51 protein-coding genes and 3 pseudogenes (2 of these 54 cut by a window edge) are annotated in these 56,445 nt (G+C 71.4%); 35 read left to right on the forward strand and 19 right to left on the reverse strand.

All coding sequences use genetic code 11. The features are described from left to right. Window positions 1–97, reverse strand: the 5' end (the start) of a protein-coding gene (locus ACFY6U_RS10370; RefSeq protein WP_351485970.1) for a hypothetical protein. Its footprint begins 179 nt before the window's first position; only the first 97 of its 276 coding nucleotides appear in the window; its start codon is at window positions 95–97; the stop codon falls past the left edge of the window. Then, window positions 94–912 carry a phytanoyl-CoA dioxygenase family protein gene (locus ACFY6U_RS10375; protein ID WP_390036678.1) on the reverse strand — a complete coding sequence of 273 codons (819 nt, stop codon included), beginning with the start codon at window positions 910–912 and terminating at the stop codon, window positions 94–96. Before ACFY6U_RS10375 ends, ACFY6U_RS10370 begins: the two co-directional genes overlap by 4 nt. 82 nt (window positions 913–994) lie before the next feature. Between ACFY6U_RS10375 and ACFY6U_RS10380 the strand changes: the two genes are divergently transcribed. After that, window positions 995–1,780, forward strand: a complete 786-nt coding sequence (locus ACFY6U_RS10380) for a helix-turn-helix domain-containing protein (RefSeq protein WP_390037598.1) — start codon at window positions 995–997, stop codon at window positions 1,778–1,780. 478 nt (window positions 1,781–2,258) lie between these two features. Then, the gene (locus ACFY6U_RS10385; RefSeq protein ID WP_390036680.1) at window positions 2,259–2,894 is read left to right on the forward strand and encodes an MFS transporter; all 636 of its coding nucleotides are present in this window, start codon (window positions 2,259–2,261) and stop codon (window positions 2,892–2,894) included. A gap of 709 nt (window positions 2,895–3,603) precedes the next feature. Here the strand turns inward: ACFY6U_RS10385 and ACFY6U_RS10390 are convergent. Continuing rightward, on the reverse strand, window positions 3,604–4,578 hold the full coding sequence (locus ACFY6U_RS10390; protein WP_390036682.1) for an aldo/keto reductase: 975 nt from the start codon (window positions 4,576–4,578) through the stop codon (window positions 3,604–3,606). Between the two features lie 212 nt (window positions 4,579–4,790). On the opposite strand from ACFY6U_RS10390, the gene ACFY6U_RS10395 reads away from it, so the two are divergent. Further along, window positions 4,791–5,702: a helix-turn-helix transcriptional regulator gene (locus tag ACFY6U_RS10395; RefSeq protein ID WP_390036685.1), complete on the forward strand. Its 912-nt coding sequence runs from the start codon at window positions 4,791–4,793 to the stop codon at window positions 5,700–5,702. Window positions 5,703–5,770: 68 nt separating this feature from the next. Here the strand turns inward: ACFY6U_RS10395 and ACFY6U_RS10400 are convergent, their stop codons facing one another. Continuing rightward, a complete protein-coding gene (locus ACFY6U_RS10400) occupies window positions 5,771–6,466 on the reverse strand; it encodes a type 1 glutamine amidotransferase domain-containing protein (RefSeq protein WP_390036687.1) in 696 nt (231 codons plus the stop codon). 332 nt (window positions 6,467–6,798) lie between these two features. Here ACFY6U_RS10400 and ACFY6U_RS10405 point away from each other — a divergent pair, with 332 nt between their 5' ends. Both ACFY6U_RS10405 and ACFY6U_RS10410 read left to right on the forward strand, forming a co-directional pair. Then, window positions 6,799–7,443 carry an SDR family NAD(P)-dependent oxidoreductase gene (locus tag ACFY6U_RS10405; RefSeq protein ID WP_390036689.1) on the forward strand — a complete coding sequence of 215 codons (645 nt, stop codon included), beginning with the start codon at window positions 6,799–6,801 and terminating at the stop codon, window positions 7,441–7,443. Window positions 7,444–7,492: 49 nt separating this feature from the next. Further along, entirely contained in the window at window positions 7,493–8,146 is a 654-nt protein-coding gene (locus ACFY6U_RS10410; RefSeq protein WP_390036691.1) for a DsbA family protein, read from the forward strand. A gap of 123 nt (window positions 8,147–8,269) precedes the next feature. Here the strand turns inward: ACFY6U_RS10410 and ACFY6U_RS10415 are convergent, their stop codons facing one another. Both ACFY6U_RS10415 and ACFY6U_RS10420 read right to left on the reverse strand, forming a co-directional pair. Beyond that, window positions 8,270–8,821 carry a YbhB/YbcL family Raf kinase inhibitor-like protein gene (locus tag ACFY6U_RS10415; RefSeq protein ID WP_390036693.1) on the reverse strand — a complete coding sequence of 184 codons (552 nt, stop codon included), beginning with the start codon at window positions 8,819–8,821 and terminating at the stop codon, window positions 8,270–8,272. 559 nt (window positions 8,822–9,380) lie between these two features. Then, window positions 9,381–10,559, reverse strand: coding sequence for a YbfB/YjiJ family MFS transporter (locus tag ACFY6U_RS10420; RefSeq protein WP_390037600.1), 1,179 nt, complete (start codon window positions 10,557–10,559; stop codon window positions 9,381–9,383). A gap of 322 nt (window positions 10,560–10,881) precedes the next feature. On the opposite strand from ACFY6U_RS10420, the gene ACFY6U_RS10425 reads away from it, so the two are divergent. Next, complete coding sequence (locus ACFY6U_RS10425) at window positions 10,882–11,499, forward strand: TetR/AcrR family transcriptional regulator (RefSeq protein ID WP_390036695.1); 618 nt, start codon at window positions 10,882–10,884, stop codon at window positions 11,497–11,499. Here ACFY6U_RS10425 and ACFY6U_RS10430 read toward each other — a convergent pair. The 4 genes and pseudogenes from ACFY6U_RS10430 to ACFY6U_RS10445 form a co-directional block, all read right to left on the reverse strand. Next, a complete protein-coding gene (locus tag ACFY6U_RS10430; protein WP_390037673.1) occupies window positions 11,490–11,639 on the reverse strand; it encodes a hypothetical protein in 150 nt (49 codons plus the stop codon). The two genes, ACFY6U_RS10425 and ACFY6U_RS10430, sit on opposite strands and share 10 nt — an antisense overlap. Beyond that, window positions 11,612–12,099 (reverse strand): annotated as a pseudogene (locus ACFY6U_RS10435) (dehydrogenase); the annotation flags it as partial. The pseudogene ACFY6U_RS10435 and the gene ACFY6U_RS10430, both read right to left, overlap by 28 nt. A 339-nt stretch (window positions 12,100–12,438) precedes the next feature. Further along, window positions 12,439–13,542, reverse strand: coding sequence for a sugar ABC transporter substrate-binding protein (locus ACFY6U_RS10440; RefSeq protein ID WP_390036697.1), 1,104 nt, complete (start codon window positions 13,540–13,542; stop codon window positions 12,439–12,441). Further along, window positions 13,529–15,970, reverse strand: coding sequence for a SpoIIE family protein phosphatase (locus tag ACFY6U_RS10445; protein ID WP_390036699.1), 2,442 nt, complete (start codon window positions 15,968–15,970; stop codon window positions 13,529–13,531). The genes ACFY6U_RS10440 and ACFY6U_RS10445 overlap by 14 nt, the downstream gene beginning before the upstream one ends. 388 nt (window positions 15,971–16,358) lie before the next feature. Here ACFY6U_RS10445 and ACFY6U_RS10450 point away from each other — a divergent pair, with 388 nt between their 5' ends. The 6 genes and pseudogenes from ACFY6U_RS10450 to ACFY6U_RS10475 all read left to right on the forward strand — a co-directional run bounded on the left by ACFY6U_RS10450 (window position 16,359) and on the right by ACFY6U_RS10475 (window position 22,653). After that, window positions 16,359–17,447 (forward strand): sugar ABC transporter substrate-binding protein, encoded by a 1,089-nt coding sequence (locus ACFY6U_RS10450; RefSeq protein WP_390036701.1) that lies wholly within the window; start codon window positions 16,359–16,361, stop codon window positions 17,445–17,447. A gap of 36 nt (window positions 17,448–17,483) precedes the next feature. Next, window positions 17,484–18,269, forward strand: coding sequence for an ATP-binding cassette domain-containing protein (locus tag ACFY6U_RS10455; protein ID WP_390036703.1), 786 nt, complete (start codon window positions 17,484–17,486; stop codon window positions 18,267–18,269). Then, the gene (locus ACFY6U_RS10460; protein WP_390036705.1) at window positions 18,262–19,533 is read left to right on the forward strand and encodes a sugar ABC transporter permease; all 1,272 of its coding nucleotides are present in this window, start codon (window positions 18,262–18,264) and stop codon (window positions 19,531–19,533) included. Before ACFY6U_RS10455 ends, ACFY6U_RS10460 begins: the two co-directional genes overlap by 8 nt. Before the next feature lie 57 nt (window positions 19,534–19,590). After that, entirely contained in the window at window positions 19,591–20,655 is a 1,065-nt protein-coding gene (locus ACFY6U_RS10465) for a sugar ABC transporter substrate-binding protein (protein ID WP_390036707.1), read from the forward strand. 397 nt (window positions 20,656–21,052) lie between these two features. Then, window positions 21,053–21,178: pseudogene (locus ACFY6U_RS10470) on the forward strand (FAD-dependent oxidoreductase); the annotation flags it as partial. Between the two features lie 176 nt (window positions 21,179–21,354). Then, on the forward strand, window positions 21,355–22,653 hold the full coding sequence (locus ACFY6U_RS10475) for a phytoene desaturase family protein (protein ID WP_390036709.1): 1,299 nt from the start codon (window positions 21,355–21,357) through the stop codon (window positions 22,651–22,653). A 100-nt stretch (window positions 22,654–22,753) separates the two neighbouring features. On the opposite strand, the gene ACFY6U_RS10480 is transcribed toward ACFY6U_RS10475, so the two are convergent. Next, window positions 22,754–23,188, reverse strand: a complete 435-nt coding sequence (locus ACFY6U_RS10480) for a RidA family protein (protein ID WP_390036711.1) — start codon at window positions 23,186–23,188, stop codon at window positions 22,754–22,756. A 147-nt stretch (window positions 23,189–23,335) separates the two neighbouring features. On the opposite strand from ACFY6U_RS10480, the gene ACFY6U_RS10485 reads away from it, so the two are divergent. The 7 genes from ACFY6U_RS10485 (at window position 23,336) to ACFY6U_RS10515 (ending at window position 31,047) form a co-directional block, all read left to right on the forward strand. After that, window positions 23,336–24,151: a fumarylacetoacetate hydrolase family protein gene (locus ACFY6U_RS10485; RefSeq protein WP_390036713.1), complete on the forward strand. Its 816-nt coding sequence runs from the start codon at window positions 23,336–23,338 to the stop codon at window positions 24,149–24,151. Window positions 24,152–24,215: 64 nt separating this feature from the next. Continuing rightward, entirely contained in the window at window positions 24,216–24,731 is a 516-nt protein-coding gene (locus tag ACFY6U_RS10490) for a cupin domain-containing protein (protein WP_351485929.1), read from the forward strand. Further along, a complete protein-coding gene (locus ACFY6U_RS10495; protein WP_390036717.1) occupies window positions 24,731–25,666 on the forward strand; it encodes an acyl-CoA thioesterase in 936 nt (311 codons plus the stop codon). The genes ACFY6U_RS10490 and ACFY6U_RS10495 overlap by 1 nt, the downstream gene beginning before the upstream one ends. Continuing rightward, window positions 25,663–27,342 (forward strand): AMP-binding protein, encoded by a 1,680-nt coding sequence (locus ACFY6U_RS10500; RefSeq protein WP_390036719.1) that lies wholly within the window; start codon window positions 25,663–25,665, stop codon window positions 27,340–27,342. The genes ACFY6U_RS10495 and ACFY6U_RS10500 overlap by 4 nt, the downstream gene beginning before the upstream one ends. After that, entirely contained in the window at window positions 27,339–29,714 is a 2,376-nt protein-coding gene (locus tag ACFY6U_RS10505; RefSeq protein ID WP_390036721.1) for a bifunctional salicylyl-CoA 5-hydroxylase/oxidoreductase, read from the forward strand. The genes ACFY6U_RS10500 and ACFY6U_RS10505 overlap by 4 nt, the downstream gene beginning before the upstream one ends. After that, window positions 29,711–30,202 carry an acyl-CoA thioesterase gene (locus tag ACFY6U_RS10510; protein WP_390036723.1) on the forward strand — a complete coding sequence of 164 codons (492 nt, stop codon included), beginning with the start codon at window positions 29,711–29,713 and terminating at the stop codon, window positions 30,200–30,202. The genes ACFY6U_RS10505 and ACFY6U_RS10510 overlap by 4 nt, the downstream gene beginning before the upstream one ends. Continuing rightward, window positions 30,199–31,047, forward strand: coding sequence for a PaaX family transcriptional regulator C-terminal domain-containing protein (locus ACFY6U_RS10515; RefSeq protein WP_390036725.1), 849 nt, complete (start codon window positions 30,199–30,201; stop codon window positions 31,045–31,047). Before ACFY6U_RS10510 ends, ACFY6U_RS10515 begins: the two co-directional genes overlap by 4 nt. A 439-nt stretch (window positions 31,048–31,486) precedes the next feature. On the opposite strand, the gene ACFY6U_RS10520 is transcribed toward ACFY6U_RS10515, so the two are convergent. Together ACFY6U_RS10520 and ACFY6U_RS10525 are read right to left on the reverse strand one after the other, a co-directional pair. Further along, the gene (locus tag ACFY6U_RS10520; RefSeq protein ID WP_390036727.1) at window positions 31,487–32,689 is read right to left on the reverse strand and encodes an MMPL family transporter; all 1,203 of its coding nucleotides are present in this window, start codon (window positions 32,687–32,689) and stop codon (window positions 31,487–31,489) included. Window positions 32,690–32,878: 189 nt separating this feature from the next. Further along, entirely contained in the window at window positions 32,879–33,790 is a 912-nt protein-coding gene (locus ACFY6U_RS10525; RefSeq protein ID WP_390036729.1) for a LysR family transcriptional regulator, read from the reverse strand. A 149-nt stretch (window positions 33,791–33,939) separates the two neighbouring features. Here ACFY6U_RS10525 and ACFY6U_RS10530 point away from each other — a divergent pair, with 149 nt between their 5' ends. The 13 genes and pseudogenes from ACFY6U_RS10530 to ACFY6U_RS10590 all read left to right on the forward strand — a co-directional run bounded on the left by ACFY6U_RS10530 (window position 33,940) and on the right by ACFY6U_RS10590 (window position 45,667). Continuing rightward, entirely contained in the window at window positions 33,940–35,139 is a 1,200-nt protein-coding gene (locus tag ACFY6U_RS10530) for a cysteine desulfurase-like protein (RefSeq protein WP_390036731.1), read from the forward strand. 145 nt (window positions 35,140–35,284) lie between these two features. After that, entirely contained in the window at window positions 35,285–35,722 is a 438-nt protein-coding gene (locus ACFY6U_RS10535; protein WP_390036733.1) for an XRE family transcriptional regulator, read from the forward strand. A 52-nt stretch (window positions 35,723–35,774) separates the two neighbouring features. Then, entirely contained in the window at window positions 35,775–36,167 is a 393-nt protein-coding gene (locus tag ACFY6U_RS10540; protein WP_390036735.1) for a ParH-like protein, read from the forward strand. A 127-nt stretch (window positions 36,168–36,294) separates the two neighbouring features. After that, a complete protein-coding gene (locus ACFY6U_RS10545) occupies window positions 36,295–37,515 on the forward strand; it encodes a metallophosphoesterase (RefSeq protein WP_390036737.1) in 1,221 nt (406 codons plus the stop codon). Window positions 37,516–37,969: 454 nt separating this feature from the next. Then, the gene (locus tag ACFY6U_RS10550; protein ID WP_390036739.1) at window positions 37,970–38,731 is read left to right on the forward strand and encodes a DeoR/GlpR family DNA-binding transcription regulator; all 762 of its coding nucleotides are present in this window, start codon (window positions 37,970–37,972) and stop codon (window positions 38,729–38,731) included. Between the two features lie 94 nt (window positions 38,732–38,825). Beyond that, window positions 38,826–40,181, forward strand: a complete 1,356-nt coding sequence (locus tag ACFY6U_RS10555) for an ABC transporter substrate-binding protein (protein WP_390036741.1) — start codon at window positions 38,826–38,828, stop codon at window positions 40,179–40,181. 77 nt (window positions 40,182–40,258) lie between these two features. Beyond that, on the forward strand, window positions 40,259–41,218 hold the full coding sequence (locus ACFY6U_RS10560; RefSeq protein WP_390036743.1) for a carbohydrate ABC transporter permease: 960 nt from the start codon (window positions 40,259–40,261) through the stop codon (window positions 41,216–41,218). Then, window positions 41,215–42,102: a carbohydrate ABC transporter permease gene (locus tag ACFY6U_RS10565; protein WP_390036745.1), complete on the forward strand. Its 888-nt coding sequence runs from the start codon at window positions 41,215–41,217 to the stop codon at window positions 42,100–42,102. Before ACFY6U_RS10560 ends, ACFY6U_RS10565 begins: the two co-directional genes overlap by 4 nt. Beyond that, window positions 42,099–43,088 carry a zinc-dependent alcohol dehydrogenase family protein gene (locus ACFY6U_RS10570; protein WP_390036747.1) on the forward strand — a complete coding sequence of 330 codons (990 nt, stop codon included), beginning with the start codon at window positions 42,099–42,101 and terminating at the stop codon, window positions 43,086–43,088. Before ACFY6U_RS10565 ends, ACFY6U_RS10570 begins: the two co-directional genes overlap by 4 nt. Window positions 43,089–43,226: 138 nt before the next feature. After that, window positions 43,227–45,020, forward strand: a complete 1,794-nt coding sequence (locus tag ACFY6U_RS10575; RefSeq protein WP_390036749.1) for an FAD-dependent oxidoreductase — start codon at window positions 43,227–43,229, stop codon at window positions 45,018–45,020. Window positions 45,021–45,024: 4 nt separating this feature from the next. Then, window positions 45,025–45,186: a hypothetical protein gene (locus tag ACFY6U_RS10580; protein WP_390036751.1), complete on the forward strand. Its 162-nt coding sequence runs from the start codon at window positions 45,025–45,027 to the stop codon at window positions 45,184–45,186. A gap of 111 nt (window positions 45,187–45,297) precedes the next feature. Beyond that, a pseudogene (locus ACFY6U_RS10585) lies at window positions 45,298–45,435 on the forward strand (dioxygenase); the annotation flags it as partial. 100 nt (window positions 45,436–45,535) lie between these two features. Then, window positions 45,536–45,667, forward strand: coding sequence for a hypothetical protein (locus ACFY6U_RS10590; RefSeq protein WP_390037675.1), 132 nt, complete (start codon window positions 45,536–45,538; stop codon window positions 45,665–45,667). A 48-nt stretch (window positions 45,668–45,715) separates the two neighbouring features. Here the strand turns inward: ACFY6U_RS10590 and ACFY6U_RS10595 are convergent, their stop codons facing one another. Next, entirely contained in the window at window positions 45,716–46,663 is a 948-nt protein-coding gene (locus tag ACFY6U_RS10595) for an AraC family transcriptional regulator (protein WP_390036753.1), read from the reverse strand. A gap of 154 nt (window positions 46,664–46,817) precedes the next feature. Between ACFY6U_RS10595 and dacB the strand changes: the two genes are divergently transcribed. From dacB to ACFY6U_RS10610, 3 genes are all read left to right on the forward strand, one after another. Next, window positions 46,818–48,152: a D-alanyl-D-alanine carboxypeptidase/D-alanyl-D-alanine-endopeptidase gene (gene dacB / locus ACFY6U_RS10600; RefSeq protein ID WP_390036755.1), complete on the forward strand. Its 1,335-nt coding sequence runs from the start codon at window positions 46,818–46,820 to the stop codon at window positions 48,150–48,152. A 68-nt stretch (window positions 48,153–48,220) separates the two neighbouring features. Continuing rightward, the gene (locus ACFY6U_RS10605; protein ID WP_390036757.1) at window positions 48,221–51,436 is read left to right on the forward strand and encodes an NACHT domain-containing protein; all 3,216 of its coding nucleotides are present in this window, start codon (window positions 48,221–48,223) and stop codon (window positions 51,434–51,436) included. A gap of 101 nt (window positions 51,437–51,537) precedes the next feature. Continuing rightward, complete coding sequence (locus ACFY6U_RS10610; RefSeq protein WP_390037602.1) at window positions 51,538–52,263, forward strand: phosphatase PAP2 family protein; 726 nt, start codon at window positions 51,538–51,540, stop codon at window positions 52,261–52,263. 22 nt (window positions 52,264–52,285) lie between these two features. Here the strand turns inward: ACFY6U_RS10610 and ACFY6U_RS10615 are convergent, their stop codons facing one another. The 5 genes in view from ACFY6U_RS10615 to ACFY6U_RS10635 are tightly spaced (at most 7 nt apart) and all read right to left on the reverse strand, a layout consistent with a single transcriptional unit that may run on beyond the window. After that, window positions 52,286–53,620 carry a glutamate-1-semialdehyde 2,1-aminomutase gene (locus ACFY6U_RS10615; RefSeq protein WP_390036759.1) on the reverse strand — a complete coding sequence of 445 codons (1,335 nt, stop codon included), beginning with the start codon at window positions 53,618–53,620 and terminating at the stop codon, window positions 52,286–52,288. A gap of 7 nt (window positions 53,621–53,627) precedes the next feature. Further along, window positions 53,628–54,179: a dTDP-4-dehydrorhamnose 3,5-epimerase gene (gene rfbC, locus ACFY6U_RS10620; protein ID WP_390036761.1), complete on the reverse strand. Its 552-nt coding sequence runs from the start codon at window positions 54,177–54,179 to the stop codon at window positions 53,628–53,630. Next, window positions 54,176–55,408: a polysaccharide pyruvyl transferase family protein gene (locus ACFY6U_RS10625; RefSeq protein ID WP_390036763.1), complete on the reverse strand. Its 1,233-nt coding sequence runs from the start codon at window positions 55,406–55,408 to the stop codon at window positions 54,176–54,178. Before ACFY6U_RS10625 ends, rfbC begins: the two co-directional genes overlap by 4 nt. After that, window positions 55,405–56,352 carry a glycosyltransferase family 2 protein gene (locus ACFY6U_RS10630; protein ID WP_390036765.1) on the reverse strand — a complete coding sequence of 316 codons (948 nt, stop codon included), beginning with the start codon at window positions 56,350–56,352 and terminating at the stop codon, window positions 55,405–55,407. Before ACFY6U_RS10630 ends, ACFY6U_RS10625 begins: the two co-directional genes overlap by 4 nt. Next, window positions 56,349–56,445, reverse strand: the 3' end of a protein-coding gene (locus ACFY6U_RS10635) for a hypothetical protein (RefSeq protein WP_390036767.1). Its footprint extends 1,202 nt past the window's final position; the window shows 97 of its 1,299 coding nt (coding positions 1,203–1,299); the start codon falls outside the window, past its right edge; its stop codon occupies window positions 56,349–56,351. The genes ACFY6U_RS10630 and ACFY6U_RS10635 overlap by 4 nt, the downstream gene beginning before the upstream one ends.

Here is a 56,445-nt window from a genome sequence, read left to right on the forward strand (position 1 = left end):
GACGGGTACGGCCGGTCCCGTCGTAGCGGGACCAGCCCACCACGTCGGAGTCCAGCGCCGACGTTGCGAGATAGAGGACCAGAACCTGCTGCCTCATGCGTGACTCCTCAGGGCCGGCCGGTTGCCGACGCGTGTGACCCAGTACTCGACATCGAACGAGTCGTCACCGGTCAGGGCTCGCCACAGCAGCACCCGGTTGTAGATCTCCAGTCGGGCCGTGGCCTGCTCGTACCAGGGGAAGTACGTGTTGAGTTCCGTGGTCACCGCGGGGTGGTGCAGGTCGGAGAGGTCCCACAGACGCACCTGCGGCACGGTCGGGTTGAGGCGGATTTTGTACATGTAACGCCGGCCCGCGGTGTCGTTGCGGCGGCCACTGTGCCAGATGCCGTGGTGCACGAGGACGACCGTCCCCGCCGGGCAGGTCAGACGGGTCTGCCCCCTGAGGTTCTGGACCCGGCCGACGTCCGTCTCGTTGATCCTGCGCAGATGGCTTCCGGGCACACTGAGGGTGCCGCCCATCTCGGCGGTCACCTCGTGCGGGTAGTACATGAGCTGGATGTCGAACGCATCCGGCCGCACATCGATGATCGCGTCCCCGTGGAGCGGCTGCGCCTGTCCCTCGTGCGGCTCGCGCACATGAACCGCGTGGTGGTCGACGGTCGGCTCGGGGCCGACCAGGCTCTCGACGGCGCCTGCCACGACCGGCAGGGCCAGCAGCTCGTGGACGAAGGTGTCCGGCGCGAACGCCGCGTCCAGCGGAGTGCCGTAGGACACTTCCGGCAAACCCTCGGTCAAGGCCGCGACGGCCCGTTCGTTGACCTCCTGCGGCACCACCCCGTCCAGGCGCAGAAATCCCTGCGCGACGAAGCGGGCCACCTGAGCCGATGTCAGGAGTTGCTTGCTGGTTGACATGCGATGAACGTATGCCCCCCGCGCGGATCGGTCGTGGGCTGGAATCACCCAGTGCTGGTAGTTTTCCACCCTCGTGAAACACGTGACACTACGGCTCGACGAGTCGCCCACCGTGGTCAACGCAGGAATCGGGGTGCACGGCGTCTCCGCCGCCCACGACGTCTTCCGGCTGCCCGACCTGTGGCAGCTGCACCTCTACAACTACGAGGGTGCCCTGTCCCTCGGGCAGTCGGTCCACCCCATACGCCCCGGCCACGTCAGCCTGGTGCCGCCGAACACCGAGGTGCACTTTCACTACCGGGGCAGGTCGGAGCATCTCTACGTCCATCTACGGCTGCACGACGGCGGAACGGCGCGGGTGCTGCCGGTGATGCAGGACGCCGCCGCCGAGAGCACGCGCCTGGCCGATCTGCTCCGACACGCCGTGACGGCCATGCCGACTTGCCCCCGGCGAGCCACGGCCGAGGTCTGGACCGCTCTGTGGCGCATCGCCGAGTTGCCAAGGGGCGACGGAGCCGGGCGCCGCCACCCCTTCGTGGCCGCGGCACAGGCCTACGTCGAGGAACACCTGGCCGGCCCGTTGTCCGTACCGGACGTCGCACGTGCCGTCGGAATCTCCCACACATACCTGACGCGAGTGTTCCGTGCGGAAACCGGCCTCACGGTCGTGTCGTACATCCGGCACCGACGCCTTCAACGCGCCCGCCACCTCCTGTTGTCCTCCACCCTGTCCATCACCGCCATCGCGGCGGCCGTGGGCATCGCCGATCTCCAGGCCTTCAACAAGGCCTGCCGCCGCGAACTCGGCGCGAGCCCGCGCGACGTACGTGCGGCTACCCCTGCGGAGCCGGACGGCCCAGGACCGTGAGCGGGGCGGCGGACAGCTCCCTCGTGCCCGGCGAAGCACGTACGCGAAGCTGACCTTGACGAATCCCCGCGACCCAACGGCCCATGTCGTGCTTCCCGGCTCGTCGATGCCCATCGCCACGGACAGTTTGCTCCGCCCTCGCCACCACCGGGCCAACGACTCCCCCGCACCTCTCACGGGCCTGCCCTCGGAACAGCAGAGCAGCCGAGGCCGCCGGTCGCGTCCCCCTCCCAAGATCCGGACCGTACCCGGGCCAACGTTTGCCCGTGCCCTTCGCACAGCACATGTGCACTGTTCAGATCTCCTGGACACGTGGAACCGTTGCCCCGCCGTGGCGCAGGCGGGACCCCAGGGTGGGCGCAGCACGCGCCGGGCCTCGTGAGGCGCCCTCACCTACGGCGCCGTCGAGGCCGGCGCCGCCGGATTCGGGGAGCCGCGCGTCCTGGCGGCCTTCGCACTGTCCGTGGTGGCGGGGCCCGTGTTCCTCATCGCGCAGGCGCGCGCTGCGCACCCGATGGTGCCACCGGAGTTGCTGCGCTCACGCACGATGCGCATCGCGGCCGCCGCGGGCTTCGCCGTCAACGTCGGCTTCTACGGCATGATCTTCCTGTTCAGCCTCTACCTGCGGCAGAGCCGAGGGCTGTCCTCACTGGCCGCGGGCCATACCTTCGTGCCGATGACGGTGCTCACCGCGTTCATCAGCCGGGCTTCGGCCTGGATGGCCGTGAGATCCGGGCCTCGGGTGCCTGTCGTCACCGGGCTGCTCGTCATGTCCACGGGCCTCGCGGTGCTCAGTCTCAGCCCGGTGTCCGTGCCCGTATGGACGCTGGTGGCGCTGATGGTCCCGGTCGGCGCCGGGGGCTCGCTCGCGCTGCCCTCGGTGACCGCCCTGCTCCCGGACCGGGTTCCGGCCGAGCGGGCGGGCACCGCCAGTGGCGTGCTGAACGCCTCCCGGCAACTCGGCGGCGCCCTGGCCGTCGCCGCATTCGGCGCCCTGGTCGCGAACGCGAGCAGCTTCCACGACGGCCTGCGCATCAGCCTCCTGACGGCCGCTTCCCTCGTCCTGCCGGCCACCGCGGCCAGCCTGCTGCTGCGGCCCGGCGTGCAGAATTGACACCCCGTCAGAGAGCCCCTTGCGTGTGCACATTCACGAGCGGGCTCTGACGGATCTGCGCCGACGCATCATGGCGACACGGTGGCCCGACCGTCGCCGCCCGGCGACGGCTTCTCGGAACGCCGGCCGCCACCGGCTGGGACCCCGACCGCGTCGCGCGCCCCCGGGCCGTGCCGTGCTGATGGAGCGGCTCGGCTATCGGCGGTACGTCTCCCGTGCCGTCCGGTCTGAGCGCAGACGGGAAAACCGCGTACAGCAGACTCGCTGCCTGGATGTGCGACAAGTTCGGCGCCTGGACCTACAGCGGCGGCCATCCCGAGCGCGTGCTGACCCTGGACGAGTTGCTCGACGGCATCACGCTCTGCCGGTTCACGGTGGGTCACGCACACGGCGGTCTCCTTCTCGCGTCCGTACCGGGAGAACAACGCCGGGAACTTCGACGCCGTGTCGGCGTCCGTCCCGGACGCCCCCATGGTGTTTCCCGGCGAGATCCAGCAGGCGCCGCGGAGTTGGGCACCGCGCGCCCACCACAAACGGTTCCACTACCACCAGGTGGGCAACGGCGGCCACATCGCCTGCGACGGACGCGTCATCGATGCTTCCGGGCGGTACACCGGTTCCCGGTCCCTTCGGTCCCTGATCACCGCACACCCTGCCCCACCCGCACCGCATCAGGTGCAGGTGGGGACGGTTCCGACGGGCGGGGCGGTCAGTAGCGGGCGCCGACGGGGGCCGGGATGGCGTCGAGGTCGGCGAAGTCGGCCGCGGACAGTCGGACGTCGGCACCGCCGGCGTTGTCGGCGAGGTACTTCGGGGTCTTGGTGCCGGGAATCGGGACGACGTGCTCGCCCTGGGCGACGAGCCAGGCGAGGGCGACCTGGGCGGGGGTGGCGCCGATGCGGTCGGCGACCTCGCGGACCTTGCCCGCGATGTCCAGGTTGGCGCGCAGGTTGTCCTGCTGGAAGCGGGGCAGGCGCCGGCGCTGGTCGTTCTCCGGGAGTTCGTCGAAGGAGGAGAAGCGCCCCAGGAGGAAGCCTCGGCCCAGCGGCGAGTACGGCAGCAGGCCGATGCCGTGTGCCTCGCAGTAGGGCAGGACCTCGGCCTGGACGTCTCGCGTCCACAGCGAGAACTCGGACTGCACGGTGGTGACCGGGTGGATCGCCTCGGCGCGCCGGATCTGCTGCACGCTCACCTCGGACAGGCCGATGTGGCGGGCCTTTCCTGCGATGACGGCCTCGGCGAGGGCGCCCCAGGTCTCCTCGAGGGGTACTTCGGGGTCGACACGATGGAGCTGGTAGAGGTCGATGTGGTCGGTGCGCAGACGGCGCAGGCTCGCGTCGATGGCGGCGCGGACATGTTCGGGCCGGCCGTTGGGCCTCACCAGGGGGGCACCGCCGGGGCCACCGGTGGGGTCGATGCACTCCATGCCGACCTTGGTGGCGACGACCGCACGGTCGCGGTGACCGGCCAGGGCCCGGCCGACGAGCTCCTCGTTGGTGTAGGGGCCGTAGACGTCGGCGGTGTCGATCAGGGTCATGCCCAGGTCGAGGGCCTGGTGGATGACGGAGACGGAAGTGGCCTCGTCGCGCGGGGTGGCCATGTCGTAGGCGAAGCTCATCCCCATGGCGCCCAGGCCGACGACGCCGGCCTTCGGTCCGTGGTTGCCCAGAGTGGTGGTGCGCATGCTGTGTTCTGCCTTCGTACGGAACGGCAGGCTGCCGTGTCGCAGCCCGTGGACGTAATGCCGCTGGAGCGTCGTGTCCCGGCGGCTCCTCCACCGTCGCGTTCCCGGGCAACGTGTGGCAGGCCGGAGGGTGCGGGGGAGCGCCGTTCCAGGGAGTAGCACGGCCCCCCACGGCCGCCTGACACGGGCATCGCGACTGGCACACTGGGCGTATGAGCCCTGACCAGCACAGCAACGACCTGGCGGGGTTCCTGCGCGCCTGCCGCACCCAGATCACCCCCGAGCAGGCCGGCCTTCCCACCGGCCCGGGGCTGCGCCGCACCCCGGGGCTGCGCCGCGAGGAACTCGCCACCCTCGCCGGAGTCAGCATCGACTACTACACCCGCCTCGAACGCGGCAGGGAGACGCGGCCCAGTCCCTCGGTCGTCGACTCCCTCGCCCGCGCGCTGCAGTTGCAGGAGGAGGAGCACGAGCACCTGCAGCGACTGGCCGCCCGAACCGCCCCCGAGCCACCCACCGCGCCCAGCCGCACCGTCCGGCCGGGCGTCCGGCTGCTGCTGGAGAACCTGCGGCCGAGCCCCGCCTACGTCCTCAGCCGCACCTTGGACATACTCGCCGCCAACCCGGGCGGCCTGCACCTGTACGCGGGCATCGAAAACTGGCCGGCCAAGCAGCGCAACCTCGCCCGTTACTACTTCCTCCACCCCGCCGCCCGCGAGGTGTTCCCCGAGTGGGAGACCCGCATCCGCGGCTGCGTCGCCCGCCTGCGCGCACTGGCCGGCACCGACCCCGACGCCCCCGACCTCGCCCAGCTCCTCGGCGAACTCCTCCTCAAGAGCGCCGACTTCGCCCGTCTGTGGGAGCGTTACGACGTCCGCCCGCATCGCCCCGGCACCAAGCGCTTCCACCACCCCCAGGTCGGCGACGTCACTCTCGGCTACCAGACCATGCAGCTCGAAGGCACCCCCGGCCACCGCCTCGTCGCCTACTACGCAGACCCCGGGACCCCCGACCACGACGCCATGCTCCTGCTCGACATGCTCGGCACGCAGCGCACCCCCGGCCCAGCCCTCCGCGCCGACGCGCCCGCTCCTGACCAGCGCACCGAACCGGGACGGCACTGACACGGCCGGGGCCGCCGTCCGCACGCGCACGCGAGCGGGAGTGTGTTCCTCCCGCCACTGCTACCCGGTCACTTCAGGACCTCAAGAAGCCGGTCGGCGAGAACCGTCGCCGAGTGGGGGTTCTGGCCGGTGATCAGGTTGCGGTCCTCCACCATGTACGGCTCCCAGATCGGGCCGCGGCTGAAGTCGACGCCGACCTTTTCCTTCAGCTCCGTCTCCAGCAGCCACGGTGCCCGGGAGGCCAGGCCGACGCCTTCTTCCTCCTCGTCGGTGAAGCACGTGACCCGGTAGCCCTTGAACGGGGACTCGCCGTGGATCCTGGTGGCCAGCATCGAGGCCGGAGCGTGGCACACGATGGCGAGTGGCCTGCCCGAAGCCAACTGCGCCGTCAGCAGCCGGCCGGCGTCGGCGTCGAATGCCAGGTCGGACATCGGACCGTGGCCGCCGGGCAGGTACACCGCGTCGTAGTCCTCCAGGCGGACGTCCGACAGCTTGAGGGGCCGCCGCATCACCTCAGCGGAACGGATGATCTCCTCCAGCTCCAGGGCGCCCTCCTCGCCACCCGCCATCGACGGACGCAGGCTCATCATGTCGACGTTCGGGGTCACGCCGCCGGGTGTCGCGACCACGACGTCGTGTCCGGCCTCCGTGATCTTCTTGTACGGCATCGCGAACTCTTCCGCCCAATAACCCGTCGCATACCGGGTCCCGTCCTTGAGCACCCAGTACGTCGCCCCACTCACTATGAAGAGGACTCTCGCCATGGCACCTGACCTCCTAGTCCCCGGGAACCGCTCGAACGAGCTGGGAAATGCGTGGAATTCAGCTCGGACACATACTTGACCGGGCATGAGCGAGCTTCTTCCTCATTGCACGTCCAGCACTGCAGTCGGGCAACTCGGCGACGCCCCGGGCCCGGCCGCACGCCGCGCACCGCGTCCGACCGACCCGCGTGCGACTCGGTGACCGCCATAGGTGACGTGACATGTTCCATCGGCCGGCGTGCGCCTTCGACACGGGTGAAATGGCAAACCAGCGCTCTGGACGACCGGTCGGCTATTACTTCTGCGGCAGGAGACTCTCATGGGCAGGACTTTTGGTCGACGACGTCGAACGGACCGTCGGCGCGATCAACGTGCTGATCAGCAACGCCGGGTACGGCCTGGAGGGCACCGTCGAGGAGACCGGCGTGGAGGACGCACGCCGGCAGTTCGAGGTCAACGTGTTCGGCAGCGTCGCCGTCATCAGGGCGGTCCTCCCCCATATGCGGGGCCGACGCCGCGGCCACATCTTCACCGTGTCCTCCATGGCGGGGCTGACGGCACTGCCCGGGGTGGCCTTCTACGGCGCGAGCAAGTTCGCGATGGAGGGCATCGCCGGTTCACTGGCCCAGGAGGTCGCCGGGTTCGGCATCCACCTGACCTCGCCGGCGCTCGGCTCTTTCGGCACGGACTGGGCGGGCCGCTCCATGGTCCGTGTTCCGCGCACCGTACCGGACTACGACGAGGTGTTCGGCCCGATCCGTGCCGCCCGGCAGGCGAAGGACGGCAACCAGACGGGCGACCCGGTGCGCTCTGCGGAGGCCGTTCGCCGGGTCCTCGACAGTGACGAGCCGCCCGTCCATCTCGTGCTCGGCAGCGACGCCGTGCGTCTGGTGGAGCAGGGGCAGCGGCAACTGACCGACGATCTGGCCGCCTGGTCCGACCTGTCGGCCGCTACCGGCTTCCGCGCCGGCGACTGACTTTCCCCGGCCCGCAACGACACCCCCGGCAACGGCAAGAGGAGTTCCCATGGCCGCGCCCGCCTCCCCCGAGTCCCCGACCCCGGTGGATTTCTGGTTCGACCCCGTCTGCCCGTGGACCTGGCTGACGTCCCGTTGGATCAGCGACGTCGCCGACCGGCGCCCCGTGAAGGTGTCCTGGCACGTCATGAGCCTGTCCATCCTGAACGAGGACCGGCTGGACCAACTGCCCGAACACATCCGCGTGCTGATGGGCGAGGCCTGGGCGCCGGTACGCGTCCTGACGGCTACCCGCCTCCTCCACGGACCCGAGGCGCTGGAGCCGCTGTACACCGCCCTGGGGACCCGTTATCACCCGGAGCAGCAGCCGAAGAACCGGGCCACGCTGGAGGCGGCCCTGCAGGATGCGGGGCTGCCCACGGACCTGGCTGCCGCCGGGGACACGGATCGTTACGACGACGAGCTGCGCGCGTCGCACGCCCGGGGCATCACCCTGGTCGGCCAGGACGTCGGCAGCCCGATCATCGCCGTCCCGGGCGCCGAACCGAGCGGCGATCCGGTCGCCTTCTTCGGACCCGTCGTGAACCCCGCCCCCAAGGGCGAGGACGCCGCCCGGCTCTGGGACGGCGTGATCGCCGTGGCCTCCGCGCCGAGCTTCTACGAGATCAAGCGCACCCGCACCGGCGGTCCCGACTTGAGCTGACGTGCGCCCCTCGGACTTCGGTGACGGCCGAAGTCCGAGGAGGGAGGGTCGGCCCCTGGGGGACCACGCACGACGAGCGCCGCCTCACCGCGGGGGATCCACGGCCGGGTGATGACGACGTGATCAACCCGATCCACCAGGGATCCCGAACACCGGCGTGAGCCTCGCCCGCGCCAGGCCGTGGGCCACGAGCCGGAAGCCGAGCCAGGCGGGGCTCGCCGTCGTCGTCACGTCGTCGAGGGTGGGGACGTCGAGCGCGTGAACGACGAACATGTACCGGTGAGGCTCCTCCCCCGGCGCTGGTGCGGCGCCGAGGAAACCGCGCCGGCCGGCGTCGTTGGTCAGCGTCCTCGCCCCGGCGGGCAGGTGTGTTCCGGCCGGGTCTCCCGCGCCGGCGGCGAGCTCGTTCACCGACGCGGGGATGTCGTGGACCGCCCAGTGCCAGAAACCGCTGACCGTCAGAGCATCCGGGTCGAAACATGTGACGGCGAAACTCCTCGTCCCGGACGGATGCCCGCTCCACTCCAGGTGCGGGGAGCGGTCCTTGCCCGGCCGGCCGAAGATGGCGCTGCGCTGCGCCACGTCCAGCGTCTTCCCGTCGGCGATGTCGTCGCTGCGCAGCGTGAACGCGGGTACCGGGGGCAGCGCGTCGTAGGGATCGACGGGGTGCGGCATGCTCGTCTCCGTACTCTCCGTGCCCGGCCCTCCAGGGTCATGCCGCCGTGTCCCGGAACGACAGCCCTTCAGGCCGGTCAGCGGGCTCTGTCACGAAAGGCGCCCAGGCAAGCCTAGGCACGGCTTCGGCCGGCGGCATGCGGTCAGGCGTCTCTCCGTGTCCCACGGTCCGTGCGGCCGGAGTCGGAGGCCTCCTCCGCCGGCCCGAGGGAGGCCAGCCGTGCCGTCCACGCAGAGCGCCGTACCACCGGTGAGCCATCGGTATCCGGCGGAGCGCGCAGGCCGCCAGGACACTCCGAAAGCGGCTGTGCGGGACGAGCTGGACGGACGCGCCGGGCAAGGCGGGCGCGGACGCCGGCACGCGACCTCACCGTCCACACCCGTGCACCGATCCCGGGAGCCTGTCGTCGGGGAGACGGGCGGACACGCGGACCGGGCAGGTCCGAGCGGGAACGGCGGGGCCCACGCGAGCGACCGCGCGGCCACCCTGCCCGCATCGCCGACAGCGACGGGAAGCCCTCTCGGAGATGACACATGTGTCCCGTCCCCGAAGGTTCGTTCAGGCCTCGGCGGCCGCCTTCGCCTCGGCCACGAGCCGGTCGCGGCCGGACGCGGATCCGGCACTCGGGGTCGCCTGCCACGCCGGCATGGTGTGCGGGAACTTGACGCGGAGCCCGAAGGCCGCCAGCGCCGCGGCCAGGACGATGCAGGAGGCCAGGAGCAGAGCCCGGTGGTAGCCATGGTGCAGGAGCGGAGTCGCCGCCAGTGGCCCGAGGATCTGACCGACCGAGTACCCGGCGGTCAGCAGGGCGACGGCACGCGGGAACCGCAGATGCGTCCCCGCCCCCAGGGCCAGGGTGCTCACGCCGATGAAGGTGGAGCCGAACAGCACCGCGGAGATCAGCGCGGGCGCCACTCCCCCCACCAGCGCGGGCAGGGCGATACCCACGGCCTGGACGGCGAGCGCGGTGAGCAGCAGGTCCGGCCGGGACCAGCGGCGCCCCAGGCCGGCCCACAGGGCGGCGGTGGGGATGGCCGCCACGCCCACCAGCACCCACGCGCCGCTGCCTATCCAGCCGGGCGAGGTCTGGTTGACGGCCGCGACGAGAAAGGTGCCGGCGATGATGTAGCCGATCCCCTCAAGCGTGTAGGACGCGAACAGGGCACCGAACCAGCGGTGGGTACGCGGCCCGGTCGACCCGGCCCGCGGTGCGGGTGCCGAGGGGGCCTGCCGGGGAGCCGGCTCGGGACGCAGTCCCCAGGCGCCGACCGTGAGCACCACGGCCAGCGCCGCCGAGGCCCACCACGCGGCCTGCCAGTTGCCGACCGTACGCAGCACGAGGACGAGCACGCCGGACAGCGCGATGCCCGCCCCGACTCCGCCGAAGGCCCAGCCGGGCAGGTGGGCCGGGTGCTCGCGCAGATGGCTGAGCAGCGAGCTGGCGGCGATCACGAAGATCATCGCGCTGAAGGCGCCCGCGCCCAGGCGCAGCAGCAGCCAGACGGTGGTGCTGTGCGTGAGCGCCATGGCGGCCAGTGTGGCGGCCAGTGCCAGCAGACAGCAGCGCAGTACCGCCGGGGAGCGCACCAGCCGGGGGACGAAGGTGCCGGCCAGCGCTCCGATCAGATAGCCCACGTAGTTCGCGGTCGCCAGGTTCGCTCCGGCGCCGGCCGACAGTCCGGCCTGGGCGTGCATCAGCGGAAGGATGGGGGTGTAGACGAAGCGGCCGACGCCCATGCCCGTCGCCAGAGCGGCCGCGGCCTGCAGGACGTGAACCCACGGTGACCGCGGCACGCCCCTCGCGGCCGATGCCGTGTCTCGCAGGGGTACGGTGACCGCGTCGCGGCCGGTGCCGGGAACCGTGGAGCCGATGTTTCGCCTTCTTGCCATACAGACAGGCTGCGCAGGTCGGCCCGGGAAATCCACGACCCGTTTCCTCGCTGCTGCGAACCTCGGCCTCCCACCGACCAGGGCGGTCCCATGCTCCGCGGGCACGCGTGCCGGACGACCGCTGCCGACAGGCCCGCGCGAAATAGTCGATCGGTCATATACTTTTGCCATGGGACGGACGAGTGATGCCAAGAACAAGATCCTCACCGCCGCTCGGTCACTGATCGAACAGCGGGGGTACTCGGCTCTTGGCGTCGCCGAGATCTGCAAGACGGCCGACGTTCCCAAGGGCAGTTTCTACTACTTCTTCGAGTCCAAGGAAACTCTGGCGCTCGCCGTGATCGACCAGCACTGGGCCGACGAGCGGCGCGAGTGGGAGTCCGCGCTGAGCGGCGACGCCGAGCCCATGCAGCGGCTGCGGCAGCTCTTCGAGTCCATGGAGACGCAGCAGCGCGTCGGCCAGGACGGTTGCGGATCGGTCCTCGGGTGCATGTTCGGGAATCTCTCCCTGGAGATGAGCAATCAGGCCGACGCCGTGCGCCGACGCCTGCAGGAGATCTTCGAGACCCAGGTGGATCTGGTCGCCGCGGTCGTGGCCGAGGCCCGGCAGCGGGGCGAGGTGACCGTGTCCGACGCCCGCGCCGTCGCCCGGTCCATGGTGGCGCTGACCGAGGGCCAGGTGCTCTTCGCCAAGCTGCACAACGACCCCGCTCAGCTCGGGACGCTCTGGCCGAACTGCCGCGCCCTGCTGGGCGTGCGGGACCAGCAGGTGCCGGCTCACGCCTGACTCGCCCGCGGCTCGGGCCGGGCGACGTGACGGCCGCCGTCGGCGGCGGGCAGCACGGTGCTGAGCAGCGCGGCCGAGCTGCGGCACGCGCGCGGGCCGGGCCGCACACCGGTCAGCCGGAGCAGCGGATGCGGTGGCACAGCGCCGGCTGCTCCCCGGCGGCCGGGCGCGGCATCACTTCGGGCAGTTCCTCGAACGCACTCTCGCCGGTGATCAGGGCGTCCAGGGCTGGATCGGCGAGGAGATCCAGGGCCAGGGCGAGCCGGTCGGCCTACGTCCGGTCGGCACGGGCCGGGGAGACGGTGCCGACCCGACTGCCCCGGATGGACAGCCGGCGGGAATGGAAGGCCTCGCCGACCGGGAGCGTGCCGCGCCGGTCCCCGCAGCAGCTCAGTTCCACCACCGCGCCCTCGGGCCGCAGCAGTTCCAGGGCCCGGGCACGCCTGTCTCGGCAGCCGCGGGGTCCAGGTCAAGGAGGCCTACGGCATCAAGCCCGGCACGGTCATCGAATCCACCGCCGTGCCGGAGCGGGCCGTCGTCGACGCCGGGAAACAGCGCCCCGGCGCGCAGGGCACCCGTGCGTGAGCACGTGATCGCCCCGTTGTGACCTGGCGGGGACGGCGCCGGGAACTGCCTACGGCAGGCGGCAGCACAACACCGAGGGGGAGGGAGGCCGCTCGCCGAGCGCGTGGGTGGCTGCCTCGACACGCGCACGCGATGTCACCCACTCCGGTCCGGGCCCGACTCGCCGAAGGACGCGCCCGTACGCCGGGGTTCGTCCCGAGGCGGGCCGCCCGGATGCCGTGCGCGCTTTCATACAGCCCACAGAAGCTCGGGCCGAGGCACGGAGCCCGGACCCGGGCGGGACGAGAGTCCGGGCGGGAACCGCCCCGCTGCGGCCGGGCCGATGGGCCCGGACCCGTTCCGGCCTCCGTCCCCTCACGGAGTCAACCCTGCCTTCGCGCAAGCGGCCCGGAGCCCTGGTGTACAGATCTGGGCGAAGCTGTACACGCCGTCCTTGATGAGGGTCTGCTCGATGTTGGCGGTTGTCACGGCGACCGGGGTGAGGAGCACGGACGGGATACCGCGGTTGGTGGGGCTGTCGGTCGTCGTCGTGGCGATGGTGTGCAGCTTCTCGCCGCGGCCCAGGGCGACGGCCATGGCGGCGGCTGCTTCGGCTTCCGCGTGGAAGGACTTGTACACCGTCATGAGCTGCTCGCCCTTGACGATGCGCTGCACAGCGTCGAGGTCGGCGTCCTGGCCGGTGACCGGTGGAAGGCGCCCGACGTGGGCGCTCTTGAGGGCGGAGATGACACCTGTGGCCATGGCGTCGTTGGCGGCCAGAACACCGTCGATCCGGCCCGGGCCCAGGGCCGAGATGGCGGCGGACATGTTGGCGTTCGCGTTGTTCGTGCTCCATCCCTGGGTGTCGTAGGAACGGCCGATCCGCACCTTGCCGTGCAGGACGGACAGCGCGCCCCGCTTGTACCACGCGGCGTTGGGGCTGGTCGGGTCGCCGTTCATCATGACGATGGTCCCGTCCCCGGGCGGGACGTGCATCGCCTTGAGGAGGGCCTGGCCCTGCAGCGTGCCGACCTTTAGGCTGTCGAAGCTGACGTAGCCCGAGACCGGGCCGTCGGCGAGCCTGTCGTAGGCGACGACGGGGATGCCCGCGTTGTGCGCCTCCTGGACGGAGGAACGCTGCGCCCTGTTGTCGGTGGCGCCGAGGATGACGACCCTGACCCCCTTGGTGATCATGGCGGTCATCTGTTGCCGCTGGGCCGTCGAGTCGTCGTCGGCGTTGGCATAGGTGACGCGGCAGTGCGGGCAGAGCTGTTTCAGCTGTTGCTCGATGAGCGGCTTGTCGGAGCTCTCCCAGCGGGGCACCACCCGGCTCGGCAGCAGCAGGCCGACGGTGAAGCTGTCGGTGGTCGCTTCTCCGCCTGCCGTGCAGGCGGCCGAGGGCGCGGCCAGCAGTCCCGCGACAAGCGCGCCGACGACGTACGGCGCACGGGATGTCACACCCCGACTACGGCTCGTCATGATCGGTCCCCGTCCTTGCGCCCGGTTCGGCGCCCACCGAAGCCGGTTCCCGACGAGGTACGGCTATCTCGCTGCACACCTGCTTGCCCCCGGCCACCGGCACCGTGCCGAAGGACTCCGACATCGACTCGACCAGGAGCAGACCTCGGCCGCCGGTGGACTCCCAGTCCACGATCACGGGCTTGGCCGGCGCCCGCGGAGAGGAGTCGCTCACGCAGACACGCACCCGGTCCTCGCGGAGCACCAGGTCGAGACTGACCGGGCCCTGGGTGTGCACCAGGGCGTTGGTGACGAGTTCGGACACCACCAGCAGCACCGGGTCGGCGACTTCTTCGACCTTCCAGCGGCGCAGTGTGCGCGCGGTGAACCGGCGGGCGTGCATCACGGCGTCGGGCAGCCGCCACACCAGCCAGCCCGACCGGATCGGCCGGGTCTTCATGCCGTCGTAGCGCAGCAGCAACAGCGCCACGTCGTCCTCACGACGGCCGAAGTCGCCCAGCAGGTCGTCGGCCACCCGCCCGGGATCCGACGGGTCGGCCGCGGCGAGGGTGGCGCGCGTGCGGCGCATTCCCTCGTCCAGGGACAGGTCGGCGGCCTCGACCAGCCCGTCGGTGACGAGGGCGAGCATCGTTCCGGGCGCCAGTGCCACCGCGGTCATCGGGAACTCCGCCTCCATGGAGATTCCCAGCGGAAGGCCGCCCTCGACCTCGACCTCCTCGGTGCTGCCGTCGGGATGGCGCAGCAGCGGTGCGACGTGCCCGGCCCGGACGAACAGGATGTCGCCCTCGTCCATGTCCAGTTCGGCGTAGCAGCAGGTGGCGAAGAGATCCGTCTCCATGCCGACGAGCAGCCGGTTGGCGTGCGAGACGACCACATCGGGCGGGTGGCCCTCCACCGCGTACGCCCTGACCGCCGTACGCATCTGGCCCATGATCGTCGCGGCTGCGGCACTGTGCCCCTGCACGTCGCCGATGACCAGCGCCACCCGGTCCTCGGAGAGGGAGATCACGTCGTACCAGTCGCCGCCCACCTCCAGTCCTCGCCGGGCCGGCAGGTAGCGGGCGACGGCGATCCCGCCGGGAAGCTCGGGCAGACGTCGCGGCAGCAGGCTGCGCTGCAGCATCGTCGCGAGTTCCTGTTCGGCGTCGTGGGCCTGGGCGCGAGAGAGGGCCTGGCCCGCCAGTGAGGCGGTGGCGGTCAGCAGCGAACGTTCCTCGGGGACGAACTCGTGCGGCCGGTCCCAGCCGATCAGGCACACGCCGGCCACCCGGCCCCTGGCGGGCAGCGGCAGCACCGCGAGGCCTCCGGGGCCGATGCCGTCGAGTCCCGGTTCGAGGGCGGTGCCCGTCGGCCACAGGTCCATACGTCCGTCGCGCAGTGCCGTCTGCAGGGTGGGCAGGGCACTGAGGGGTGCGTCGGGCCACTCCGAACCACACGGGAGACGCCATGTCCGCGGCCAGACAGCGGGCTGCGGCGGGTCGAGCAGGGTGACCTGGAGCCGTTCGTCCTGCAGTTCGGCGAGTGCCACCCGGTCGGCGTTCAGGGGCCCACGCAGGGCCGTGATCACCACCCGGCTGACATCGCGCACGGTGGCGGTCCTGTCGAGCGCGGCGGTCAACCACTGGATCCGGGAGACGTCGTCGGCGTCCCGCTGCAGGACCGAGGTCGCCGTCACCACGCCCAGCACCTGCTCTGGCCGGTCGTCGGCGCCTGCCGCCACTCGGCATTTCAGACTCAGCCAGCGCATCTCGCCGGTGGGGCGGCGGACACGGAAGTCCAGTTCCCGTCGGCCGAACGTCCGGGTGGACGGCTCCAGCACCGACATCAGCGCATGCAGGTCTTCCGGCAGCGCGTGCGCGAGCAGGGAGTCGGCCTTGCCGTCGAAGTCGTCCGGTCTGATGCCGACCAGTTCACACAGGGTCTCGTCCGCGTCGATCACGCCGGTTTCCGGCACCAGGACGAAGGAGCCGACGCGCATGCGGCGCAGTGCGGAACTCAAGGGTGCCGGCGGCGCCCCTCCCCCGGCCCCGCTCTGCAGCACCCCGGCGATCGCCTCGGCGTAGCGCTCCAGGAAGCGCTGCTGCTCGGCTTCGAAGCCGTTCTCACCGGCGCCCACGACGACGAGACAGCCGAGCCTGCCGCCCTCGGGCCCGAGGGGCAGCGCACCGAGGGATGTCCGGACCCGCGGCGGCGCCGGACATCCCTCGGGGTAGGAGGCGAGTGCCGCGGGGGTCAGCCACACGGGGTGGGGGCCGCGGAAGGCGCGGGCCGCGGGCGAGCCGCCGGACAGAGCCAGGCGTTCGGGCAGCCCGTACTCGGCGGGAGCGCATCCGGCCGTGTCCACCGACCGAAGGTCGTCGCAGCCCGCGCCGGGCACATAGAGCACCGCCAGCGCCACTCCGGCGAACGTCAGGGCGCGGACCCCCATGAGGGGCTCCGGCTCCGGCGGTGAGCCGGTGTCCGCGGCGCCGGTCCCGACTGTCCCTGGCTGCGAGAGTCCGGCCTGGGCACCGCCGTGGTGAGGCATGTCCGCATCCACCTCCCGTTCGTGCCGGAGGGTGCCGACCCGCTGCCACTGGGCACTCCTCCCACCAGAGTCGCATATATGGTCAAACCAGACAGAACCCCATTACCCGGGCCGAGCGGCGCCGAGTTCGCAGTTCACCATGGCCGGTGCCAGACTGGCAGGTGGCCGTTTTGCCGCTTTCGCCCGGTCCGGGCGGGTGCGGGCCGAGACCCCGCCTCGCTCCGGTAAGCCATGCGGCTGCAACCGCGGTTGCAGCCGCATGGCTTCAGGGAGGAGGGAGGCCTCGCGCATGACTGCCTGCGTCCGGGACACCGCCCTTGCCCTGGCCGCGGTCTCGACGGCCGTGTCCCTCACCGCCTGCGGATCGGGCACCGGGAACATCTCCGACCCAGGGAGCGCGAGAAAGATCGGCGTGCTGCTGCCGGATTCCACCACCGCCCGCTGGGAGACGCGGGACAGGCCCCTGCTGGAACAGAGGATCCGGCAGCTGTGCGGCGACTGCACGATCGAGCACGCCGACGCCAAAGGTGACGTGGCCATCCAGCAGGAACAGATGGACTCGTCGATCGCCCACGGGGTCGACGCCATCGTGCTGGCGGCCGTCGACGCCAGGGCCATGAGCGCTTCGGTGGGAAAGGCAGCCGCCGCGCACATCCCGGTCATCGCCTACGACCGCCTCGCCGAAGGCCCGATCTCGGGCTACGTCTCCTTCGACGGCCAGGAGGTCGGCAGGCTCCAGGGCAAGGCGCTGCTGACAGCCATGGGCGCCAAGGCGCACGACGGCCGGATCGTGATGATGAACGGCGACCCCGGCGACCCCAACGCGCTGTCGTTCAAGCAGGGCGCACTGTCCGAACTCCAGGGGAAGGTGACGATCGCCAAGGAGTACGACACACCCGAGTGGAGCACGGAGACGGCGGACCTGAACATGACCGAAGCCGTCTCCGCCCTGGGCGCCGGCAGTATCACCGGCGTCTACGCCGCCAACGACGGCCTCGCCGCCGGCAGTATCGCCGCCCTCAAGGCCGACAAGGTCAGCCCGTTGCCGCCCGTCACCGGGCAGGACGCCGAGCTGGCGGCCGTACGTCGCATAGTCGGCGCCGAACAGTACATGACGGTCTACAAGCCCTTCGGGCCCGAGGCCGCCGCGGGCGGTGCCATGGCCGTGGCCGCCGCCCGTGGTCAGCGCCTCGACGGGGTGGCCACCGGGCAGGTGAAGACCCACAGCGGCGAGGTGGTTCCCGCCGTGCTGCTCACCCCGGTGTCCGTCACCCTTGCCACCATCGGGGACACCGTGGTGAAGGACGGCGTGTACACGCTCAAGCAGATCTGTGCCCCGCCGCTCGCGGGCGAGTGCCGCAGGGCCGGGCTGACCTGACAGGCGGGACCGGCCGGTCCCGGGCCGGGGAAGGAGTTGATTCTCTTGCCGCCCCCCTTGCTCGCCCTGCACGGCGTGCGCAAGCGCTTCGGCGTCGTCGAGGTCCTCCGGGACATCGAGCTGGAGATCCACGCCGGGCAGGTCCTCGCCCTGCTCGGCGACAACGGAGCCGGCAAGTCCACGCTGGTCAAGGTGATCTCCGGGGTGGCTCCCGCGGACAGAGGGAGCATCGAGTGGGAGGGCCGGGCCGTTCAGATACGGCGTCCCCAGGAAGCCCGGGACCTCGGCATAGCCACCGTCTACCAGGACCTGGCGCTGTGCGGAAACCTCGATGTCGTTGGCAACCTCTTCCTCGGACGGGAGATCCGCAGGTTCGGCTTCCTCGACGAGGTGGAGATGGAGCGCCGCACCAGGCAGTTGCTGGAGCGCCTGACCCGGAGTGTCCCCGCTCTGCGCGGTCCGCTGGTGTCACTGTCCAGTGGCCAGCGGCAGACCGTCGCCATCGCCCGCTCGCTGCTCGGCGATCCGCGCGTCCTTCTTCTGGACGAACCGACCGCGGCGCTGGGGTTCGAGCAGACCACCGAGGTCCTCGACCTCGTCGACCGTCTCCGTGACCACGGCCTGGGGATCCTGCTCATCAGCCACAACATGGGCGATGTGAAGGCCCTCGCGGACCGGGCCGCCGTGCTGCGGCTCGGCCGCAACAACGGCTTCTTCGACGTGAGCACCACCTCCCAGGAGCAGATCATCTCCTCCATCACGGGCGCCACGGACAACCCGCCCCGCCGGCCGGCCCACCCCGAGGCGGAGAGCGATGCCTGACATACCGGACGGGACGAGGGCCGCTCCCGCAGCCGCCACCGCAGAAGCCCGTCAGCACCGTGCCGGGAGGGCCGTCACCCGCGCCGTGGCGGCCTGGATCACCGTCCGGCGGAGCAGGCTGAGCGCCGGTGAACTGGGCCACCTTCCCGTCACCCTCGTCCTCGCCGCGGTCTGGATCGTCTTCCAGTGCATCGACTCCGCCTTCCTCTCCCCCCGCAACCTGTCCAACCTCAGCGTGGACATCGTCGGTACGGGTCTCATCGCGGTCGGCATCGTCTTCGTGCTGCTGCTCGGTGAACTCGACCTGTCGGTCGGCTCGATCAGCGGGTTCGCCGCCGCGGTCTTCGCCGTGCTCAGCGTCGACAACGGCGTGCCGGAATGGCTTGCCCTGATCGCCGCGGTGCTGACGGGCACCGTGGCGGGGACCGTCCAGGGGTACTCCGTCGCCAGGACCCGGGTGCCGGCCTTCGTGGTCACCCTCGCCGGGCTGCTGACGTGGAACGGCCTCATGCTCGCCGTCCTCGGCACCAGCGGCACCGTCAACCTCGACGAGAACGGGCTCATCGCCCACCTGACCAGCTACTACTTCACCAACGCCGGCGTCGCCTATGCGGTGGCGGCATTCGCCACGGCTCTGGTCTTCCTCGACGCCTACCTGAACAGGCGCCGCCGCAGGGCCGTCGGAATGCCACACCGCCCGCTGCACGCCATCGGGGTGCGCACCGGAGCAGTGGCGGTGATCGCGTTCGCCTCCGCCTACGTGCTGAACCAGTTCCAGGGCCTGCCGCTGGCTCTGCTGATCTTCCTCGCCGTGGTGGCGGGCCTCGACATCATGCTCCGCCGCACGCACTACGGACGGCAGGTCTACGCGCTGGGGAGCAGCGTCGAGGCGTCCCGTCGCGCCAGCCTCAACGTGACCGGCGTACAGACGGCCGTGCTCGCGGTCTCCGGCACCCTGGCGGCGACCGGCGGCCTGTTCCTGGCCTCGCGCATCACGTCGGTGAGCCAGAACTCCGGCTCCGGTGTCCTCCTGCTGAACGCCATCGCCGCCGCCGTCATCGGCGGCACCAGCCTGTTCGGGGGCCGCGGTACGACCTGGTCCGCGGTGCTCGGCATGCTGGTCATCCAGTCGATCGCCTCGGGCATGGCCCTCACCGACACGCCCACCGCCGTCCAGCTGGTGATCACGGGTGGGGTGCTCTTCGCCGCGGTGGTCCTCGACTCGCTGTCCCGGCACACGCAGCAGGCGCACGGGCGCGCCTGATCGTGACGAATTAGTAGATATAATGACAAATGTTTTCACATGCATGTGGAAGTACCGATGAGGTTGAGATCCGTCCTCTGCTCCGCTGCTTCCGCCCTCTCGGCACTGGCGCTGCTCAGCGCCTGCAGCGGCGGCAGCAGCACGGCCACGCCGGGCGACGGCAAGCCGCTGGTCGGCGTCGACTACCCGCGCTCCGACACCGACTTCTGGTACGCGTACATCACCTACACACCGGAGTACGCCAAGCGGTACGGCCTCTCGCTCAGGACCACCAACTCGCAGAACGATGTGGCCAAACTCGCCGCCAACACGCAGACGCTCATCCTCCAGGGCGCCAAGGGCATCGCGATGGCCCCGCAGAGCACGTTTGCCATCGCGCCGATCCTGGCGCAGTTGCGGGCGGCGAAGATCCCGGTCGTCACCATCGACACCCGCCCTGACACCGGCAGGGTCTACATGGTGGTCCGCGCGGACAACCGCGCCTACGGCGAGAAGGCGTGCAAGTACCTGGGCACCAAGCTGGGCGGCAAGGGCAAGGTCGTGATGCTGGAGGGCGACCTCGCGTCGGTCAACGGCCGAGACCGCACCGAGGGATTCAACGACTGCATGAAGAGGAACTACCCGGGGATCAAGGTGTTCGGCGAGACCACCGACTGGGACGGCGCCGTCGCCGCGCAGAAGCTCCAGACCGACCTGACGGCCCACCCCGACATCAAGGGCGTCTACATGCAGTCCAGCCTGGCCCTGTCCGGCACGCTCCAGGTGCTGAGGCAGGAAGGGCTGCTGGTCGGCCCGAAGGACAGGAGACACGTGTTCGTCGTCTCCAACGACGGCATTCCCAGGGAACTCGAGAACATCTCCGAGGGCCACATCGACGCCACCGTGTCCCAGCCGGCCGACCTGTACGCCAAGTACGCCCTGTACTACCTGAAGGCTGCGATCGACGGAAAGACGTTCAAGCCCGGCAGGACCGACCATCACAGCACCATCGTTCGGATCCGCGACGGGCTTCTGGAGGACCAGCTCTCCGCCCCGCTCGTCACCGTCGACGGTGGCACGTACGGCGGCGTCCCCAGCCTCAAGAGCACCGACCCCTCGTTGTGGGGCCACAGCCTCGGCTGACACCGCCGCCACCACTGTCGTCGCCCACGAGAAGGAAACCCGGTGCGTACCGGCCGAATTCATAGGCGGTGTTGCGTTCACCGATGCACCCGGCCGGGTACACCGTCACACCCGCAGCGGTCATCAGGCCGTCCGTCAGCTTCCACGGCGCTCCACCGATCCAGCCTCGGCTGCCGCACCAGGCCGGAGAACGGACACGGTCACCGGACCTCAGGCGGACGGCCGGCGCCGCGTTCAGCGGACAGCCGGCCGATGGCGCGGGCCGTACTTTTTGAGGAACCCTCCGCGTCTGTGCCGGCATGCCGTCGAACCTCCGGGTCCGGCTACCGTCCGCAAGCCGCCGGCGGAACGTCCGCCCCGTGCCGGGCGTGGGCTTCGACACCCGACAGGAGCACACATGGCCACTACGGTCGACGCCGTCGTCGTCGGGTCCGGGGTGAACGGCCTGGTCGCCGCCGCCGAACTCGCGAAGGCGGGCTGGTCGGTCGCCCTCGTCGAGCGCGCGGACCGGCTGGGCGGCTTCATCGCCACCGAGGAACGTACGGTGCCCGGATACCTGCACGACACGTACTCCTCCTGGCATCCGCTGTTCGTCTCGGGCCCGCGTACGCCGCGCTCGGCGCCGACCTGTACCGGCACGGCCTGCGCTACCTCAACGCCGACGCGTTCGTCACCGGCACGGTCGCGGACGACGGCCGGGTGGTTCTGGCCCACCGTGATCCGGAGGCGACCGCGGCGGCGTTCACCCACCCGGAGGACGGCACCGCCTACCTCGCGATGCTGCAGCGCTTCCTCGACAACGCCGACGCGATCGGGGGCTTCCTGGGCAGCGAACCGCGTTCTCCCCGGGTGGTGCGCCACGCGGTCGAGCTGCTGCGCCACGAGAAGCCGACCGGTACGGAGGCCTGGCTGCGGGACACGGTCACCAGCGGTCGCTCCTACTGCCGCCGCGCGTTCCACGGGGACGAGGCGGATCTGCTGTGGGTGCCCTGGCTGCTGCATGCCGGGCTGTCGCCCGACCACGCCTCCGGTGCGCCGATGCTCCCGATCCTGGCCGCGACCGTGCACGGTTTCGGCCTGCCGGTGGTGGCGGGCGGGGCCGGACGCTTCGTGGACGCGTTCCGGGCACTGCTCGCCGAGCTGCGGGCGGACGTCCGTACCGGACACACCGTGGAGCGTGTGGTGGTCAACGGCGACGGGCGTGCCGTCGGCGTCGTCTGCGGCGGTGAGACCCTGCTCGCCCGCCGCGCCGTCCTGGCCTCCGTCACCCCGTCGGCGCTGTACGGCGAGCTGCTGCCCGCCGACGCCCGCGTGCCTTCCGCGGTCCACGCGCAGGCCGGCCGGTTCCGGCACGGGCGAGCCGCGATGCAGATCCACGTCGCGCTCTCCGCGCCGCTGACCTGGAACGACGACCGCCTGGCCGGAGTTCCGCTGCTGCATCTCAGCGACGGTTCGGCGAGCACCGGCATCGCCTGTGCCGAGGCGGAGGCGGGTCTGCTGCCGCGTCGGCCGACGGTCGTCGTGGGGCAGCAGCACGTGCTGGATCCCTCGCGGGTTCCGCAGGGCGGCGCGGCGCTCTGGCTGCAGCTCCAGGAGCTGCCCTTCACGCCGGCCGGGGACGCCGGGGAGGAACTCGACGTGTCCGGTGGCTGGACGAAGGAGCTGGCGCAGGGGTACGCCCGCCGGGTGCTGGCCCGGGTCGCACGGCACGCCCCCGATCTGCCGGACAAGCTGCTCGCCTTCGACGTCCTCACGCCCACCGACCTGCAGGCGGCCAACCCCGACGCGGTCGCCGGTGATCCGTACGGCGGCTCGGCCGAGCTGGACCAGAACCTGCTGTGGCGCCCGTTGCCGGCCGCTTCCCGGCACGCGACGCCGGTGCCCGGACTGTGGCACATCGGCGCCTCGACGCACCCCGGCCCGGGGCTCGGCGGCGGATCCGGCCATCTCGCCGCCCGGCAGCTGCTGCGCCGGGGCCGCCGCTCGCGTGGGCACTGACGTCGTCGCCATGATGCAGGGAAGCGCTTTGGTCGTCGCCGGAGAGATCTCTCGGGTGACGACCGGGGCGGATGTCGTTCTCCCGCGAGAACCCGGAGGTTCAGGTCGTGGCGGGCCGGACGAGGCGTTCGTCGGGGATGACCGCGACCCCGAGGATCTCGATCAGGGCCTCGGGCTGCCACAGGCCCGTGGTGCCGATGCCGGCCATCGCCGGATAGACCGGCCCCGCGAGCTCGCGCCACACCGCCCCGATCTCCCGGCCGTGCGCCTGGTAGTCGGGGATGTCGGTCAGGTAGAGCGTGATGCTCACCAGGTCCTCCGGGACGCCGCCGGCCTCCTTCAGCGTGGCGAGGATGTTCCCGAACGCCTGCCTGAACTGCTCGACGATGCCACCGGGAACGATCTTCATGTTTTTGTCTAGAGCGGTCTGACCGCCCAGGTAGAGCGTGTTGCCGCTGAGCGTTCCGTGCGAGTAGCCGCTGGGCTTGGGCAAGGACGCGGGGTTGACCGGAACCGGGGCGGAGTTGGTCGCCATGGAGAGCTCCTGCGGGGCGTTGCCGGGGCTGTGTCGGGCCTGTGCTGTCTGGCGCCACACCGTAGCATCTATTGACAGAGATGTGACGCTCGCGGAAATAATGAAATATCCGAGGGGGCGCGCAGCGCCGAAGAGAGAGAAGAACCCATGCGTCTTTCCACCGTCGCCCACGCCGCCGGTACCAGCGCCGCGGTGCTCGACGGCAGCGTCTGGCGCGCGCTGCCGGCCGCCGACCTGTCGGCCCTGCTGGCGACGGTGCCGGTCCGGCGGGCCGCCGATCTGGCCGGGGGCGCTCTGGCCAACGCCGTTCCGGTGCTGCCGCTGCCCGCTCCGGGCAAGGTGATCTGCTGCGGGCTGAACTACGCCGACCACATCCGGGAGACGGGGCGCGAGCTGCCGTCGTACCCCACGCTCTTCCCGAAGTACGCGGACACCCTCGCCGGTCCCGATGCCGACATCGTGCTGCCGGCCGGCCTCCGGGTGGACTGGGAGGCCGAGCTGGCCGTGGTGGTCGGTGCCACCCTGCGCCGCGCCGACCGGGCCACCGCGCTGGCAGGGATCGCCGGGTACACCGTGGCGAACGACATCTCGGTGCGCGACTGGCAGTACCGCACCCTGGAGTGGTTCCAGGGGAAGGCGTGGGACGCCTCCACCCCCGTCGGCCCCGTGGTCGTGACCCCGGACGAGGTCGACCCGGCCGCGGGCCTGGAGGTGATCTGCCGGGTCAACGGCGAGGAGGTCCAGCGGGACACCACGAAGACGCTGGTGTTCGACGCCGCCGACCTGCTCGCGTACATCTCCACCTTCACCGTGCTGCGCCCCGGCGACCTCGTGCTGACCGGCACGCCCGGCGGCGTCGGAGTGGCCCGGGAGCCCCAGCGCTTCCTCGCCGACGGAGACGTCGTGGAGACCGAGATCCCCGGCATCGGCACGCTGCGCAACACCGTGCGATTCACCGGCTGAGGCCCCGCCCCTCCACCGACGCAGCGCCCGCTGACACCCGCCCACCCACCGACGAGGAGCCCTCATGAACCCCGATCCCAGTCAGTACGTCCCCGGTCAGCAGGTCCCCGGTCAGTACGTCCTCGACGGCGACAACTCGATGTACGCCACCGAGAGCGGTCTGGTGGTACCGGTCGTCACGCGGGGCGGCAGCGAACCCGGTGACACGGGGCAGTCCGCCGGCGCCACCCGGATCTCGGGTGTGAGCATCCAGCACACCCCGGCGACCAGGATCTGGTTCGGCAAGGTCCACAACGACGGCGGCTACCGCTCGGTGCCCCACCACCACGGCGAGGCCGAGACCGGCGGCTATGTGCTCTCCGGCCGGGCCCGGATCTACTTCGGCGCGAAGTTCGAGGACTACATCGACATGGCGGAGGGCGACTGGGTGTTCGTCCCGCCGTTCCTGCCCCACGTCGAGTGCAACCTCGACCGCAACAACCCGCTGACCTGGATGACGACCCGTACCCCGGAGAACATCGTGGTCAACCTCCCCCAGGTCGCGGACGCGGACCTGCGCGACTGGACGGACCGCCCCTGATGACCGACACCACCTCCGAGGTCTTCACGGCCGCCGTCACCCTCGCCCCCGCCGAGGCCGAGCGTTTCGACCTCGCCTTCACCGCGGTCACCCAGCCCTGCCCGTGGCCCAAGGCGTACGGCGGCGACCTGGTCGCCCAGGCCGCCGCGGCGGCGATGAAGTCCGTCGACGACGGCAAGACGCTGCACTCCATGCACTCCTACTTCATGCGCCCCGCCGACATCGGTGCCGAGGTCCGCTACGAGGTGGAGCTGCTGCGCGACGGCCGTGGCTACGCGACCCGGCAGGTGCGCGGATACCAGAACGGCAAGCCGCTCTACGTCTGTCTGGCCAACTTCGCCGCCGGCGAGCCCGGCGGGACCTACGCCGAGGGCCTGCCCGACTGGCTGGAGGCCTCGGGCCTGCCCGGACCCGAGAAGCTGCCCGGCTCCGCCGAGTACCTCGCCGGGCGGACCGGCGGCACGATGACCGAGGTCTCCAAGGACTACTGGTGCGGCGGCCGGGGCTTCGACATGCGTCATGTGCCGGGCCCGGTCTACCTCGACGTGGAGGGCGAGCGGAAGCCCCACCAGGCGGTCTGGGTCAGGCCGTTCGACGCCCTGCGGCCGGTCGACGGGCTCACCGACGCGCAGCGGGACACCGCCGCCCTCGCCTACGTCTGCGACTACACGATCCTGGAGCCGGTGCTCCGCGTCCTCGACCTGCCCTGGGCACGGGAAGGACTGGTCACCGCCAGCCTCGACCACGCGATGTGGTTCCACCGGGCGCCGCGGGCGGGTGTGGTGGACGGCTGGCTGCTCTACGCCCAGGAGGCGGTCGCGGCCGACGACGGCAGGGGGGTCGCCGCCGGGCGCTTCTTCACCCCCGACGGCACCCACCTGGCCACCGTCGTCCAAGAGGGAATGATCCGCGCCGGCGCCGGAGGTCACCGATGACCCTGTCGCCGTCCGGGCACACCGACACCTTCGCCCGCGACCATCTGCCGCCGGCCGGGCAGTGGCCGGTGCTGGAGTTCACCACCGAGGCGCTCCGGTACCCGGAACGCCTCAACGCCGCCGTCGAGCTGATCGACGCTCCGGTGGCAGCCTTCGGCCCCGACCGGCCCGCGCTGCGCACCCCCGAGGGTGACGTCTGGACCTACGGCGAGCTCCGGCGGCGAGTCGACCAGATCGCCCAGGTGCTCACCGAGGACCTCGGGCTGGTGCCCGGCAACCGGGTGCTGCTGCGCTCCCCCAACACCCCCTGGACCGTCGCCGCGTGGCTGGGCGTGGTCAAGGCCGGCGGGATCGTCGTCACCACCATGGCCGTGCTGCGGGCCGGCGAGCTCGCGCCCGTCGTGGCGAAGACCCGGCCCACCGTCGCGCTGGTCGACCACCGCTTCCTCGACGACGTGTTCGCCGTGCGGGAGTCGGTCGCGCCGGACCTGGTCGTCGTGCCGTACGGCGGTGACACCGCCGACGACCTGAGCAACCGGGTCGAGACGAAGGCGGGCCGGTTCGCCGCGGCCGACACCGCCGCGGACGACGTCGCGTTGTTCGGGCCGACGTCCGGCACCACGGGCGTCCCGAAGATCACCACCCACTTCCACCGCGACATCCTGTCGATCGACAACACCTTCGGGAAGCACACGCTCCGGCTGCTCCCCGACGACCTGGTCGCGTGCACCGCCCCGCTCGCCTTCACCTTCGGCCTCGGCATGCTGGTCGTCTTCACCCTGCGGGCGGGTGCCTGTGCCTTCCTCACCGAGTCGGTGCCGCCGGCAGGGCTCGCCGACCTCGTCGCCGAGCACGGGGTGACCGTGCTCGCCACCGCCCCGACCGCGTACCAGCAGATCCTCAAGTCCCGGAAGGCGGACCGGCTCACCGGGCTGCGCCGCGCGGTCAGCGCGGGCGAACACATCCCGCAGGGGCTGTGGGAGGAACTGCGCGACCGGCTCGGCCTCCAGGTCATCGACGGGATAGGCGCCACCGAGATGCTGCACATCTTCATCTCGGCCGACGGCGACGACATCCGCCCCGGGGCGACCGGCAAGCCCGTGCCCGGCTACCGCGCCACGATCCTGGCACCGGACGGCACGGAGCTCGGGCCCGGCGCCGAGGGTCTGCTCGGCGTGATCGGCCCGGTCGGCTGCCGCTACCTCGACGACGAGCGGCAGGCCGCCTATGTCCTGAGCGGCTGGAACGTCACCGGTGACACCTTCCTCCGCGACGAGGACGGCTACTTCTGGTACCGGGCGCGCAACGACGGCCTGATCGTGTCGTCCGGGTACAACATCGCCGGCCCCGAGGTGGAGGCCGCCGTCCTCACCCACCCGGACGTCGTGGAGGCGGCCGTCGTCGCGGCGCCGGACGCCGAACGCGGCTCGATCGTCTGCGCGTTCGTCGTACTGCGCGACGGCGTGGCCGGCGACACGGCGACGGCCCGGAGTATCCAGGACCACGTCAAGCAGCAGATCGCGCCGTACAAGTACCCGCGCGACGTGCGCTTCACCGACTCGCTGCCGCGCAACCCCAGCGGCAAGCTCCAGCACTTCAAGCTCCGTCAGCTCGTGCGGGACCAGCTCGTGCAAGACCAGATCGTGCAAGACCAGATCGTGGAGGAGCGGCCATGAGGATCGCTATCGCGGGCGGCGGCCCCGGAGGGCTGTACTTCGCCGCCCTGATGAAGCAGCTGGACCCGGCGCACGAGGTCACCGTCTGGGAGCGCAACGCGCCCGACGACACCTTCGGGTTCGGCGTGGTCTTCTCCGACGAGACCCTCGGCGGCATCGACAACGCCGACGACGTCGTGCACGCCGCGATGGAGCACCGGTTCGCCCGCTGGACGGACATCGACATCGAGGTCGACGGCGAGCGGTTCACCGTAGGCGGCCAGGGCTTCGCGGCGATGAGCCGCAAGGAGCTGCTGCAGATCCTGCAGCGGCGGGCCGCCGAGCTCGGCGTCACCGTCCACTACCGCACCGAGGCCCCCGACGTGGACGAACTGCGCGCCACGCACGACCTGGTGCTGGCCGCCGACGGCCTCAACTCCGCCGTCCGCACCAAGTACGCCGACGTGTTCGGGCCGTCGCTGGACCGGCGGCACAACAAGTACATCTGGCTCGGCACCGACCTGGTCTTCGAGGCGTTCCAGTTCTTCGTCAAGCAGACGGAGTGGGGCACCATGCAGATCCACGGCTACCCCTACTCCGACACCGGCTCGACCTTCATCGTCGAGATGCACGAGGACGTCTGGCGGCGGGCCGGCTTCGACCGGACCGAGGACCAGGTGTTCCCGCCGGGCGTCTCCGACGACCACGCCGTGGGCCGGATCGCGGAGATCTTCGCCGACGAGCTGAAGGGCCACCGGGTCCTCACCAACAACTCGAAGTGGCTGAACTTCACGACGGTCCGCAACGAGCGCTGGTCCGACGGCAACGTGGTGCTGCTCGGCGACGCCGCCCACACCGCCCACTTCTCGATCGGCTCGGGCACCAAGCTCGCCATGGAGGACGCCCTCGCCCTGGCGGCCTGCCTGCACGAGCGCCCGTCGGTCGCCGAGGCGCTGGCCGCCTACGAGGCCGAGCGCAAGCCGGTCGTCGAGTCGACCCAGCGGGCCGCGCAGGCGTCGCTGGAGTGGTTCGAGAACATCGGCATGTACGCGGGCCAGGATCCGGCGCAGTTCGTCTTCAACCTGCTCACCCGCTCGCGGCGCATCACCTTCGAGAACCTCAAGGAGCGCGACGGCGAGTTCGCCGCGCTGATGGAGGCGGAGTTCGCCCGGCACCAGCAGGCTCCCGAGGTGGCTCCGGCGATGTTCCAGCCCGTCCGGATCGGCGCGCTCGAACTGAAGAACCGTGTCATCGTCTCCCCGATGGACATGTACTCCTCGGATGACGGTGTCCCCGGCGACTTCCATCTGGTGCACCTGGGCTCCAAGGCGCTGGGCGGAGCCGGCCTGGTCATGAGCGAGATGGTCTGTGTGTCGCCCGAGGGCCGGATCACGCCGGGCTGCCCCGGGCTGTGGACCGACGAGCAGCGCGACGCCTGGCGCCGGGTCACGGACTTCGTCCACGACCGTACGACCGGGAGGATCGGCCTCCAGCTCGGCCACTCCGGCCGCAAGGGCTCGACCAAGCTCATGTGGGACGGCATGGACGAGCCCCTCGACGAGGGCAACTGGGAGGTGATCGCGCCCTCGGCGCTCCCCTACGGCGCCGGCTGCCATGTGCCCCGGGAAGCGACCCGTGCGGACATGGACAAGGTGGTCGCCGACTTCACCGCCGCCGCCGTGCGCGGCGTGGCGGCCGGCTTCGACCTCATCGAGGTGCACGCCGCCCACGGCTACCTGCTCTCCTCCTTCCTCTCCCCCGTAGCCAACCGGCGCACCGACGAGTACGGCGGCTCCCTGGAGAACCGGCTGCGGTTCCCGCTGGAGGTCTTCGACGCGGTGCGCCGGGCCGTCCCGTCGCACATCCCGGTCACGGTCCGCATCTCGGCGACCGACTGGATGCCGGACGGCAACACCGCGGACGACGCCGTCGACATCGCCCGCGCGTTCATCGAGCACGGCGCGGCCGCCATCGACGTCTCCTCCGGCCAGGTCGCCAAGGACGAGAAGCCGGCCTTCGGCCGCTCCTACCAGACCCCGTTCGCCGACCGGATCCGCCACCAGGTGGCCGGACCCGTGGGGGTGCCGGTGATCGCGGTCGGGGCCATCTCCTCGTACGACGACGTGAACTCGATCCTGCTCGCCGGGCGGGCCGACCTGTGCGCCCTGGGCCGCACCCACCTCTACAACCCGCAGTGGACCCTGCACGCCGCGGCGGAGCAGGAGTACCGCGGGGCCGGTGCGCAGTGGCCGGTGCAGTGGGCGGCGGGCCGGCGCAAGCCGCCCACCTCCCGTACCGACAAGGTCCCGCCCCGGCTGTCGCTGCTGCGCGCGGGAGCCGGCGGCGATGTGCACCTGCGCTGGACCCCGGCCGCGAGCACGGTGCCGTCGTGACCGCCGCGCCCGCGTCCGCGAACGCGGTCGGCGTGTACCGGACGCGCATCGAGTGGATCGACACGGACGCGGCCGGCATCTACCACAACAGCACGGTCGTACGGTTCGTGGAGGCGGCGGAGGCCTCGCTCATGGCCGGGCTCGGCCTCCACGACTACTTCCCGGTGGCGCCCCGCGTCCGTTACGAGGTGGACTTCGAGTCGCCGCTCTTCTTCGGCCAGGACGTGCGCACGGTCGTGGAGCTGGTGCGCATCGGCACCAGCTCGATGACCTTCGCCTTCGAGGTCTGGGGCGAGGAGTTCCGGGGCCGTCCACGCGGCCGGGCCGCGCACGGCCGGTATGTGACCGCGCACATCGGCCGTGACCATGCGGACGGTGCCGTGAGCGTGCCCTGGCCCGAGGAGTGGGTCGCGGCGCTGACCGGGCCCGTTCGATCGACCGGGGCGGTCCGATCATGCGATCCCGGTCCGGCATACTCACTGGAATGAGCGAGACGAAGGGCGACCGGCCCACCACAGCGGCGCGCCGGTCCCGGACCGTGCTCGTGAGTTTTCTCGGTGCGATCGTGCGCAAGATGGGCAACTGGATGCCCATCGCCGGGACGGTCGAGCTGCTGACCGCGTCGGGGCTGGACGCCGCGAGCGTCCGGACGGCGGTGTTCCGGCTCAAGAAGCGCGGCTGGCTGGAGTCGGAGAGCCGGGCGGGCATGCGCGGCTACGCGCTGACCCCGGCCGCGCTGGAGGCGCTGGCCGCCGGTGACGAGGTCATCTGGCACGCCCGGCAGCCGGCCGAACTCGGCGACGGCTGGTGCTTCGTGAACTTCTCCGTGCCCGAGTCGGCCCGCGCGCTGCGCCACCGGTTGACCGGTCACCTGACCTCGCTCGGCTTCGGCAACATCGGTTCCGCGGTCTGGATCGCGCCCGCCCGGATGCTCCCGGCCGCGCAACGCGCCATCGCGGAACTGGACCTCACCGAGCAGTGCGCCGTGTTCGTCGGCGACTACGTCGCCGGGCAGCCGCTGACGGCCATGGTCCGGGGCGGCTGGGACCTCGACGAGATCGACCTGCGCTACCGGGAGTTCATCGGCGCGTACGAGGGTGCGGCGGACCGGCTCACCGAGGCCGCGGTCATCGACGGACGGCACGCCTACGTCACGTACCTCGCCGTGATCGACCACTGGCGCAAGCTTCCGTTCCGCGACCCCGGGCTGCCCCGCGAGGTGCTGCCCGAGAACTGGTCCGGCCCTGCCGCCGTCCAGCTCTTCGAACGCATGGTCACGATACTGGAGGGCCGGGCGCTGGCCCACGCGGCCGCGTACTGGTCCACGTCCTGATCGCCTGCGGCTTCCGGCCCCACCCCGGAGAGCGTCGGCGACGCCGCACGGGTGAGAGCGCGGCGCCGCCGACGCGACGAAGGCGGTGTGCCGCGATGCCGGCTCACCCCGACCGTACGCAAGCCGATGGTCCAACTCCCCGCCGTCGAAGCTGCTTTGGCGAACGGCTTCGACGACCCCCGTACGCTCTGCCCCTGGTGGACCGAACCCGCGGAGACGGAACGTCCGGCGGCCGAGAAGCGCGCAGGGGGAGCCCCTGGTCTTCCACTCCGGCGGCTACCGGCTCGCCGCCGGACATCCGGGCGTGTGACGCGACCTCGCGGGGACCCCGGTACGGGCTCGGGTGGAGTCGGCCAAGGCCGACACACGCGAGCGCGATGCACTGCCCGGGAACCGACGCGCGAGGCCGTGCGGGCGGGCGCGCACATGGCCGTCTTCTTCACCCACCGGGCGTCTGGTGTGGCTTGACCAGACCGCTCTGGTAGGCGATGACGACGAGCTGGGCACGGTCGCGGGCGTGGAGTTTGGCCATGGCGCGCTGGATGTGGCTGCGGACGGTCAGCGGGCTGAGGACCAGGTGTTCGGCGATGTCGGCGTTGGATCTGCCGTACGCGGCCAGGGTCGTGACCTCGCGTTCGCGGTCGGTCAGGGTCTTGACGTCGTCGGTGAGCGCGAGGAAGCCGTCCGTGTCGGGGGCGGCCAGGAAGCGGGTGATGAGGGCCCGCGTGGCGCTGGGCGAGAGCAGGGACTCGCCGGCGGCGACGGTGCGGATGCCCGACAGCAGGACCTCGGGGCTGACGCCCTTGCCGAGGAAGCCGCTCGCGCCGGCGCGCAGGGCCTTGGCCACGTTCTCGTCGTTCTCGAAGGTGGTGAGGACGAGCACGTGGGTCTGTGAGAGTTCCGGCCGGGCGCAGATCGCGGCGGTGGCGGCGACTCCGTCCATGTCCGGCATCCGGATGTCCATGACGACGACGTCGGGACGGTGTTCGACGGCGATCAGCAGGACGACCGCGGCCAGCACTATGCCGATCGATTCGGCCGATCCGCCGGCCGACGCCTGCTCGGCGAGCGCGCTGCCGCCGACCTCGACGGTGAGCCCGGAGTCGCGAACCTGGTCGATCGCCTTCTCGATCGCGCTCTTGTCGGCGTCGGTGAGATCGCCCGCCGCCACCTTGAAGTTCACGGTCGCGTAGGCGGTGGAACCGTCCTTGCTCACCGCCTTCGCCGTGAAGGGGCTCACGGCACCGGCGACCTGAGGCTCGGAGGCGGCCTCCTTGACGAAGGTGTCGATCGCGGCACGATGGCCGGTGGCCGTCACCTTTTCCCCGTCGGGGGCGACGAACACGATCTGCGCGTCGGCGCCGTCGGCGGCCGATCCGGGGAAGCGCTCTCCGATCAGGTCGAACGCCTTCTGCGCCTCGATGCCGGGCATGAAGGACGTGCCGTCGTCCGAGGAGGACGGAGCCGTGGCAGCACCGACGCCGACGGCGCCGAGGATCACCGCCCACAACAACGTGACGAGCCAGCGCCGGCGGAAGGCGGTCCGGCCCAGTCGGTAGAGCAAGGTAGCCACGGGAAACGGGTCTCCAGGTCTGGTTTCGGGTGGACCACCAGAGTGGCCGCGGGACCCGTTCCGAGGCATCGTGCGGCTGCCCGCACTTCCGCCTGGTGACACGGCACCAACCGGCCCGTCCGCCTCATCCTCAGGGAGGAGGCGCCGATGCGGCCCCGGTATGACGTCGGCCCCACGCGTCCCGGCAGCGGCCGGTCAGGGACCCGGACCGCATCCGGCGAAACCTCGTGGCGCAGGCATCTCACCTGTCCGGCTGCCTCACGGCTGGAGGCTCTCCAGGGCCACGGTCAGCATGGCGGTCAGCTCGTCGATGAGAGGGTGCCGGAGACCGGGACGCCGCACCGCGAGGATCTCCCGGTGCAGCGGGGTGACCCCCGGCGGGAGGACGACCCGCTCGACTCCGCCCGTGTCGCCCGCCGCGCTGATGACGGCGGCCGGGATCAGCCCCACCGCCAGCCCGGCCCTGATCATGGCCAGCATGCTGTGCAGGTCCTCGGTCTCCAGCGTCACCTCGGGAGAGATCCCCAGCTCGCCCGCCCAGCGGCGCAGCAGCCTCCGGTCCGGGCTGCGACCGTGCCCCGAGGTCCACGCCGTCCCAAGGCACTCCGCCCATTGCAGCGGACGACCGCCCGGCCGGGCGCCCGCGACCAGGACCAGCGGCTCATGCCCCAGAGAGGTCACGGTCCACTCGGCCGAGGAGGCCGGCGGGTCCTCCGGCAGGTACCGGTAGGCGATCAGCAGATCAAGATCCCCGGACCTGACCTTGGGAAGGCCGGCCTCCGTCTCCACGATCACCAGGCGGACGCGGGCGTCGAGGCCACGGGGCCCGAGCGCCGACAGCAGTTGACTGATCGCGCTGGGGTATGCGCCGACCCGCAGTTCGGCGATCTCACGGTTCGCGATCCCGTCGGCGGCGTCCTGGAACCGTGCGGTCGCCTCGAACAGCGTCCGGGCGGCCTGGGCGAGCGAGCGGCCGGCAGCCGTCAGGATCAGCCGGCTGCCCGAGCGGCGGACGAGCAGCTCGACACCCGTCTCCCGCTCCAGTGCGGCAACATGCTGCGACACCGCGGAAGGAACGTACCCGAGCATCGCGGCCGCGTCGGCCATGGAGCCGCAGTCCACGACCGCCAGGAACGTCGACAGGAGCCTCAGGTCGGGCTGCTTCACCATTCGTGAATTCTCGCATCGCAATTCATCGCTTTACATGCATGCGCGTCCGCGCCAGAGTCGAACCACCGAGGCGGACGGCCACGTGATCGGTGCCGTAGCCCACCAGACCAGTCATCCGCGCGACCACCCTCCCCTGGAGAGCCGAGGACATGCCCATCGATCTGAAGGCGCTGCGCACCGACTTCCCCTCCCTCGACACCGGCCTCGCCTTCTTCGACGGCCCCGGCGGAACCCAGACCCCCCGCCCTGTCGCCGACGCCATCGCGGCGACCCTGACCGGCCCCCTCTCCAACCGGGGTGTCACCAGCCCGTCCGAACTCAACGCGGAGCACGCCGTGGCGGCCTTCCGGGCCGCCTACGCCGACCTGCTCAACGTCCCCGCGGGCGGCGTCGTCCACGGCCGCAGCGCCACTCAGCTCACCTACGACTTCTCCCGTCACCTCGCCAAGGACTGGAAGGGCGGCGACGAGATCGTCCTCAGCCGCCTGGACCACGACTGCAACGTCCGCCCGTGGGTCCAGGCCGCCCAGCGCGCCGGAGTGACCGTCCGCTGGATCGGGATCGATCCCGACACCACGGACCTCGACGTGAGCTCCTTCCAGCGGGTGCTGTCACCGCGAACCCGCCTGGTCGCGCTCACCGCGGCCTCGAACGTACTGGGCACGAAGCCGCCCGTCCGGCAGATCGCCGACCTGGCGCACGAGGCCGGCGCCCTGGTGTACGTGGACGGCGTGCACTACACCGCCCACCACCTCGTCGACGTACCCGCCCTCGGCGCGGACCTGTTCGTCTGTTCCCCCTACAAGTTCCTCGGGCCGCACTGCGGTGTGCTTGCCGGATCTCCCGAACTCCTCGACACCGTCCGGCCGGACAAGCTCCTGCCCTCGCCCGACGGGGTGCCCGAGCGCTTCGAGTTCGGCACCCTGCCCTACGAGATCCTGGCCGGCGCCACCGCCGCCGTGGACTTCCTCGCCGCCGTCGACCCGGGCGCCGCGGTGACCCGCCGCGAACGGCTCACGCACTCGATGGGCTCCCTGCACGGACATGAGCAGACCCTGCGCACCAGGCTGGAGGAGGGCCTGCAGGCCCTCGGAAGCGCCGTCACCCTGCACTCCAGGGCAGCCGACCGCACCCCGACCCTCCTGATGAGCTTCGACGGCCGCGACGCCCGCCAGGCCCAGGCACACCTGGCCGCCCGTGGCGTGGTGGCACCCGCCGGGTCGTTCTACGCATACGAGCCCTTCACCGCCCTCGGACTCGAGGACCCGGCACTGCGCGCCGGCCTCGCGCCGTACAACACCGCCGACGACGTAGACCGGCTCCTCGACGGCCTGTCCGCTTTCATCTGATCTCCTGTGACTTCCTCCGAGGCCGACCCGGTCGTCCTGACGGCGGCGGACCGCCACCGCGGGCGTAGGCCAAGGTGAACGGCGATCCCGGGATCGGTCCACCAGGGCTGATGCAAGGCCGACGCAGTACCAGAGGGGGCCGCACGTGAGCACCGCCGACGCGGCTTCGCCGACCACCCTCGCGGACAAGATCGACGCGCTGTTCCGCATCGTACGGCGTCCCAACCGTGAGCAGTTCAGCCACGAGGAGGTCGCCCGGGCGTGCCGGGAGGCCACCGGGGAGAGCTTCTCCCCCACGTACCTGTGGCAGTTGCGCGCCGGCCGCCGGGACAACCCCACGAAGCGGCACCTCGAAGCGCTCGCCCAGTTCTTCGACGTCTCCGTCGCCTACTTCTTCGACGACGACCAGGGCGCCGCCATCGCCAAGGAACTGGAGCTGCTGGGGGCCCTGCGGGACGCCGGAGTCCGGAGTGTGGCACTGCGGGCGGTGAACCTCTCGCCCGAGCACCTCAGCACGATCAGCGACATGATCGACGTCCTTGCCCGGCGTGAGAGCGCCGGACGCGACCGCACCGACGGCTGACACCCCGGCGCGACGGTGGCGGCACAGCGGTCACGGGGAAGAGGGACAGCGCGTGCGGAGCGGTCGAGGCGACAAGCGCCTGTGGCAACGGTGCCGGGTCCTGGTGGACGACCTCGACCTGCCGACGCCCTTCGACACGGCCCGGTTCGGACCGCTCGTCACCACTGACCGGGCGGACCGCATCCTCTACCCCGCGGACACCACGCCCCTGCACCAGCAGCACATCCAGCTGCACGAGATCGCGCACCTGCTGTGCGGTCACCACGAGACCTCCGCCGCCGCGTCCTCGGCGGCCCAGGTCCTGCTGCCGCACCTCCCGGCGGCACTGGTCCAGCGGGTCCTGGGCCGGACCGTGTACACCGAACCGCAGGAGGAGGAGGCCGAGCCCGTGGCCTCCCTCATCCTGAACCGCGCCGCGCAGCTCGACCGCGCGGCGGAGGGATGACGACATGACGGGTTCGCGCACCGGCCCAGGGGAACGCCTGCAAGCTGGAGAACACAGTCGGCGAGGGGACCGTGAGGAGCCGACCGGTACAGTGCGCGGGACGGCAGCCCGGCCAGAGAGGGGTAGCGTGACCGACACCAGCAACACCCGACCCGCCGACAGGGAAGCGCAGGCTCCGCGCCAGAGCCGGCTGCACCGTCTGATGCGCTACATCCCCCTGATCGCCCCCGTCCTGCTGTGGGCCGTGCCGTGCTGGGTGCTCCTGTACACCGGCCAGCACTGGCCGCTGCCCGTCTCACTGGCCGGCACCGCCCTGTTCGCCCTCGGCCTCGTCGGTATGCCGCTCGCGATGATGCGCGGCCACGGCCGGCGCCAGCAGGACCGCGCGGCAATCGTCGGTGACACCCTGCTGGGCACCAGCTGGGTCCTGTTCACCTGGTCCGTCCTGCTCGGCGTCCTCCTGCGGCTCGCCCTGACCGTGGCCGGCGCCGGCGAGAGTCAGGACCGGGCCCGTATCGTCACGTGGGCCGTCCTCGGCACCACCGCCGTCCTGCTCGCCTGGGGGTACGCCGAGGCCCGCCGCGTGCCGCGCGTGCGCCGGCTCGACGTGCAACTCCCCCGGCTGGGTGCCGGGTTGGACGGCCTCCGCGTCGCCCTCATCACCGACACGCACTACGGCCCGCTCGATCGCGCCCGCTGGTCGGCACGGGTGTGCGAGACGGTGAACACCCTGGAAGCCGACCTGGTCTGCCACACCGGCGACATAGCGGACGGCACGGCCGAACGCCGCCGCGCCCAGGCCGCCCCACTGGGTACCGTGCGCGCCACCCGGGCCCGTGTCTACGTCACCGGCAACCACGAGTACTACAGCGAGGCCCAGGGCTGGGTCGACCTGATGGACGAGCTGGGCTGGGAACCGCTGCGCAACCGCCACCTGCTGCTCGAACGCGGCGGCGACACCCTCGTGGTCGCCGGTGTGGACGACGTCACCGCCGAGTCCTCCGGCCTGGCAGGCCACCGCGCCCACCTCGCCGGAGCCCTGGACGGCGCCGACCCCGACCTGCCCGTCCTGCTCCTGGCACACCAGCCCAAGTTCGTCGACCGGGCGGCCGCCCACGGCGTCGACCTCCAGCTCTCCGGCCACACCCACGGCGGCCAGATCTGGCCCTTCCACCACCTGGTCCGCATCGACCAGCCCGCCCTCGCCGGCCTCAGCCGCCACGGCACCCGCACCCTCCTCTACACCAGCCGCGGCACCGGCTTCTGGGGCCCCCCGTTCCGCGTCTTCGCCCCCAGCGAGATCACCCTGCTCGTACTCCGCGCCCCGCACCCGCCCACCTCGGCATAGCACCGGGCGGTCTTCAGCTGCCGAACACGTCGACCGTCCGGGACAGATGACGTTCCCTCACCCGCCGGTCCCACCTGTGTGCCCGTGAAGGTGGACGCGGACGGCGGGTGTCCTGCCGGAGCCGGGCGGCGGTCGTGGACGGCGGCCCTGGGCACCAGCCCGTTTTCCCGGGGCGGCGCGGGGATACGGGCGGCGAACGGGCGGTCGTCGGTCAGGGAGCGGGCACCGTGGTTCCGCGCCGTGGGGCGCTCCAGCGCGCCGTACAGGCACTTCCCCCTCCGGAAAACGGGCACATTCGGTCACGAACCGCGCTACGTCGAAGCTGGCCAGTACGCGCCATCGCCTTGTACAAATTTGGCCACCGGAGGCCGATCGGGCCGGACTCCGCGAAATCAGCCGGCGCGGGCACAGCGCGCAGAGCCGTGGAACAGAGCCGTGAGACGGAGGTGCCGCCGTGGACGCCGAGGAACGAAGACGCGGAATCCTGGCAACCGCACGCCGCTCGGGATCCGTCGACGTCGGCAGGCTCGCCGCCGATCTCGGGGTGTCCAGGGAAACCGTGCGACGGGATCTGAACCTCCTGGAGACCCACGGGCTGGTCCGTCGTACCCACGGCGGTGCCCACCCTGTCGAGAGCGCGGGTTTCGAGACCACACTCGCCTTCCGTACCACCGAACACATCCCCGAGAAGTCCAGGATCGCGACCGCCGCGGCCGCCCTGCTCGGGGACGCCGAGACCATCTACCTCGACGAGGGCTACACCCCGCAGCTCATCGCCGCCGCCCTCCCCCGCGACCGGCCACTGACCGTGGTCACCTCGTCGCTGGCCACCGCGGGTGACCTGGCCGCGGCGGAGAACATCACCGTCCTGCTGCTCGGCGGCCGGGTGCGTGGCGGGACGCTGGCCACGGTCGACCACTGGGCGCGCCGCATGCTCCGCGACTTCGTCATCGACCTGGCGTACGTCGGCGCGAACGGCATCTCCCGCCAGTGGGGCCTGACCACCCCCGATCCCTCGGTCGGCGAGGTGAAGGCCGAGGTCATGCGTATCGCCAGACGCCGGGTGTTCTCCGGCGTCCACACCAAGTTCGGCGCCGTGAGCTTCTGCCGGTTCGCGAACGTCACGGACTTTGAAGCCATCGTGACCGACACGGGGCTGCATTCGTCCGAGGCCCGCCGCTACGCCCTGCTGGGTCCCCAGGTCATCCAGGCCTGAGCCGCACCGCACGTTCAACTCCCCGCCCCGCCCCGTCCCCTAAGGCCGGGGTCCTGGTTCCGCACGCCCTCGAAACCTCTCGATGGAGTCAGTCATGCGCACACGAAGAATGATCCATGTCCTGCTCACCGCCACGGCCGCGGGCTCCCTGCTGGCCGCCTGCAGCGGGGCGGGCGGCACCTCCGCCTCCGGGGGCGACGGCAAGAGCATCAACGTGCTGATGGTCGGCAACCCGCAGATGGAGGACATCCAGAAGCTGACGAAGAGCACGTTCACGAAGGACACCGGCATCAAGGTCAACTTCACGGTCCTCCCCGAGAACGAGCTGCGCGACAAGGTCACGCAGGACGTCGCCACCCAGGCCGGCCAGTACGACGTCGCCACCATCGGCGCCTACGAGGTGCCGATCTGGACCAAGAACGGCTGGCTGCACGAGCTCGGCTCCTACGCCGACAAGGACACCGGCTTCGACAAGGCCGACCTGCTCAAGCCGATGGTCACCTCGCTGTCCGGCTCGGACGGCAAGCTCTACGCCCTGCCGTTCTACGGCGAGTCGTCCTTCCTGATGTACAACAAGGACGTCATGAAGGCGAAGGGCGTCACGGTGCCCGAGCACCCGACCTGGCAGCAGATAGCCGACATCGCGGCCAAGGTCGACGGCGCGGAGCCGGGGATGCGGGGCATCTGCCTGCGCGGCCTGGCCGGCTGGGGCGAGCTCGGGGCGACGCTGACGACCGTGGTCAACACCTACGGCGGCACCTGGTTCACCAAGGACTGGCAGGCCCAGGTGAACAGCCCGGCCTTCAAGAAGGCGACCGACTTCTACGTCGACCTGGTCCGGAAGCACGGCGAGGCGGGAGCGGCGCAGTCCGGCTTCACCGAGTGCCTGAACGCCATGAGCCAGAAGAAGGTCGCGATGTGGTACGACGCGACCAGCGCGGCCGGTTCGCTGGAGGACCCGAGCTCCAGCAAGATCGCCGGTCATGTCGGCTACGCCTACGCGCCGACCGCGGTGACCAAGAGCAGCGGCTGGCTGTGGAGTTGGGCGTGGGCCATGCCCAAGACCACGAAGAACGCCGACGCCGCCTCGAAGTTCGTGCTGTGGGCGTCCAGCAAGAAGTACGAGAAGCTGGTCGGCGAGAAGCTCGGCTGGTCGCGGGTACCGGCCGGCAAGCGGGCCAGCACGTACGCGATCCCGCAGTACCAGAAGGCCGCCGGGGCGTTCGGTGACATCACGCTGAAGTCCATCGAGCAGGCCGACCCGGCCGACCCGGGCACCCAGCCCCGCCCGACCGTGGGCGTCCAGTACGTGGCCATCCCCGAGTTCCAGGACCTGGGCACCAAGGTCACCCAGGAGATCTCCGCCGCCATCGCCGGCAAGACCAGCGTGGACAAGGCGCTCGACGACGGCCAGAAGCTCGCCGAGGACGTCGCCGAGAACTACCGGTGACCGTCACCGCCCGGCCGGCCGCCGCGCCGGCCGGGCTCCGCTCCCCCATCCGGCTGTCACCGGCAGAGGACCTCTCCATGACCACGCTCACGGCTCCACCCACGACCGCACCACCACCCAGCCGCTCGCGCACACCGTCCGCCGCCGGCAGATGGAAGCGGCGCCTCCCCCTGCTCCCGGCGCTCGTCTTCACCATCGTCGTCACGCAGTTGCCCTTCGTCGCCACCATCGTGATCTCCACCTTGCAGTGGAACATCCTCAAGCCTGGCGACCGGCACTTCGTCGGCCTGTCCAACTTCACATTCGTCTTCACCGACGAACGGCTGCGCACGGCCGTACTCAACACCGTCGTACTCACCGCGTCCGTGGTGCTGATCAGCGTGGTCCTCGGCCTCGGACTGGCGATGCTCCTCGACCGCCGGTTCGTCGGCCGGGGCCTGGCGCGGACGCTGCTGATCGCGCCGTTCCTGGTGATGCCGGTCGCGGCGGCACTGCTGTGGAAGCACGCGATCTACAACCCCGACTACGGTCTGCTCAACGGCACCCTCAACGCCGTGTACCGGCTGTTCGGAGCCTCCAACGGGCCCACGGTCGACTGGGTCACGTCGTATCCGATGCCCGCCGTCGTCGTGTCGCTGGTGTGGCAGTGGACCCCGTTCATGATGCTGATCCTGCTGGCGGGTCTGCAGGCACAGCCCGGTGACGTCCTGGAGGCGGCCCGCGTGGACGGCGCGTCGGCGATGGCGACCTTCCGCTTCATCACCCTGCCGCACCTGCGCCAGTACATCGAGCTGGGCATCCTGCTCGGCACGATCTACGTCGTGCAGACCTTCGACGCGGTCTACACGATCACCCAGGGCGGCCCCGGCTCGCAGACGACCAACCTGCCCTACGAGATCTACCTGACCATGTTCCGCAAGTACGAGTACGGCCAGGCGGCCGCCGCCGGTGTGGTCGTCGTGCTCGGCTCGATCGTGATCGCGACCTTCGCGCTGCGCACCATCGCGTCGCTGTTCCGCGAGGAGGTGTCCCGATGACGGCGTACTCGGCGGTCGCCGCCCCCGGCGCGCGGCTGAGGAAGCTGGTCCGCGGCCGCGACGATCACAGTGGTACGCCGAAGCTGTCGCCGCTGTGGACCTTCGTCGCCTGGCTGGCCACGCTGGCGTTCTTCGCGCCGGTGGCCTGGATGGTGCTCACCTCCTTCCACCAGGAGGCGGACGCGGCGACCAACCCGCCGACCCCCTTCGCCGCCCTCACCTTCGACCAGTACCGGTTGCTGTTCAGCCGGGACATCACCCCGTTCCTCCTCAACTCGGCCATGGCCGGCATCGTTTCCACGCTGCTGGTACTGGCCTTCGCGGTGCCGACGGCCTACGCGCTGTCCATCAAGCCGGTCCGGAAGTGGACCGACGTGATGTTCTTCTTCCTGTCCACCAAGTTCCTGCCCGCCATCGCGGCCCTGCTGCCGGTGTACCTGATCGTCAAGGACGCCGGGATGCTGGACAACGTGTGGACGCTGATCGTCCTCTACACCGCGATGAACCTGCCGATCGCGGTCTGGATGATGCGCTCGTTCCTCGCCGAGGTGCCCAGGGAGATCCTGGAGGCGGCCGAGGTCGACGGCGCGGGCCTGCTCACCGTGCTGTGGCGGATCGTCGCACCGGTCGCGGCGCCGGGACTGGCGGCCACCTCGCTGATCTGCTTCATCTTCAGCTGGAACGAGTTCATGTTCGCCGTCAACCTGACCGCGACCAACGCGTCGACGGCGCCGGTCTTCCTCGTCGGCTTCATCACCAGCGAGGGCCTCTTCCTCGCCCGGCTCTGCGCCGCCGCGACCCTGGTCTCCCTGCCGGTCCTCATCGCCGGTTTCGCCGCCCAGGACAAACTGGTCCGCGGCCTGTCCCTAGGAGCAGTCAAGTGAGAGCCGCCGTCATCGAAGCGCCCGGCAAGGTCACCGTCACCACGGTTCCCGATCCCGCGCCCGGGCCGCGCGAGGTCGTCGTCGAGGTGGCGGCCTGCGGGCTGTGCGGGACCGATCTGCACATCCTGCAGGGCGAGTTCGCCCCGACCCTGCCGGTCGTGCCGGGCCACGAGTTCGCCGGGCGGGTCGTGGAACTCGGCCGCGAGGTGACCGAACTCGCGGTCGGCGACCGGGTGGCCGTGGACCCCTCGCTGTACTGCAACGAGTGCCGCTGCTGCCGGACCGGGCACAACAACCTGTGCGACCGCTGGCAGGCGATCGGGGTGACCGTGGCGGGCGGCGCCGCGGAGTACGCCGCGGCCCCCGTCGCCAACTGCGTACGCCTGCCGGACCACGTGGACGTCCAGGACGCGGCCCTGATCGAGCCGCTGTCCTGCGCGGTACGCGGCTACGACGTGCTCAGCAGCAGGCTCGGCTCCCATGTGCTGGTCTACGGCAGCGGCACGATGGGCCTGATGATGCTGGAGCTGGCCAAGCGCACCGGAGCGGCCTCGGTGGACGTCGTCGACGTCAACGCGGAGCGGCTCGCCACGGCCGGGAGGCTGGGTTCGTCCAGGACGGCGCTGTCGGCCGACGAACTGGCCCGGCCGGGCGGCTGGGACGTGGTGGTCGACGCGACGGGCAACGCCGCCGCGATCCAGGACGGCCTGGACCGGGTCGCCAAGGCCGGCACGTTCCTGCAGTTCGGGGTCGCCGACTACGCGACGACGGCGACCATTTCGCCGTACCGCATCTACAACCAGGAGATCACGATCACCGGTTCGATGGCGGTACTGCACAGCTACGAACGCGCTGCGGAGCTCTTCGCCTCCGGTGTCCTCGATCCGCAGGTCTTCATCAGCCACCGGCTGCCGCTGGCGGAGTACCCGCAGGCACTGGACCGGTTCGCGGCCGGTCAGGGACGCAAGATCGTCGTCCTGCCCTGACCCCGGGCGACCGGTCTTCGCGGATCCGCCATGTCTTGCGGTTTCCGCCGAGAACGTCCGTCAGCGCTGCCCTGGGGCGTCGCCGGCCGCACAGTGAAGCCACCGGCGACGACGCCGGACGGACGAGAGGTGCCCAGGATGCCGGAATTCGACGACGGGACCGCCGAGACCGAACTGCCCTCCGGCCCGGTGATGACCACGGACGTCCTGGTCGTGGGATCCGGGCCGGCGGGCGCCGCCGCGGCCCTGCTGCTCTCCACGCTCGGCGTGGACAACATCATGATCACCAAGTACCGCTGGACGGCGAACACCCCCCGCGCCCACATCACCAACCAGCGGGCCATGGAGGTCTTCCGCGACGTCGGCATCGAGGACCAGGTGCTCGCCGACGCCACGGACCACGCCCTCGTCGGCGACACGGTGTTCTGCACCAGCATCGCCGGGGAGGAGATCGGCCGGATCCACACCTGGGGCACCCGCCCGGACCGCGAGGCGGACTACCGGCTCGCGTCGCCCTGTCTGACCGTCGACATCCCGCAGACGTATCTGGAGCCGATCCTGGTCCGCAACGCCGCGCGGCGCGGCACGCAGACGCGGTTCTCCACCGAGTACCTCTCCCACACGCAGGATGCCGACGGGGTGACCGTCGACGTCCTCGACCGGCTGACGGGCAAGACGTACCTGATCCGCGCCAAGTACCTGATCGGCGCCGACGGGGCCCGCTCCGCGGTCGCCGCGGACATCGGCCTGCCCTTCGAAGGGGCGATGGACATCGCCGGCTCGATGAACATCACCTTCAAGGCCGACATCGGCCGCTACGTCGCCCACCGGCCCTCGGTCCTGTACTGGGTGGTCCAGCCCGGCTCGAACGTCGGCGGGATCGGCGCGGGGCTGGTCCGGATGGTCCGTCCCTGGAACGAGTGGCTGATCGTGTGGGGCTACGACATCGACGAGGAGCCCCCGCAGGTCGACGAGGTGGCGGCGGTCCAGATCGTCCGCAACCTCCTGGGCATGCCGGACCTCGACGTCGAGATCACCGGCACCAGCCTGTGGGGCAACAACGAGATGTACGCCACCCGCCTGCACAGCGGCCGGGTGTTCTGCGCGGGCGACGCCGTCCACCGGCACCCGCCGAGCAACGGCCTCGGCTCCAACACCTCGGTGCAGGACGCCTACAACCTCGTCTGGAAACTGGCCGCCGTCCTCAAGGGCCACGCGGGTCCCGCGCTGCTCGACACCTACTCCGCCGAGCGGGCGCCGGTCGCCGAACGCATCGTCAAGCGGGCCAACAGGTCGAGCCGGGAGTTCGTCGACATCTTCAGGGCCCTCGGTGTCCTCGACGCCACGACGGAGGCAGAGATGACGGCTGCGATCGAGGAACGCAAGGCCAACACCCCCGCGGGCGCCGCCAAACGGGCCGCGCTGGTGCGGGCGATGGACCTGAAGAACTACGAGTTCAACGCGCACGGCGTCGAACTCGGTCAGTTCTACGCCTCGTCGGCGATCCTCCCCGACGGCAGCGCACCACCCGTGCCGACGCGCGATCCCGACCTCTACTACGAGATGTCCACGGTGCCGGGCGCGCATCTGCCGCACGCGTGGGTCGGGGACAGCGCGCACCGCCGGGCGCTGATGGACGTGGCGCCGTACGACCGCTGGACGCTCGTCACCGGTATCGCGGGCGAGGCCTGGGAGGGCGCGGCCGAGAAGGTCGGCCAGGAACTCGGTGTGCCGCTGGCGACGGTCGTCATCGGTCCGGGGCGGGAGGTCACCGACCTCTACTACGACTGGGCCAAGCTGCGCGAGGTCGAGGAGAGCGGGGTGCTGCTGGTCCGCCCCGACAAGCACATCGCCTGGCGTGCCATGACCCTGCCGGACGACCCGGAGGGCCGGCTGCGCGACGCCCTGACCGCCGTCCTGGGAAGGGCCTGAGCCGGTGCGCCCCGAGGCCTCACGACGGCTCGCGGCGGCCTTCGACGCGCCGACGGCGTCCGCCGGACCGGCCCTGCCGTACGACGAACCGGACCCGCCGCGGACCGTCACGCTCGGGCCGGTCGTCCGGCTGGTGCGCGCGGCCCGGGAAGGAGCACGGCCATGACCGGCGAGACCCGGGACGCCGTTCCCGCCGAGCAGCAGGCGCGGGAGGCAGATCACCCGGCAGGTCCTCGACTCGTTCGGCGACTGCACCGACCCCCGGCTCCGGGAGCTCATGGAGTCCCTGGTGCGCCATCTGCACGCGTTCGTACGGGAGGTGCGGCTGACGGAGGACGAGTGGCACCAGGGGATCGGGTTCCTCACCCGGACCGGGCACATCACCGACGGCCGCCGCCAGGAGTTCATCCTCCTCTCGGACGTGCTCGGTGCCTCCCTGCAGACCGTCGCCGTCAACAACCAGGCGTACGGCGACGCCACCGAGGCCACCGTCATCCCACGACGCGGTGTTCGGCGTGAAGGAGTCCCTGGTCAAGGAGTTCCGGCGGCAGCGGCCGGACGCCCCGGCACCCGACAGGCGGGATCTGGCGGGGCGCGCCTGGTCCCGGGTCCCGTTCGGCGTCGTGCTCGCACCCGACGGCGCCTGACCCGCCCCGGCCGGGCGGCGGGTCCGGCTCTTCGCAGGCCGTCAGCCGTCAGCCGTCAGCCGCCCGGGCCTCCCGCAGCACGTCGGTGGCGCGCACCCCGTACCGCTCCTTGAACCGGTGCGAGAAGTGGGCGGCCGAACCGAAGCCGCAGCGCGCGGCCACCTCGGCGACGGTCGGGTTCCCGCCCGCGGCCAGCAGGGCCCGCGCCCCCTCCAGCCGGCGGGCCAGCAGGTACTGCGGAACAGTCGTGCCGCCCGCCGCGAACACCCGGGACAGGTGCCGCTCGCTGATCCCGATGCCCTTGGCGATCCGGGCCGCGTTGAGGCCGCTGTCACCCAGGCGGTCCTCGGCGTAGGCCTTGGCCATCGCCAGGTGGACGGTCGAGAGCTCGGCCGGGCGGCCGCTCACCACACCGGCGAGCAGGCCCAGCAGGGTGTCCTCGTCGACCGGCCGGGACGTCTCGGGGTGCACGGCCCGGCCCGCCAGCCGTGCCAGCGCCCTGGCCTGAACGCCGCCCGTGCCGAAGTCGAACACCCTGGGGAGGGTCAACGGCTCCGGGCCGGCGACTTCCCGCCACACCTGACGCGGCACCTTGACGGCCAGCTCCTCGAGGCCCTGGGAGAAGCCGCGCATGAAGGGCCGGTCCGCGTCGCACACGATCAGCTGCCCGGGCCGGACCACCTGGACGCCGTCGTCGTGATAGAAGAACGCCTCTCCGACCAGCGTCAGATAGCAGGCGACGGCCTCGGACGGCAGGCGCCGGACGACCGCACGGGTGCGTTCGACGACGTGGGAGTTCCCCGTCACCCGGGCCACGTGGACCCTGGGGAGCTGCAGGTTGATCTCGGTCGCCTCGAGGGCCCGGTCGTCGAGCGACCGGCAGCGCAGACCGATCAGCGCGGTCGCGTTGTGCTTCTCCCACAGCGCGACCCGCTGGGCCTCGGGCAGTCCGATCGTGCTGAAGCGCACGGGCCCCGACGGCATGCCGGTCGTCATTCGCCCAGGGTATTCCCCCGGGCGCCCGACCCGTGGGGCCGGATGCAGGAAACCGTGCCGGGAGAACCGGATCACGCCTGTAGCTTTCACTCTTGGGAACTCAAGATCCTCCTCCCAACTACCGTTGTCCCACGAGCACTTCGACGAGGTCCGCATGTCCAACCCCCCATCCCCCGTCCGTACGTCCGCTCGTCACCGCAAGGCGAGAATCGTCCACCCCGCCCTCCGCCGGGTCGCCGTCGTCGCCGTGACCGCCCCCATCGCCGGGACGATCCTCTTCGGCACGACCGCCTTCGCCGCCGGCAAGACCGACGCCAAGGCCCCGGCCACGGCACTCGACCCCGCCGAGCAGAAGATCGCGGACAATCTCGACACGCGCGTCCAGGACACCCGTCTCGGCTCCACACTGAGCGGCGTCGTCATCGACGCCGTGTCCGACAAGGCCGTCTGGGGCCACGACGCGAGCACCGCGCTGATGCCCGCGTCCAACACCAAGCTCGGCACCGCCACCGCCGCCTTGACGGTGCTCGGCCCCGGCCACCGGTTCACCACCAAGGCCGTCTACGGCGACGGCACGCTCACTCTGGTGGGCGGCGGCGACCGCACCCTGACCAGCGCCGACCTCGAGGCGATGGCGAAGACCGCCGTCGCGGGACTCAAGAACGCGGGTCTCACCTCGGTCAAGGTCCAGGTGGACGACAGCCTCTTCCCCGAGCCCACGCTCGCGACCGGCTGGAACGACGGCTACTACCCGGACTCCGTCGCACCCGTACGGGCGCTCGTGGTCGACGGCCACCAGGTCACGGACACGTCCCTGGACGCGGGCCAGGTCTTCGCCGGGTTCCTCGCCCAGCAGGGCGTGACCGTCACGGGCGACGTCACCCACGGCACGGCCGCGAAGGGCGACGTACCGGTCGCCCGGCACCGGTCCGGCAAACTGTCCACCATCGTCGAGCACATGCTCAAGGTGAGCGACAACGATATCGCCGAGACCCTGCTGCGGATGACCGCAATCGGTGCCGACCGGCCGCCGACCTTCGAGGACGGCACGGCGGTCGTACGCGAGGTGCTCCGCGGGTACGGCGTCTCGCTGGACAACTACGAGATCCACGACGGCAGCGGACTGTCCCGCGCCAACCGCATCCCGGCACAGACCATCGCCGACATCCTCGACGTCGCCGACGACGCGCGCAACGCCCCGACCCTCAGGTACATCATCGACGGCCTGCCCGTCGCCGGAGAGGCCGGCTCCACCCTGGGCCCCGAATGGGGTCGCTTCGACACCGCGGACTCGCAGTGCGCCGTCGGCAAGGTGCAGGCGAAGACGGGCACGCTCACCGGTGCGATCGCGCTGAGCGGGCTGACCAGGGCCGCGGACGGGCGCTGGAAGATCTTCTCCTTCATCGAGAACAACTCCACCGCCGACCCGGCCGCCACCAAGGACGCCCTCGACGGCCTGGCGGCCACGGTCAACGGCTGCTGGGCATAAGGCTCCCGGTCTGCGCCCCTCGAAGCCCGCACGTGACAGAGTGGAGGCCGCACACGGGGAGTGGGGGCATGGGGGTGCGCAGACTGCTCAGGTTCAGCGACGCGTTGGTGCTGCTCGGTGCCGAACCGGCACGGCTGGCGGCACTCGACCGGGTCCTCGGCGGCGCGCTCAATCTGGCGACCGGCGGGATCAGCGGCACGGTGATCGGGATGGCGGACGCCAGGGGCCGCGTCCTCGGACTCGGCCGGGACGCGGTGCAGGGCATCGGCGCGCGTCTCGGCCGGGCGCACAGCCGGGCCGAGCGGACGGACGTGTTGCGCGCCGCGCACACCGTGGTCGTGGTGGTGGCGTTCTTCGAGGCCATGCAGGAGCTGGACCTGCCGTTCGCTCTCGACGAGGTCGACCTGACGCGTGGTGAGCAACTCGCGCTGGCCCGGGTGGACTCGACGGCTCCGGCACCCGCACCGCAGGTCTCGGACCTCGTCGCGCTGCTGGTCGCGGCGGATCTGCCGGGCCCTGCCCCGCACCTCTCGTCCGAGGCGGTCGCGGCGGCCCTGCTCGGTCGCTACGACGAGTACGCCGGCAGGTTCCTGGCCTTCGTCGAAGGGCTGGCGGTCTGGGAACGCCTCGACATGCCCGGCCGACGGGAGGCCCGCCGCCTGCTCATGGAGGTCCTGCCCAGGACGGCGCAGGCCCGCTACCAGGGCCTGTACACGCAACTGTGTGTGCAGGGACCCGAGTTCGGGCTCTGGACGGCGCAGATGGAGCACCAGGCGACCCGCGCCGAGGTGCACCGCGCGCTGGACGGTGTGGAGACACTCCTCGCCCGTACCGCCCAGACGCTGCGCCCGCCGGTCGATGTGGCCGCCGCGCTCGCGCGCGCCCACGAGGCAGCGCTGGCCCGCACCATCCTGGATGCCGAGTCCGCGCCGGACGGCATCCTCATCCCCACTCTCGAGGAGCTCTACCTCGATCCGCACTTCCGGGTGAGCGGTGTGTCCGGACCGAGCGGACCGGCCGACGAGTCGTGGTGGGAGCGCGTCCCCGTCCGGCGGGACCTGACCCGGTACCTGGCCGGCGCGCTCACCTCTCCCCATCTGGCCGGGGCGCCGCTGCTGGTTCTCGGCCAGCCCGGGGCCGGGAAGTCCGCACTGACCCGGGTACTCGCCGCGCGCCTTCCGGCCGTGGGCTTCCTGCCGGTGCGGGTGCCGCTGCGGGACGTGCGTGCGGAGGACGAACTCCAGGACCAGATCGAGCAGGCGATCCGCGCGGCCACCGGTGAGGCCGTGAGCTGGCCGGAACTGGTGCGGGCCGCCGGTGGCAGCACCCCCGTGCTGCTCCTCGACGGCTTCGACGAGCTGCTGCAGACGACCGGCGTCCACCAGAACAACTTCCTGATCCGCGTGGCCCAGTTCCAGCGGCGGGAGGCCGAGCAGGGCCGCCCGGTCCTGGCGTTGGTGACGAGTCGTACCGCCGTCGCGGACCGCGCCCGCTATCCGGACGGACTGGTGGCGCTGCGCCTGGAACCGTTCCAGGACGGCCAGATCAGGCAGTGGCTGGCGGTGTGGAACGCGGCCAACGAGGCTGGTTTCCGCGCCCGCGGCCGTGCACCGCTGACGTGGGGACACGTCGTACAGCACGCGGAACTCGCCGCCCAGCCACTGCTGTTGACCATGCTCGCGCTGTACGACGCCACCGACGGCGGCCTGCAGCACGCCACCGGCGACTCCCTGGACGCGGCCGACCTCTACGAGCAGCTGCTCACCTCGTTCGCGCGGCGCGAGGTGCGCAAGTCGACCCTGGACGCCGTACCGGACGAGGAGACCACGGAGCGGGTCGAGCAGGAGCTGCAGCGGCTTTCCCTGGTGGCCTTCGCCCAGCTCAACCGGCGCCGCCAGTGGGTGTCGGCCGCCGAACTGGAGGAGGACCTCACGGCGGTCCTCGGGCGGCAGCAGGCACAGGCCGCAGCCTTCCGCACCCCGCTGAACGCCGCCGAGACGGCTCTCGGCCGCTTCTTCTTCGTCCAGCGTGCCCAGTCGGTGCGCGACGGACAGGTGCTCGCCAGCTACGAGTTCCTCCATGCGACGTTCGGCGAGTACCTGGCGATCCGGCTCGCCCTGCACGTGCTCGCCGACCTGCTCAGGCCCCGCCCGGCGCTCTCGCTCGGCGGTGCCCTCTTCGACGACGACCTCGCCTTCGCGCTGCTGTCGTACGCCTCCCTCTCGTCCCGTCAGATGCTGCGCTTCGCCCGGTCGCTGACCGGACGGATACCCGAGGCCGAACGCCGGCGGCTCGCCCGGCGCCTCATCCAGGTCCACACCCAGCACGAGACGCGCACCGGCGACCAGCACCCGGGCTACCGTCCCGCACTCCTGCGTACGGCGACGCGGCACGGTCTGTACGGCTCCAACCTCGTCCTGGTCACCGTTCTGCTCGCGGGGCGCTGCTCGGTGGCGGAGCTCTTCCCGGACTCCGCGGACCCGGTGAGCGCATGGCACCGGCACTGTCAGCTGTGGCGCTCGGCGATGTACGAGGGACAGTGGACGGACTTCGCCCTTTCGCTGTCCGTCCACCCCTACTGGGAGGAGAACGGACGGGCCCTGGAGGTGTCGCTGCGTGCGGCTGAGGACGGTACGAGGCCGCCCGAGCCGCTCGACATGAACTGGCTCTACCGCTATCCCCGGGGGCACGGCGGTCCCGGCTGGTCGCGCTCGTACTGGGACGAGGTGTGGCACAAGATGTCGCTGTCCGCCGGCACCAACGACTCGGTGATACGGCACGCCATGGACCCGGTGTTCCACTGGCTCGGCCCGGCCGTGACCACGTTCGTCGCGAGGGAGGGCGCCTCCGCCTCCTCGCTCGCCCACGACCTGCTCGACCTGCTCCTCACCGCCCGCGACGAACAGGTCGACAGCCGCCTCGCCGCGCTGCACGAGCGCGCCCTCAGCGGCATACGGCTGTTGCTCGACGCGCCGTCACCGCACCTGGTGCGCGCCGTGGACGTGCTGATCACGGCCTTCTGCCGGGACAAGGAGCGGCTTCCCGCGGGCGTGTCCGACGGTTTCTCGGACTTCCTGGCGAAGGACCTGGTCCCGCTCGCCCTCGGCAGACAGCACGAAAGGCTCAGGGCGCTGCCGCCAGAGCTCGGCCCCCGGCTGTTCCGGGTGCTGTGGCCGGACCGTACCGGGGAGCTCCGCGACCGGTTGTCGTGGGAGCTCGTGGAATCCATGGTGCGGTATCAGACAGACCTCGACCGCTTTCCGTCGCCACCCGAAGGGGCCTGAACTGTGACGTCGGCCCGGTCCGGTCACCCGTCCGGGGCGCTGGGCGGCTATGGTCGCTGGGGGGCGGTTCGGACACGACGGGGGGGCTCACGTTGGATCGTCTGGCAGGAGCGGACCCGGAAGTCGGCCCGGCCAGATCCGCGACGCACGCGCTGGTGCCCCGGGCGCTGCGCGCGTGGCTCGGGCCGGTCGCGGCGCTCGCCGCGCTGGTGGTCGTCGTGCTCGGGGTCCGGTATGCCGGAGACAGCGAGCCCGGCAGGGTGGACAGGTGGATCGTCCCGCCGACGGCGGACAGCGTGCGACCGCCGTGGCGGCACGTCGCCCTGACCCTGGACTTCCTGGGAGAACCCGCGGGATCGGCGCTGGTGATCGTGGCCTGCGTGGCGGGCTGCCTGCTGCTTCGCCGGCCCCGCGCGGCGGTGCTCGTCGCCGCCGGCACCGGCCTGACCGTGGGGACGACCACCCTGCTCAAGCACGTGGTGGGGCGCACCATCCACGGCCCGGGCAACCTGTCCTACCCGAGCGGGCACACCGCCTTCTTCACCGCTCTCGCCCTCATGGCGGCGCTGCCCGCGACCGGTCGGCTCGGACTCGGCAGGGCGGCCGGCACGTCGCTCGTGCTCGCCGCCTCGCTGGCCGCCGGCGCCGCCATGGGCTGGGCGGAGGTCGGCCTGGGCGCGCACTACCCGACCGACGCCCTCGGCGGCTGGTGCACCGCGCTGGCGGTGATACCGGCGACCGCGTGGCTGGTCGACCGCCTGGCCGACCGCATGGCCGACCGGCGGGCCGAGCGGATGACCGACGCGGGCCCGCGGGAGCACCGCTGACGTCACGTCAGGTCACATCAGGTCACGCCAGGCGGCGGAACACGGGCTTCACCGCCCGCCCGGCCAGCCAGGCGGTGGGGTCGGCGGCTTCCAGCGCCTGCCGGTACACCGCACATGCCCCGGCCACCACGTCGACGGTGCGGTCGATGTCCGCCTCGTCGAGTGCGCTGCTCACCACGAACGACGGGGCGAGCACCCCGCCCGCGAGGAGCCGGCGCAGGAACAGGGTGCGGTACTGCTGCGACGGCCGCAGGTTCTCGTCGAGGGTGGCGAAGACCAGGTTGCTGGCCCGGCCCCGGACGACGACGTGGTCGCCGACGCCCGCGGCGGCCGCGGCGTCGCGGACACCGGCGGCCAGCCGTTCGCCGAGGGCGTGCAGGCGCGCGGTCACGCCCTCCTCGACATAGGTGGTCTGCACGGCCATCGCGGCCGCCAGGGAGTGCGTCTCCGCACCGTGCGTGGTGGACAGCAGGAACACCCGGTCACCGGAATCGCGCAGTCCGCCCCGTTCCATCAGGTCGCGTCGCCCGGCCAGCGCGGAGACGGCGAACCCGTTGCCCAGCGCCTTGCCGAACGTGGAGAGGTCGGGGACGACGCCGTACAGGCCCTGGGCGCCGGCCTCGGACCAGCGGAAGCCGGTGATCATCTCGTCGAAGACCAGAACGCAGCCGTGCCGGTCGGCCAGGTCCCGCAGGCCGGCGAGGTACCCCGGCGGCGGCTCGGACTGGGTGGCGGGTTCGAGGATCAGGCAGGCGATCTCGTCCTGGTACCGGGTGAGCAGTTCCTCCGTGGCGGCCAGGTCCCCGTAGGGGAAGGACACGGTGAGCTCGGTGGTCGCCGCCGGGATGCCGGCACTCATCGGCGTGGTGCCGATGAACCAGTCGTCGACGGAGAAGAACGGGTGGTCGGCGCAGAGGGCCACCCGCGAGCGGCCGGTGACGGCGCGGGCGAGGCGCACCGCGGCGGTGGTGGCGTCGGAGCCGTTCTTCGCGAACTTCACCATGTCGGCGGTGGGCACCGTGGCCAGGAAGCGTTCGGCGGCCTGGACCTCGACGATGGACGGCCGGACGAAGTTGCTGCCGCGGTCGAGTTCCCGCCGTACCGCCTCGACCACGCGCGGGTGGGCGTGGCCGAGGCTGACCGAGCGCAGGCCGGAGCCGTACTCGATGTAGCGGTTGCCGTCGACGTCCCACACGTGGGCACCGCTGCCGTGGCTGATGACCGGGGCCAGGTTCTCGGGGTACTGGTCGTCGCCCTTGGCGTAGGTGTGCGCGCCTCCCGGGATCAGAGCGTGCAGCCGCTCGTTGGCCTGCCGCGAGCGGGGCAGGAGCAACCCCTCGATGTCTTGGGTGTGCACGCCGACCTCATCTTTCTCGGTGCTTCAGGACCTCGGCCAGGCTCGGCGCCTCCCGGTCCCGCTGGGACATCGACGTGACCGGCAGCGGCCAGGGAATGGCGAGTTCCGGGTCGTCGAAGGCGATCGTCACGTCCTCGGACGGATCGTGCTGACGGTCAATACGGTAAGAGGTGTCCGCGATTTCGGTAAGAGCCTGGAAGCCGTGCGCGCATCCCGCCGGGATGTACACGGTCTTCTGCGTCTCGCCGGACAGCTCGAAGAAGGCCCGGCCCAGGTACGTCGGCGAGTCCGGCCGCAGGTCCACGACGACGTCGAAGATCTGCCCGTACGAGCACCGCACCAGCTTGGCCTCGCCGGCGCCGGAGCGCAGGTGCAGGCCGCGCAGCACGCCGCGGACCGAGCGGGACACGCTGTCCTGGACGAAGGCGTCCGGGTCCAGGCCCGCCGAGCGGACCACGTCGGCGTCGAAGGTGCGGCAGAAGAAGCCGCGCTCGTCGGCGTAGGGCGTCGGCTCGAACAGGAACGCGCCGGCGATCTCCGGGACTTCGGTCGCTTTCATGAAGCCTTCCGTGGGGCGTGGTCGTGGTCGTTCGCCGGGAACAGGGTCGTGGTCAAGGCGGTGAACTGCTGGGCGAGTTGCCGTGCGGCGACCCGGTTCCGCTCGGCGAGGGTCTGCCGTAGCTCCGCCGCGTGCTTCTCCAGGTCCCGGAACTGTTCGAGGAGCCGGTCGGCGTCGACCTCGCGGGCCGGGTGACGGTACGCGCCCAGGCCCATCCGGTCCATGAGCGCGTCGCTCTTCGCCGCGTAGCAGAGGGCGAGCACGGGCGTACCGGTCTTCAGCGCGCAGATCAGGTTGTGGTAGCGGACGGCCACCACGGTGTCGGCGGCCGCCATCTCGTTCATCAGGTCGGCCAGTGAGGCCGGTTCGGCCGCGGTGACCAGCGGTGAGTCGACCGCGTCGAGGATGGCGGCGACCACCGACAGATCGCACTGGTCGCCGGTGAGGAGCCGCACGGGCCTGCCTTCCTCGACCAGCGTGCGGACGAACCTGATCGTCCCGTCGAGGTAGCGCCGGTAGATCTCCTCGGCTCGGGCGCGGTCGTCGTTGCCGCCGTGGAAGTCCATGACGCCGAGGCAGACGGGACCCGGCGTGCCGGTGGGCGCGCCCGCCTGTGGTGTCGGCAGGGAGAACGCGAGGTCGGGGTAGACCTCGTCCCGTGCGGTGTTCACGCCCATCGCGCGCATCGCGTCCCGGGACTGGCCGTCCCGGTACGACCGGTACGCGGCGAGCCGGGCCGACCAGCGCACCAGGGCGCGGGTCGGGCGGCTCTTGATCTCGGCGGCGCCGACGCTGACCAGCGCGACCCGGGTGCCGAGCAGCCGGCCGCTCGCGCAGAGCAGGAACAGCGCGTACGGGAAGCCCCACGGCCGCAGCGGCAGGGTGGCCTCCAGGACGCCCATGCCCGGCACGATCACCACGTCGTGCCGGCGCACCCAGGCGGCGGTGCGGAAGACGTCGACGAGTTTGCCGAGGCCCTTCGCGGCGACCGCGCCCGCGCGGGACGCGGTCCGGTACTCCGCCCGGTTCCAGTGCATGCGGGTGGCGGGGATCCCGAACCGGGCCGTGACGGCCTCGGGTCCGCCGCACAGCGCGTCCACGACCGCGTCCGGGTGCTCGGCGCGGAGGTAGCCGAGGACGGCTTCGAGCGACCCGTCGTTGCCGAGGTTGCCGGAGCCGAGCAGGCCGAACACCCCGACGCGCACCGGAGTTCCCTCCGCGGACGTCATCGCCGCCTCCCCTCACGGCCGGCGACGAGGGCGTCGACGGAGACCGTGAGCAGGGCCGGGTCGACCGGGGCGCGGTCCTCGACCCGCTCGCCGGCGCCCGGCCGGACCCTGCTGGTCATCCACGCGGCCAGATGGCGGTAGCACTCCCGCCGGTCGGCCGGGGACAGCGGAGCCCGCCGGATCGCCGAGGCGAAGCCCCAGACGTACTCGGCGAGCAGCCGGGGCGTCGGGTGCAGCAGGCCTGCCCGGCGCGGGTCCAGGTTGACGCACCGGGAGCGCTTGGACGGGTTCGCCCGCTCGGCGCGGGTGGGGTGGTCCCGGCGGAAGTACAGCAGCTCCGGCACCTGGTGGAAGCGCCCGTGCAGGGTGATCTCGGCGACGAACGTGCGGTCCGCGTGGTGGTAGCTGTCCATCGGCTTCACCCGGCGCAGCACGTCGGCCCGCATCACCCCGTAGAAGTCGTCGCCGCCCGGCTCGAACAGCAGGCTGCGGAAGCGCTCCGGCGCGTGCGGCGAGTCGGTGGCGAGGGTGTACTCGTAGGGGACCGTCACCTGGCCGTCGCCGTCGATGACCGCCTGATCGGTGTGCGCGAGGATCACGTCCGGCCGCTCGTCCAGCGCTTCCACGCAGCGCCGGAGCAGGTCGCGGCCGTAGAGGTCGTCGTGCGAGGCCCACTTGAACAGCTCTCCGCGGGACTCGGCGAACACATGGTTGTGGTTCGGCGTGGCGCCGATGTTCCGGGGCAGCCGGTGGTACCGGATGCGGGAGTCCTGCGCCGCGTACTTGCGGCAGATGGCGTCGGTCCCGTCGGTCGAGGCGTTGTCGGAGACGACCAGTTCGAAGTCCTCGTAGGTCTGGCCGAGCAAGGCGTCGAACGACTCGGCCAGGTACTCCTCGCCGTTGTACACGGGCAGGCCGATGCTCAGCCTGGGTCGGGCGGTCATGAGGTCCTCACTTCGGGAACGGGGTTGTGGTGGTGCTCGCGCAGGGCGGACCGCAGTTGCAACCACCAGACGGCCGAGCCGCCGAGGGTCGCG

Source organism: Streptomyces sp. NPDC013157, from assembly GCF_042899865.1.
GTDB lineage: Bacteria > Actinomycetota > Actinomycetes > Streptomycetales > Streptomycetaceae > Streptomyces.

What these genes read in the sequence shown, in the direction of transcription:
- ACFY6U_RS10375 (WP_390036678.1), bottom strand. Translation starts at nt 912, where the DNA reads ATGTCAACCAGCAAGCAACTCCTGACATCGGCTCAGGTGGCCCGCTTC.
- ACFY6U_RS10390 (WP_390036682.1), bottom strand. Translation starts at nt 4,578, where the DNA reads ATGCGCACCACCACTCTGGGCAACCACGGACCGAAGGCCGGCGTCGTC.
- ACFY6U_RS10395 (WP_390036685.1), top strand. Translation starts at nt 4,791, where the DNA reads ATGAGCCCTGACCAGCACAGCAACGACCTGGCGGGGTTCCTGCGCGCC.
- ACFY6U_RS10400 (WP_390036687.1), bottom strand. Translation starts at nt 6,466, where the DNA reads ATGGCGAGAGTCCTCTTCATAGTGAGTGGGGCGACGTACTGGGTGCTC.
- ACFY6U_RS10410 (WP_390036691.1), top strand. Translation starts at nt 7,493, where the DNA reads ATGGCCGCGCCCGCCTCCCCCGAGTCCCCGACCCCGGTGGATTTCTGG.
- ACFY6U_RS10415 (WP_390036693.1), bottom strand. Translation starts at nt 8,821, where the DNA reads ATGCCGCACCCCGTCGATCCCTACGACGCGCTGCCCCCGGTACCCGCG.
- ACFY6U_RS10420 (WP_390037600.1), bottom strand. Translation starts at nt 10,559, where the DNA reads ATGGGCGTCGGCCGCTTCGTCTACACCCCCATCCTTCCGCTGATGCAC.
- ACFY6U_RS10425 (WP_390036695.1), top strand. Translation starts at nt 10,882, where the DNA reads ATGGGACGGACGAGTGATGCCAAGAACAAGATCCTCACCGCCGCTCGG.
- ACFY6U_RS10440 (WP_390036697.1), bottom strand. Translation starts at nt 13,542, where the DNA reads ATGACGAGCCGTAGTCGGGGTGTGACATCCCGTGCGCCGTACGTCGTC.
- ACFY6U_RS10445 (WP_390036699.1), bottom strand. Translation starts at nt 15,970, where the DNA reads ATGGGGGTCCGCGCCCTGACGTTCGCCGGAGTGGCGCTGGCGGTGCTC.
- ACFY6U_RS10450 (WP_390036701.1), top strand. Translation starts at nt 16,359, where the DNA reads ATGACTGCCTGCGTCCGGGACACCGCCCTTGCCCTGGCCGCGGTCTCG.
- ACFY6U_RS10460 (WP_390036705.1), top strand. Translation starts at nt 18,262, where the DNA reads ATGCCTGACATACCGGACGGGACGAGGGCCGCTCCCGCAGCCGCCACC.
- ACFY6U_RS10465 (WP_390036707.1), top strand. Translation starts at nt 19,591, where the DNA reads ATGAGGTTGAGATCCGTCCTCTGCTCCGCTGCTTCCGCCCTCTCGGCA.
- ACFY6U_RS10480 (WP_390036711.1), bottom strand. Translation starts at nt 23,188, where the DNA reads ATGGCGACCAACTCCGCCCCGGTTCCGGTCAACCCCGCGTCCTTGCCC.
- ACFY6U_RS10485 (WP_390036713.1), top strand. Translation starts at nt 23,336, where the DNA reads ATGCGTCTTTCCACCGTCGCCCACGCCGCCGGTACCAGCGCCGCGGTG.
- ACFY6U_RS10490 (WP_351485929.1), top strand. Translation starts at nt 24,216, where the DNA reads ATGAACCCCGATCCCAGTCAGTACGTCCCCGGTCAGCAGGTCCCCGGT.
- ACFY6U_RS10495 (WP_390036717.1), top strand. Translation starts at nt 24,731, where the DNA reads ATGACCGACACCACCTCCGAGGTCTTCACGGCCGCCGTCACCCTCGCC.
- ACFY6U_RS10500 (WP_390036719.1), top strand. Translation starts at nt 25,663, where the DNA reads ATGACCCTGTCGCCGTCCGGGCACACCGACACCTTCGCCCGCGACCAT.
- ACFY6U_RS10505 (WP_390036721.1), top strand. Translation starts at nt 27,339, where the DNA reads ATGAGGATCGCTATCGCGGGCGGCGGCCCCGGAGGGCTGTACTTCGCC.
- ACFY6U_RS10515 (WP_390036725.1), top strand. Translation starts at nt 30,199, where the DNA reads ATGAGCGAGACGAAGGGCGACCGGCCCACCACAGCGGCGCGCCGGTCC.
- ACFY6U_RS10520 (WP_390036727.1), bottom strand. Translation starts at nt 32,689, where the DNA reads ATGCCTCGGAACGGGTCCCGCGGCCACTCTGGTGGTCCACCCGAAACC.
- ACFY6U_RS10525 (WP_390036729.1), bottom strand. Translation starts at nt 33,790, where the DNA reads ATGGTGAAGCAGCCCGACCTGAGGCTCCTGTCGACGTTCCTGGCGGTC.
- ACFY6U_RS10530 (WP_390036731.1), top strand. Translation starts at nt 33,940, where the DNA reads ATGCCCATCGATCTGAAGGCGCTGCGCACCGACTTCCCCTCCCTCGAC.
- ACFY6U_RS10555 (WP_390036741.1), top strand. Translation starts at nt 38,826, where the DNA reads ATGCGCACACGAAGAATGATCCATGTCCTGCTCACCGCCACGGCCGCG.
- ACFY6U_RS10560 (WP_390036743.1), top strand. Translation starts at nt 40,259, where the DNA reads ATGACCACGCTCACGGCTCCACCCACGACCGCACCACCACCCAGCCGC.
- ACFY6U_RS10565 (WP_390036745.1), top strand. Translation starts at nt 41,215, where the DNA reads ATGACGGCGTACTCGGCGGTCGCCGCCCCCGGCGCGCGGCTGAGGAAG.
- ACFY6U_RS10575 (WP_390036749.1), top strand. Translation starts at nt 43,227, where the DNA reads ATGCCGGAATTCGACGACGGGACCGCCGAGACCGAACTGCCCTCCGGC.
- ACFY6U_RS10595 (WP_390036753.1), bottom strand. Translation starts at nt 46,663, where the DNA reads ATGACGACCGGCATGCCGTCGGGGCCCGTGCGCTTCAGCACGATCGGA.
- dacB (WP_390036755.1), top strand. Translation starts at nt 46,818, where the DNA reads ATGTCCAACCCCCCATCCCCCGTCCGTACGTCCGCTCGTCACCGCAAG.
- ACFY6U_RS10605 (WP_390036757.1), top strand. Translation starts at nt 48,221, where the DNA reads ATGGGGGTGCGCAGACTGCTCAGGTTCAGCGACGCGTTGGTGCTGCTC.
- rfbC (WP_390036761.1), bottom strand. Translation starts at nt 54,179, where the DNA reads ATGAAAGCGACCGAAGTCCCGGAGATCGCCGGCGCGTTCCTGTTCGAG.
- ACFY6U_RS10625 (WP_390036763.1), bottom strand. Translation starts at nt 55,408, where the DNA reads ATGACGTCCGCGGAGGGAACTCCGGTGCGCGTCGGGGTGTTCGGCCTG.
- ACFY6U_RS10630 (WP_390036765.1), bottom strand. Translation starts at nt 56,352, where the DNA reads ATGACCGCCCGACCCAGGCTGAGCATCGGCCTGCCCGTGTACAACGGC.